Below are 55,279 nucleotides of genomic sequence, written 5' to 3'. Positions count from 1 at the left end.
GCTCAAGGCAGACGTCGACATCATCATGAAGCGCGTCAAGCGCCGGGCCGACCGGCCGCTGCTGCAGACTGAGGATCCGGTCGCGACCGTCAGCCGCCTGCTCGAAGCGCGCGAGCCGGTCTATCAGACCGCCGACCTGACCATTCTGTCACGCGACGTGCCGCACGACCGTATCGTCGACGAATGCATCGATGCCCTGCGCGCCCGGCTGTGCGCCGGCGCGCCTTCTGCCCAGCCGGCAACCGACGGGATGAACGTCACGCCATGACTGCGCCACTGAAACATTCCGCCGATATCACGGTCGACGTCGCGCTCGGTGACCGCGCCTATGACATCGTCATCGGCCGCGGCGTGCTGGAGACGCTCGGCGCACGCGTTGCCGCGCTGCGCACCGGCGTGCGCACCGCCATCGTCACCGACCGCACCGTGGCCAGGCACTGGCTGGAGCCAGCCGAGCGATCGCTCAGCGAGGCCGGCATTCCGACGTCGCGCGTCATCGTCGAAGAAGGCGAGATATCGAAAACCTATGCCGGGCTCGAAAAGGTGAGCGAGGCGCTGATCGCAGCCAGGATCGAGCGCAACGATCTGGTGATCGCGCTCGGCGGCGGCGTGGTCGGCGATCTCGCCGGCTTCGCGGCGGCAATCCTGCGGCGCGGCGTCGATTTCGTGCAGGTGCCGACCTCACTGCTGGCGCAGGTGGATTCCTCGGTCGGCGGCAAGACCGGCATCAATTCGCCCCAGGGCAAGAACCTGCTCGGCGCGTTTCATCAGCCGGTATTGGTGATCGCGGATACCTCCGTGCTCGACACCCTGTCGCCGCGCCAGTTCCGCTCCGGCTATGCCGAAGTCGCTAAATATGGCGTGCTCGGCGATGAAGCCTTTTTCGCCTGGCTCGAAGCCAATCACGCCGACATCTTCTCCGGCGGCGCGGCGCGCGAGCACGCCATCGCAACCTCCTGCCGCGCCAAGGCCGCGATCGTCTCCCGCGACGAGCGCGAAAACGGTGAGCGCGCATTGCTCAATCTCGGCCACACGTTCGGCCATGCGCTGGAGGCCGCGACCGGCTTTTCCGATCGCCTGTTCCATGGCGAGGGCGTTGCCATCGGTATGGTGCTGGCGGCAGAGTTTTCCGCCAGGCTCGGCATGATCTCCGCGGCAGACGCCGCCCGCGTCGACCGCCATCTTGCGTCCGTCGGCCTGCCGACCCATTTGCAGGACATCGCGGGCTTCGCCCAGGAGGGGCTCGCGGATGCCGACGCCCTGATGGCGCTGATGGCGCAGGACAAGAAGGTCAAGCGCGGCAAGCTGACCTTCATCCTGCTGCAGGCGATCGGCCGCGCGGTGGTGGCAAACGACGTCGAGCCGGCGCTGGTCCGCGATTTCCTGCAACAGAAGTTGTCGGGATGAGAACGGAATTGCCGGTGCCCAGCGTGGGGCGAGCGTCGCGCGCGGCCGGGGCCGTCACGAGGCATATATGAGTTCGACCGCGTTCAATCTGCTGCTCGCGATCCTGTTGCTCGCCGCCAACGCGTTTTACGTGGCCGCCGAGTTTGCGCTGGTGAAGAGCCGCGGCTTTCGCATCAAGGCGATGGTCGAGCAGGACCGCTTCGGCGCGCACCTGCTGCACGGCATGATGGGCAATATCGAAGCCTATCTCGCCTGCTGCCAGCTCGGCATCACCATGGCCTCGCTCGGCCTCGGCTGGGTCGGCGAACCCACCGTTTCGGCACTGCTGGAGCCGCTGCTGATCCCGCTCGGCATGTCGGAACGCACCCTGCACTTTGTGTCGTTCCTGGCCGGCTTCCTGATATTCTCCTCGCTTCACATCGTGATCGGCGAGCAGGTGCCGAAGACGTTCGCGATCCGCCAGCCGACGCCGGTCTCGCAATGGATCGCCTATCCGCTCTATCTGTCCTATCTGGTTTTCTGGCCGCTGAACTGGCTGCTCAACGCCGCATCGCGCGGCATCCTGCGCATGTTCGGAGTGCAGGAATCCTCGCAGCATGAAATCCTCACCGATTCCGAGATCGAGGGGCTGGTGGAAGAATCGGCCGTGCACGGCGGCATCGAGAGCGGTGAGGCCGAATACATTCACAACGTCTTCCGCTTCGGCGACCTCGCCGTATCAGACGTCATGGTCCATCGCACGGCCATGATGATGATCAACGCCGATCTGCCGCCCGAAGACCTGGTGCGCGAGGTGCTGGCAACCGAGTACACCCGCATTCCGCTGTGGCGCGACAAGCCCGAAAACATCATCGGCGTGCTGCACGCCAAGGATCTCTTGCGCGCGATCCGCGCCACCGAAGGCGATATGTCGCGCATCAACGTATCAGCGATCATGCTGCCGCCCTGGTTCGTGCCGGAGATGCGGCCTTTGTCCGAACAGTTGAAGGCGTTCCGCCGCCGCAAGACCCACTTCGCGCTCGTCGTCGATGAGTACGGCGAAGTCGAAGGCATGGTGACGCTCGAAGACATTTTGGAAGAGATCGTCGGCGATATTTCCGATGAGCACGATGTCGTGGTTGCCGGCGTGCGTGTCCAGGCCGACGGCTCCGTGGTGGTGGATGGCTCGGTGCCGATCCGCGATCTCAACCGCGCCATGAACTGGCATCTGCCCGACGAGGAGGCGACCACGGTAGCGGGTCTCGTGATCCACGAAGCGCGCTCGATCCCCGAGCGCGGCCAGAATTTCACATTCCATGGCTGCCGTTTCCGCGTGCTGCGTCGCGAGCGCAACCGCATCACCGCGCTGAAAATCACGCCCCTGCCGCGCGAAGCCGAGGCGGAGGAGCTGAAGCCGAAGCGGGCAGGGACGGCGTTCTGACGGCGTATGCCGCAAGTGGCGTCGGCTATTCAATATCGATCGCGACGCCGGAGAGCTTCCACTGGCCGTCGGAGGGAATGAAGCCGAGCTGGTACTTCACCTTCGCCGTGGTGTCGAAGCGGCCCTTGAGCCGCAGCACGCCCTTGTCGTCGATCTTCGCATCTTCCTCTGAAATGACCGGGCTGGCGACGATCGCGTCGAACACGGCGTGCTTCTCGACCAGGTCCTTGAAGACGACCCGCAGCTTCTCGGGCGGAAACTGCTCGCGGAACCGCTTTGAGATTTTGGCGTGCAGGACCGTGAAATTGTCCGACGCCACCGCATCGTTGAGCGTCACCAGAATGCTCTTGATCAGCACTTCCTGGACAAAGGGGCTGGGCATGTCCAGCGCCTGCGCCCGCACGGAGGAGGCCGCTACCAGCAGCGCCACGGCGGCGGCCCATCTGAAGCGTGCCCAATATCGCATCGGACGACCCCGTCGAGCTGCGATGGCATCGGGGTCAGCCCGACCCCGTGTCCGAACGGAACCACGTCCATCGCCTCACCGATTGTCTCACGTTTGCGAAAACCGTTCTACCGTCTCCTCCGATCTTCACAGGAAGCTGGCGGACCGTCTCATGTCAGATAGAAGATGGCTTCGGCGAGCAGCCGTTCTGGCGGCTGCGCCGACGTATCCAGCGTCAGCCTCGCATCGGTCCAGGCTTCATATTCCGCGCGTCGCTTTTCGACCCTTTCCCAGGTGACCTCGGCCATGCCCTCGATGCCGCGGATTCGCGCTTCGATCCGCCGGCGATGCGTCGCCTGGTCGACGCAGACGCATTCGATGATCGCGAGATCCGCGCGATATCTTGCGGCGAGGTTTCGCCATGCGGCGCGCGGCGCCTCGACCGGATTGACGGCGTCGATCACGACGGACTGCCCCAGCCGCAGATGCTCCTCGGCCAATGCTTGCGCAACGACATAGGCTGCGATTCCCGTATCATTCCGGGGCAGGCCGCCGCGCCGCATCGCCGCCTCGATCGGATCGATCGAAAACAGCGGTAGCGAAAAATGCCGGCAAAGGCCTTCGGCGAGCGTACTCTCCGGAACCGGGAAGGCCGGTTAAAATAATGAGCTTCTGCGACATCATGGACGCTCATATTTTTGCCGCGGATAGTCGGTCACCGGCCGGCGGTTTCTCCCGGCGCCTGCGCCTTGATCGCCAGCGCATGGACGGATCCCCTAAGTTCCGCCTCAAGCGTTGCATTTACCAGCCGGTGGCGTTCAATCCGGCTCTTCCCTTCGAAGGCTGGAGATACGATATACACTCTAAAGTGCGTCTCGCCGCCCGGCCGGTGACCCGCATGGCCCTCATGCAGATGAGATTCGTCCGTGACGTCGAGGCTTTCTGGCAAGAAAGCTTCACGCAACTTGTTTATGATAATGTCCCTGGTGCTCATGATAGTGGCAGTTAATTCCGTGTCTGCTTTCCGTCAATGTTGTATCCGAACGGAGGTATTCGCAATGTCAAGACTTGAAGCCTTTCGCATTGCGTAGTCAAAGTCAGCTATGCCGATTGATTCATCCAAGTTCTTCGATTCCATTCGCATCAAGCCCAACAAGGTCAGCGCGAAGGCGCAGGCGCGTGCGAATGAAGAATCCGCCATGTGCGAATGGGCGGGCTGCCAGAACAAGGGGCCGCACCGCGCGCCCAAGGGCCGCGAAAATTCCCGCGAGTACTTTCACTTCTGTCTCAACCATGTGCGCGAGTACAACCAGAACTACAATTTCTTCCAGGGCATGAATGCCGATGCCGTCGCGCGTTACCAGAAGGATGCGCTGACCGGCCATCGTCCGACCTGGAAGATGGGCGCCAACACCGCCGGCAAGAAGGGCAAGCAGCCCAGCGCCGAGGATTTTGACGGTGCCGCCGATCCCTTCAGCATGTTCTCCGAGCTCAACGGCCGCGGCCGCTGGCGGCCCGGCCCGGGTTTTGAGGCCAAGGCCGAAACGCGCAAGGTGATGAACGCCGAGCGCAAGGCGCTGCAGGTGATGGGGCTTTCTGCCGAAGCAACCCTCGATGACGTGAAGGCGAAGTACAAGGCGCTGGTCAAGCAGCACCATCCCGACGCCAATGGCGGCGACCGCTCCACCGAGGACCGCCTGATCGAGATCATCAAGGCGTATAATTATTTGAAGACGGTAGTGCGCGCGTAAGCGGGCACAGACCTGTAGCCCGGATGACGCGCAGCGCAATCCGGGTTCTCTCTCACCGCTGAAAGACCGGTCCCGGATTGCGCGGAGCCTGTCATCGGGCGCGCATTCGCGCGACCCGTTGGCTCCATCCGGGCTACGTGTACTCGGTACCCTCCTCACCCCGGCATTGGCCCGATATACGCCGAACTCGGCCGGATCAGCCGTCCGCCGCGCTGCTGCTCGCGCGCATGCGCCGTCCAACCCGCCGCCCGCGCTACCGCAAAGATCGGCGTAAACGCCTGCCGCGGGATTTTCATCGCGTCGAGCAGGATCGCGGTGAAGAACTCCACATTGGTGTCGAGCGGGCGGTCCGGATTCTTGATCCGCAACGCGCTGCGGATATAGGCCTCGACCTCGCCCGCAAACGGCAGGTCGGTGCCTTCACCGGCGAGCCGCTCGATCGCGCCCTTGAGCACGTCGGCGCGGGGATCGCGGACGCGATAGACGCGGTGGCCGAAGCCCATCAGCCGCTCGCCTCGGGCCAGCGCGCTGTCGACCCACGGCTTGATGCGTTCGGTCGAGCCGATCGCATCGAGCATTTCCAGCACCGGCTCGGGCGCGCCGCCATGCAGTGGGCCTGTCAGCGCGCAATAGCCGGCGGTCACGGCTGCGAACAAATCCGCCTGCGTCGAGGCCACCACGCGTGTCGTGAAGGTCGACGCGTTCATGCCGTGGTCGCACACCGTGACGAAATAGGCGTCGAGTGCCGCAGCCTCCCGCGCGTCAGGCTTGCGGCCGAGCATCATCGACAGTGTGTCGGCGGCGTGGCCCGCGGTCGGGTCGGGCGCGACGGGATCGTTGCCCTTCACCCGCTGTACCAGTGCGCCGGCGATCACGGGAAATGCGCCGACGATAGTGGCCTCATGTGCGAGGCCCGCTTCCGCGCGCAGACCAGCGATCGCCGCGCGAAAACCGTCGATGATCGATAGGCCGCGTGTGATGCCAAGCAGGTCCGGCAACCGGGCGAAGGCGCGTTCACGCCCCGCGCCGAGCGCCGCGCGTACCGCGGCTTCGCCGATGGGGTGGCCGGTACCGCCGCTCCACAACCGGGCGGTCACGCCCTCAAAACCGGTCTTGCGGGCGAGATCGCCGACCCGCTCGCCGGCAATGATCAGTTCCCCGCGCTCGCCATCGACATGGCTGAGCACGGTTTCGGCGGCCGGAATGCCGTCGAGGCCGATCGGGGTCTTGGAAATCTGCATGTTCATGGGGCTCTCCTTTGACTGCAGCCAAAGTCGGGCCTCTCGACAGATTGATCAATCTTGATTATGTAAATCAATATGAAAAAATCCGCCGGCCTTTACCTCTCGGCCCGCGAGGCCTCCGCCGAACTCGCGATCTCGCAGGCCACTCTTTATGCTTATGTCAGCCGTGGCCTGATCCGCTCGGAGCCGTCGCAGGATTCCCGCAGCCACCGCTACCGGGCCGAGGACGTCCGCACGCTGAAGGAGCGGCGTACCCCCTCGCCGGAGCCGCGCGGCCTGCGCAGCTTCGACGCCGATCTGCCGGTAATGGATTCAACGGTCGGAACCATTACCGAGGAGGGCGCGATCTATCGCGGCGTCAACTGCATCGATCTTGCCGAGCGCGACACGCTCGAACACGCCGCGACGCTGCTCTGGGACGTGACCGGCGTCGATCCATTCGATCAGGACAATTGCCCGATCGTGTCAGACGAAATGCGCGCTGTCGCCGAGGCCACACGCAAGGCCAACGCGATCGATCGCGCCATCGCCGTGCTGGCGCTGGCAGCCGCCGCTGACCCGCGCGCCTTCACCCGGGCGCCCGACGGACGCGCGATGGTCGGCGGCCGTATCGTGCGGCTGGTGGTTGCGACCATGCTGAACGCACGATCATCGGCAAAACCGCTTCATTCGCAGATTGCGCGCGCCTGGGCGCCCGACAACAAGCACGCGCCCGACCTGATCCGCCGCGCGCTGGTGCTGCTGGCCGATCATGAACTGAACGCCTCGACCTTCACCGTGCGATGTGCGGCGTCGACCGGCCTGAATCTCTATGACGCCGTGATTGCCGGCCTCGTCGCATTGAAGGGGCCGAAGCACGGTGGCGCCGGCGTGCTGGCGGCGCAGCTTCTGAAGACGCTCGCCAACGGCGAGGTCGCCCCGGTCATCCGCGAGCGCGTCGCGCTCGGCGAACGGTTCGCGGGCTTTGGCCATGGGGTCTACAAGCACGGCGATCCCCGCGCACGCGCGCTCTTGGAAGCGCTGGCGCGCTCCGGCGCCGACCGCAAGCTCACCCACGAAATTCCTGACAGCATCGCCGAAGCGACCGGCGAATTCGTCAATATCGACTATGCCCTTGCGGTCCTCGTGCACACGCTCGGCCTGTCGCCGGGCCATGAACTTGTGTTGTTTTCGATGGCGCGCACGGTGGGGTGGATCGCGCATGCCTGCGAGCAATTGCAGCACGGCCGATTGATCCGGCCGCGCGCCCGTTACGTCGGTCCCGCGCCCGGTCGCAGCCCTGCCCGGGCCTAATCCGAAGCGGTCTTTTCGGTCCGGCGTCGGCGCAGCGTCCAGACACCGAGCGCGATGATCGCCGCCGCGCACACGGCCAAAATCCAGAGATGTTTGCCGATGTGTTGGTGATGCGGCAGGCCGGCATAGTGGTGCAGCGCCGAGACTGCGAACACGCCCGGCAGTATGTGCGCCAAAGCCCATGCAAGGACCGCGGCAACGTTGACGCTGTAGAACCGGGCCGGCGACATCCCGAGCGCGCCGGCCGTCACCGGGACGAAGGCGCGGATCGGCGGCACAAAACGCGCGAACAGCACGGCGAGCGATCCCCAGCGCTGGAAGAACGTTTCGCTCTGCGCCATAACGGCGGGATATTTCGACATCGGCCAGGCGCTGAGAATCTCGCGTTGCGAGCGATGGCCGGCCCAAAATGCCGAGCCGTCGCCGAGCAGGGCGCCTGCAATCGCGGCCGCCAGCACGCCCCACAGGTTCAGTTCGCCGCCGGGCACCAGCGCGCTCAGGGCCAGGATGATGGTTGAGCCCGGCACCAGTGCGCCTGCGACGGGGATCGCTTCCAGGAGGGCAGCGAGAAATAGGGTCAGATAGGCCAGCCAGGGATGGGCCGAAACGAAGGCAATGATGGGATCAAGGAATGAAGTCACAGCCTTGCCGTCCGCTGAGTGGGCCGCCTGCACCCACAGCTACCAAGCCCGGCTGGGGCCCGAAAGTGCCACCGCCCTCCGGTTTTGGGGCCGGGCAGGCGGACAAGTCGGCAAAAGTGCGGCGTGATTCGCAGGGCAGCCCTCCAAAAAGTCGATACACGGCCTATCTCAATGATAAGGCAACGGAACTTTGATTGCGCCGCGGGCTTCTGCCGGCCCTTGCTCTCTGCTAGGTTGGTAACAGCCCCCATCCGCAGCCATTTAACAGATCTGGTTTCGGGAACGCCCGGGACCTCGGAGGATTGATGACGACCGCCGCCATGAGCAAAGTTTCGGAGCCCGCCGGTTTGCCCGACATGAAGGTGTCGGTCCGGCAGGTCTTCGGTATCGACAGCGATCTCGAAGTGCCGGCCTATTCCGAAGTCGACCCGCATGTGCCGGAAGTTGATTCGGATTACCGCTTCGACCGCGCTACCACGCTCGCAATTCTCGCCGGTTTTGCCAAGAACCGCCGCGTCATGGTCACCGGCTATCACGGTACCGGCAAATCGACCCATATCGAGCAGGTCGCGGCGCGCCTGAACTGGCCGTGCGTGCGCGTCAACCTCGACAGCCACATCAGCCGCATCGACCTGGTCGGCAAGGATTCGATCGTCATCAAGGACGGCAAGCAGGTCACGGAATTCCGCGACGGCATTCTGCCGTGGGCACTGCAGCACAACATCGCGCTGGTGTTCGACGAATACGACGCCGGTCGCCCCGACGTGATGTTCGTGATCCAGCGCGTGCTGGAAGTTTCCGGCCGCCTGACGCTCTTGGACCAGAACAAGGTGATCAAGCCGCACCCGTCGTTCCGCCTGTTCTCGACCGCCAACACGGTCGGCCTCGGCGATACTTCGGGCCTCTACCACGGCACCCAGCAGATCAACCAGGGCCAGATGGACCGCTGGTCGATCGTCACCACGCTGAACTATCTGGCGCATGACGAAGAGGTCGAAATCGTGCTGGCCAAGGCGCATCACTATCGCACGCAGGAAGGCCGCGACATCGTCAACAAGATGGTGCGGCTCGCCGATCTCACCCGCAACGCCTTCGCCAATGGCGATTTGTCGACGGTGATGAGCCCGCGCACCGTGATCACCTGGGCTGAGAACTCCGAAATCTTCGGCGATATCGGTTTTGCGTTCCGCGTCACCTTCCTCAACAAATGTGACGAACTGGAGCGGCCGCTGGTGGCGGAATTCTATCAGCGTTGCTTCAATGCGGAACTGCCCGAAAGTTCGGTCAACGTGGCGCTCAGCTAGCCCATGGCGAAAATTTCCGTCGAGCGCACCATTGGAAAGACCAAGAAGGCGGTGCTCGGCGGACTTCTCGGCTTCAACGCCGAGAAGATGGGGAAGCAGAAATACAAGCGCCTCGCCATCTCGCTGCGTGAAGGGGACAAGATCGTCGGCGGGATTGTCGGCGAAGTCTGGACCACGGTGCTGTTCATTCAGCTGTTCTGGATGGAGCAGAAGCTTCGCGGCAAGGACTACGGAACGAGGCTGATAAAGGCGATTGAGGACGAAGCGAGAAAGTTCGGGGCCACTCGGTCCTATCTGGACACGATGAGTTTTCAGGCGCCGGGTTTTTACCGCGCTTGCGGTTATGAGGAATTCGGTTCGATCGAAGGCTATCCCGGCGGCGTCACGCGGCACTGGTTTACGAAAGCGCTATGAGCACATCATCCAACTCCAAATTCCGCACCGGATCCAAGGAAGCGCCGACCGAGCCGTTCAAGCGCGCGGTGACCTCATGCCTGAAGGCGATTGCGAAAGCGCCGGAACTCGACGTGACGTTCGCGGCCGAACGTCCCGGTCTCGCGCCAGGCAAGGCGCGGCTGCCGGAGCCTGCCCGCAAGATGACCAAGCGGGACGCCGCGATCGTGCGCGGCCACGCCGATTCAATCGCGCTGAAGCTCGCCTGTCACGATCCCAAGGTGCATCGCAAGCTGATGCCGGGAAATCCGCAGGCGCGCGGCGTATTCGAGGCGGTGGAGCAGGCCCGCGTCGAGGCGATCGGCTCGCGCCGGATGTCGGGCGTTGCGAAGAATCTCACCGCGATGCTCGACGATCATTTCCATCGCGGCAAGTATGACGAGATCACCGACCGCGCCGATGCGCCGCTGTCGGATGCGCTGGCGATGCTGGTGCGCGAGCGGCTGACCGGCCTTGCGCCGCCGACGGCGGCGAAAAAAATGGTCGATCTCTGGCGTCCGGTGCTGGAAGACAAGATCGGCGCCCGGCTCGACAAGCTGAGCCGCGTCACCGAGGACCAGGCCAAGTTCGGCGACCTCGTGCACGACCTGTTGTCGGCGCTCGACCTCGGCGACGACCGCGATGCCGACGCCGATGACGACGAGAACGACGACGAGAACCAGGACGGCGAGAACGATCAGTCCGGCGCCGAGGGCTCGCCCGATAGCGATGCCGCGCAGGAAATGAGCGCCGACCAGGCGCAGGCGTCCACCGATGAAATGTCTGAGAGCGCGATGGAGAGCGCACAGGCCTCCACGTCGGATACGTTTGACGACGGCGAACTCGGCGATGACGAAACGCCGGGCGAGGCGACGCGGCCGAACACGCGCGGCGCCAACGAGCCGCGCGGGCCGGAATATCACGCCTTTGCGCCCAAGTTCGACGAGGTGATCGCCGCCGAAGATCTCTGCGACCATGACGAACTGGAGCGGCTGCGGTCCTACCTCGACAAGCAGCTTGCGCATCTGCAGGGCATCGTGGCGCGGCTCGCCAATCGCCTGCAGCGCCGCCTGATGGCGCAGCAGAACCGCGCCTGGGAGTTCGATCTCGAGGAAGGCATCCTCGATCCCGCGCGGCTGTCGCGCGTGGTCACCGATCCCTATCATCCGCTGTCCTTCATGCATGAGAAGGAAGCGACCTTCCGCGACACCGTGGTGACGCTGCTGCTCGACAATTCCGGCTCGATGCGCGGCCGCCCGATCACCGTGGCGGCGACCTGCGCCGATATTCTCGCGCGCACGCTGGAGCGTTGCGGCGTCAAGGTCGAGATTCTGGGCTTCACCACCCGCGCCTGGAAGGGCGGGCAGTCGCGCGAGGCGTGGCTCGCCGCCGGCAAGCCGGCCAATCCGGGCCGACTGAACGACCTGCGCCACATCATCTACAAGTCTGCCGACGCGCCCTGGCGACGCTCGCGCAAGAATCTGGGCCTGATGATGCGCGAGGGCCTGCTGAAGGAGAACATCGACGGCGAGGCGCTGGACTGGGCGCACAAGCGCCTGCTCGGCCGAGCCGAACAGCGCAAGATCCTGATGATGATCTCGGACGGCGCGCCGGTCGACGATTCCACGCTATCGGTCAACCCCGGCAATTACCTCGAGCGGCATCTGCGCCACATCATCGAGGAGATCGAGACCCGTTCGCCGGTCGAACTGATCGCGATCGGCATCGGTCACGACGTCACGCGCTACTACCGCCGTGCCGTCACCATCGTCGATGCCGAGGAGCTCGGCGGCGCCATCACCGAGAAACTCGCTGAACTGTTCAGCGAGACCCACGGCGCCGCGCCCGTCTCAGGCCACCACCGGCCGCGCCGCCTGCATTCGTGAGAACATGCTCCCGCCCATAGGCCGCCGCCGCCTTTTGAAATATGCAGCGGCGGGGCTTTCGTTGACGGCCATGCCGGCCGTCGCGGCGGCGCAAACGGCTGTTCAGCGGCCGCCGAAGCAGACGAGCCCCGACGAGTTCACGGTCAGCACCCCGGTTTCGATCGACGTCAACGCCCGGCCGTTGCCCTCGTTCGATACCCGCGACCGATCGCGGGTGCGATTCGGCGAGCTCGAATATCGCAGCGGCCTCATTCTCACCTCGCGCTTCCGCGGATTTGGTGGATTGTCGGGACTACGGCTGGACGCCAAGGGCGAGCGCTTCATCGCCATCAGCGACAAGGGCGGCTGGTTCACCGGGCGCATTGTCTACAAGGGCCGCGAGATGACCGGGCTCGACGACGTCGAGGCTTCGCCGGTACTCGGTCCCGACGGCAAGCCGATCACCTCGCGCGGCTGGTACGACACCGAGGCGCTCGCGCTCGACGGCTCGCTGGTCTATGTCGGCCTTGAGCGCGTCAATCAGATATTGCGCTTCGACTTCGCCAAGGGATTTACGCGCGCGCAAGGCGAATTGATTCAGTTGCCGCTGGGCGTGCGCAAGCTGCCCAACAACAAGGGCATCGAGGCGCTTGTGGTGGTGCCGAAGGGCTCGTCCCTGGCGGGAACGCTGATCGCGATCTCCGAACGCGGGCTCGACGCCCAGGGCAACATCACAGCCTTCCTGATCGGCGGCAAGTCGCTGGGGCTGTTCAGCATCCGCCGCACCGACAATTTCGACATCAGCGACGCGGTGCTGCTGCCCTCCGGTGGGCTGTTGCTGCTGGAGCGCAAATTCTCCTGGCTCGGCGGGGTCGGCATCCGCATCCGCCGCGTCTCGCTCGCCTCCATCGCCCCCGGCGCGTTGATCGATGGTCCCGCGATCTTCGAAGCCGATCTCGGCAACGAGATCGACAACATGGAAGGCATCGATGCCCATGTCACGCCGGAGGGCGAAACGGTGCTGACGCTTGTCTCCGACGACAATTTCTCGATGATACAACGCAATCTGCTGCTGCAATTCACGCTGGTGGAGTAGCGTCCTCGCGAATAACGGAACGGTTCTTGCAACGCTCCGGGACGTAAACCGGAGCTTTCGATGTACAAGTCCATTCACGCCCTTTGTGTCCTGTCCACCCTTCTTGTTGCCCAAGCGGCGCATGCCGAAACCTGGCCGTCGCGGCTGATCAAGGCGACCATTCCGTTCGGCCCGGGCAGCGCCACCGACGTGGTGCCGCGCCTGGTGTTCGAACGTCTCTCGTCCGAACTCGGCCAGCCCATCGTGGTCGAAAATCGGGCAGGGGCCGGCGGCACGCTCGGCACGGGTCTGGTCGCGAAAGCCGAACCCGACGGCTACAGCATTCTTGCCCATTCCTCGGCACTCGCCATCGCACCGGCGATATTCCCCAACCTGACCTTCGATGCGACGAAGGACCTCTCCTCGGTGCTGATGATCGGCTCGAGCGCCAGCGTCATGATCGTGCCGAACGAGCGTCCGTGGAAATCGATCCAGGACTTCATCGCGGAGGCCAAAGCCAAGCCGGGATCGATTTCTTTCGGCTCGGTTGGTGTCGGCAGTGCGGTGCACATCGCCGCGGAGAAGTTTCGGCTCGCCGCCGGCATCGAGGCGACGCATGTGCCGTATCGCGGCGGGCCAGAGGTGATCGCCGACATCATGGGAGGACGGATCGATCTCTACTTCTGTCCGCTGGCGACCGCCTTGCCACTGATCCGGCAGGGGCAGGTGAAGGCCTTGCTGGTTTCGACGCCCAAGCGCGCCGCCGATCTGCCTGATGTGCCGACACCTGGAGAGAGCGGCCTGAAAAATGCAGAAAGCGTGAGCTGGTTCGGCGTGTTCGTGCCTTCGAGGACACCGCGGGACATCGTGGAAAGGTTTCATGCAGTGGGAATGAAGGTACTGAGCGATCCCTCCGTGCAGGCGAGCCTGACGAAGCTCGGGGTCGAGCCGATGCCGATGAAGCCGGCCGAGATCGACGACCTCGTCAAACGCGAGATGGCGGCCAATCTGGAGCTGATCAAGGCGGCGGGGATCAAACAATAGGGGGAGGGTTGCAGTCCCGGCGGGTTGAGGAGGGGAGAGCGGCTCGCTAGACATGGCGGGTCGTTTTCCCTCCGATCCGGATCACTTAGCCCATGAGCGCTCTGTTTACCCCGATCAAGCTGCGCGGCCTCAGCCTTGCCAACCGTATCATGGTGGCGCCGATGTGCCAGTACTCGTCCGTCGATGGCGAGGCCAATGACTGGCACTTCACCCATATCAATTCGCTGGCGCTGTCGGGCGCCGCCATCTTCTGCATCGAGGCGACGGCGGTGGAGGCGTCCGGCCGCATCACGCCGGGCTGCCTCGGCCTCTATAACGACGCCACCGAAGCCGCGCTGAAGCCGATCCTCGCTTCCGTGCGCAAGCGCTCGAAGGCTGCCGTGATGATGCAGCTCGCCCATGCCGGCCGCAAGGCATCGAGCCACACGCCGTGGGACGGCGGGCAACTGATCCCGGTGGCCGAAGGCGGCTGGCGGGCGGAGGGGCCGTCGGCCATTCCGCACAAGCAAGGCGAGACGCCGCCGATTGCGTTCGATGCCGCGGGCCTTGCCCGCGTGCGCGACGCCTTCGTGGCCGCGACGAAGCGCGCCGAGCGGCTCGGCATCGACGCCATCGAGGTGCATTCGGCGCACGGCTACCTGCTGCACCAGTTCCTGTCGCCGATCGCCAACCAGCGCACCGATCAATATGGCGGCTCGCTTGCGAACCGCATTCGCTTTCCGCTCGAAGTGTTCGATGCAGTGCGCGCGGCGTTTCCGCACGACAAGCCGGTCGGATTGCGCGTCTCCTGCACCGACTGGGTCGAGGGCGGCTGGGATCTGGCGCAAACCATCGAGTTCGCGCATGAGCTGAAGAAGCACGGCGTCGACTGGATCGACGCGTCCTCGGGCGGCGTGTCGCCACTGCAGAAGATTCCGCTCGGCCCCGGCTACCAGGTGCCGTTCGCGCAGGCGATCCGCGAGGCGACCGGGCTCACCACCATCGCCGTCGGCCTGATCACGGAAGCCAGGCAGGCCGAGGAGATCGTGGCCTCGGGCAAGGCCGACATGGTCGCGCTCGCCCGCGCCATGCTCTACGACCCGCGCTGGGGTTGGCACGCCGCCGCCGAACTCGGCGGCGAGGTGTTCGCGCCGCCGCAATACTGGCGCTCGCAGCCCTCGACGCGAAAGGCGCTGTTCGGCGCGACGACGTTCGGGACGAGGTAGCCGCATACGCAGTCGCCCTTCCTTCTCCCGCAAGGGGCGAGGGGGAGGGAGTGCTCTCTCCTCGTCATTGCGAGCGAAGCGAAGCAATCCACATTTCGACTCGGGGATAGATGGATTGCTTCGCTTCGCTCGCAATGACGGCGGAGGGCATTCGCGCGCGACCCGTTGGCTCGCAACGACGATCTCGAATCCTGACCTCTGCCCATCCGTTTCGTCATAACTCGGCCGCACGCCAGGCGTGTTATGGTCTCGCTTGCGCGCGACAGACGCGCTTTCAACAACAACATACAGCGAGGATGCCCCATGGAGATCGGATATTTCACGATGCCGTCCCATCCGCCGGAGTGCGGGTTGAAAGAGGGTCACGACTGGGACCTGCAGACGCTGCGCTGGCTCGACGAACTCGGCTACCAGGAAGCCTGGATCGGCGAGCACCACACCGCGCCCTGGGAGCCGCATCCTTCGCCCGATCTCATTCTCGCGCAGGCATTTCTGCAGACCAAGAATATCCGCCTCGGGCCCGGCGGCTTCCTCTTGCCCTATCACCACCCGGCCGAACTTGCGAACCGTGTCGCTGTTCTCGATCACCTCTCCGGCGGACGGCTGAACTTCGGCGTCGCCGCCTCGGGCCTGCCGAGCGACTGGGCGATGTTCAATGTCGACGGGATGTCCGGCCAGAACCGCGACATGACGCGCGAGGCGCTGGAGATCATATTGAAGATGTGGACGGAGGACGCGCCCTGGAACTACACCGGCAAGTTCTGGACGGTGAACAAGCCGGACACGATGTTCGACTTCCTCAAGCCGCACCTCAAGCCGCTGCAGGCGCCGCATCCGCCGATCGGCGTCGCCGGCCTCTCCAAGGGCTCGGATACGCTCAAGCTTGCGGGCGAGCGCGGCTACATTCCGATGAGCCTCAACCTCAATCCCGCTTACGTCGGCAGCCACTGGCAATCGGTCGAGATTGGCGCTGCGAAAACCGGACGCAAGCCGAAGCGCAGCGACTGGCGGCTGGTGCGCGAAGTGTTCATCGCCGATACCGACGAGGAGGCGTGGCGGCTCTCGGTCGGCGACATGATGGGCCGGATGATGACCGAATATTTCCTGCCGCTGCTCGGCCATTTCGGTTTCAAGGACTACCTGAAGGCGACGCCTGACATCGCAGACTGCGATGTCACGGCCGAATACTGCGCCCGCAACAACTGGATCGTGGGCTCGCCTGCGACCGTCACCGAGAAAATCGAGAAAATCTATCATGAGGTCGGCGGCTTCGGCACGCTGCTGGTGTTCGGCTTCGACTACAAGCACAAGCCCGAGGCGTGGTACAATTCGCTGCGCCTGTTGCGGCACGAAGTGATGCCGCGGCTGAAGCATCTCGAGGCGGATCTGACGAAGGCGGCGTGATTGAACGCGCCGCTCTTTCCCCGTCATTGCGAGCCAACGGGTCGGCGCGAAGCGCCGCCCGATGACAGACTCCGCGAAGCAATCCATTTTTCCGTTATGCCGAGAGATGGATTGCTTCGTCGCTGTCGCTCCTCGCAATGACGGCGGAGACAGCGTCGTCTCGCGCTGCTCAATGCGTCTTTGCTGCATCCGCGGCGCGGACCTGCCAGAATTTCAGCAGACGTCGGGCGTTTTCGACCGTCAGCTTGGCGTACTGCTCTTTCGCCTTCGCCAGTTCGTGACGGCCCATGCTCCCCGAAGCGAAGCGGCTGTCGAGGATGGCGGATACGGTTTCCCAGTTCAACCCGGCGACGCGGCAGGGGATCAGCACGCCGTCGTCGCGCAGGCTCTGCATGACAGGGCGGATCACCTCGACGCTCGACGCCGACAGTTCGGCGAGCGCCGCGACGGTCTCGGCATATTTGCGCTCTTTCGCGAACGCCAAGAGCGCCGGCTCGTTGAGCTTGCCGTGTTTCGCCAGCGCCGCGACGAAGCGGCGGGCTGCGGAGAAATCGCGGGTGCGCGACATTTCGCGGTTGGCGCCGACGGACGCGGCCGCGATCGCGCTGCGGATTTCCTCGAACAGGTGCGGCGGCGCGCGCGACAACAGCCGCGTGCGCACGACCTCGGTGGCGCTCTGCAGCAATTGCCGGCGCTGCTCGGCCGGCAGGTCGATGCGGATGCCGGTCTCGACCGCAAGATCCGGATCGCTTTCCGCCTGCTTCAGCACGATGGCATAGCCGGACGCCGACATCCGCGCGCCGGGATTGGTGACGAGCCGCCGGCTGACGGAGGGATAATGCCGCTTCAAGAGCGCATCGGTGACGATCTCGGTCAGCCACCAGCGGCCGGAGATCGCCAGCAGATGCTGCTCGCTTTTGGTCTCGGCGAGTTCGATCAGATCGTCGGCCGAAAGCCGCGCCGATTCGGTCAGCACGGGGCGCGCAATCGTAATCTCGTCATTGTGCGCCAAGCGCCGGATCACGGAAGCCGGCGCCTGCTTGATGGAGGCGAGCTGGGTGCTCATTTCGGCGAGCGCAATCCGCGCGGAGACATCGGCCAGCGCGCGCAGCTCGATGGTGCGGATCAGCCGTTCGAGCACGTCGCCGAACAGCTCGATCTGTTCGCCGGAATAGCCGTCGGCGGACAGCAGAAACAGGTCGGTGACCTGCTTCAGCGCATCCAGATGTTTTTCCGCCGAGCCGGCCTGGATGGCCGCCTCGACCTCCTCGGCGATCGATCGTGTCAGCATCGCTCGTCCTGAGCGTTTCAAGCCGGTTCTGGCCCCAGATGGGTGAGAATAGGGGGCAGTGTTGAACGATTCGTAAACCATTTGGGTCGCGCGGCGGCGGAACTGGGGCCGCAGGATTGCGGGGGCGGTGCGCGGCTGCGTCTTCTCCCTCTCCCGCGTGCGGGGGAGGGCTGGGGTGGGGGTGGTGTCTCCGCATAATGACTGGTTGTCGAGTCCGCGGAACCCGTAGGATGGGTGGAGCGAAGCGATACCCATCATGGCTTCCGCGGTACCGATCGATGGGTTTCGCTTCGCTCTACCCATCCTACGAAGTGGCGCTGATTGTTCTCCATTCGTCCGTCCCGTTATGCGGAAGCACCCCCACCCCGACCCTCCCCCGCAAGAGCGGGAGAGGGGGAGACGCACCTCCGCGTTCTCGCGGCCTGTTCGCCCGAGTCTTTCAATGTCGTTCACGCCCCCAAGAATCGAGAGGGCGCAGGGAATGCCGGGTGACGGCTGCCACCGCGGTCTCGTGTGCAATAAGCGCTAACAAAATGCGCACACGAGCATACAGGTACAGCCGGGGCACGCCGGCATTCCCTGCGCGATGGGTTGACGGCTTATGCCGTGCTCTCCCTGGAGACGAATTCCTTTTGCCTCCATCGCCGGCGGATTGAAGGTCTTGAAAAACCCGGTCGGGTCTTCACAAATCCTCCGCCGGCTTAACGCCAGCCACGGGCGCCAGGACCACACGGTTTTGCCGTACGCGATTGCGCCGCTCGTCCTTGCGCTGATTGGTTGCTCACGGCCTTATCAGCCGCCCTGCAATGCCTCGCGCGCGCGTGCGCTTTCACGTCCACCGCTCCCCGCACTCCACGTATCGTGACGACGCGTACGCCCCTCTTCGATGAGGCGGGATGCGCGCAAGAGGAGGGTGATTTGCCTTGAAAGGAAAGCGGAATATTTTTGTTGCGCGATCTGGACGACGCAAATCACGTTGAATCGGCTGATGAAATTAGATTATTGCCGCAGCGGGTTTCTCCTCCGCGAAGAGGCCGTAGGGTGGGCAAAGCGTCAGCGTGCCCACCATTCGTGACGCGGGTGCCGATGGATGGTGGGCACGCTGCGCTTTGCCCACCCTACGAAATCCCGCCCCCTCAATCCGCCACGACCTCCTCCGCGCTGGCATGCGCCGGCGGCACGGGCATCGGGAATTTCTCGTACTGCCGCGGCAGGTTCACCGGGCGGTAGCTCGGCAGCGCGTCCATGCGCTGCAGCGCCGACTCGTGGATGACGGCGCCGTCGGGAATGAAGCGCGGCTCGGCGTCGGGGATGTAATAGCCGAAATGCGTCTTTCGCGCCGGCCATTCCTTGTAGCTCGCGCTCTTCGGCAGATATTCGAGTAGCCACCACGCGCCCTTCAGCGAGATGTGCAGATCGCCGCGAATGTCAGGCACGACATAGGAGAACGGGCTGCCCTTGCGCTGAATGCCCCAGGCGAGCTGGTTGACGGTGGCCTGGTTGACCTGCAGCCCGCATTTGGTCGCCTCGTCGATCATCCAGAGCAGCGGATATTTCGAAAGCCCGCTTTCCTTTTCCGGATAGCCGCCGCCGATATCGGCATGCACGCCGGCGAACCACACCTGCAGAATATCCTGCGGCTCGGCATGCGCGTCGTTGAAGCGGTTGTGCTTGAAGGTCTGCGGGTCGTCCCACTTCTTGAGACGGAACATGCAGCGCCGTTCGTCGATCGAGATCGCCTGCCGAAACGTCTGCACGCTCGGGTTCACAATGGTGAACGCGAGCTCTTCCAGGCTCGGCCAATAGAAGCGATCGGCCCGCGGCACGATCACGCTCGCGACCGTATCCCAGACGCCGACGAAGCGGATGGTGGGCCAGCGCGTCGAGGTGATGCGCGCGAACTGCGCGGCGTTGTCGAAGGCGCTCTGCGGCAGCGCGTCTTCGCCTGAGGCGACATCGGTGGCCGACTTGAACTTCGCCCGCAACTTCGGCGCCTCGTCGGAGGAGAACTGCTTGTAGGCGATGAGCCCCGAGCCTGCGAGATTGACCTGCTCCGGCGAGATCAGGCCCACCTTGTGAATGAGCCCTGCTAGCACCCGCACGGTATAGGCGCCGCGGGAAAAGCCGAACAGGTAGATCTGGTCGCCCGCCTGGTAATGGTGGACCAGGAAGCCATAGGCCGCGAGCACGTTGTCATCGAGCCCATAGCCGGTGGCGAGGCCCAGGATGGCGTTGAAATCCTGCTTCAGTTTGTGCCACGGGTCCGGCCGCTCCAGCGTGCCGACCCCCGGATCGTAAAACACGAGTTGCCGCGGCTGCGTCTTCTCCGTCTTGCGCAGGCAGCGATAAAGCTTCAGCACATTGGAGATGTTCTCGGAAATCTCGTTGCCGGTGCCGTCGCAGCAGATGATGATGTTGCGCATGGGGGACTCGCAGGGGACAGTGATGCTACCTTGGCGAGTATAGCGGAACTTTGAAGTGAGACGACGTGAAATTTAAGAAGTGATGCTTGGAAAGATTGAGCGTGCACATCGCTGTTGCCCATATGCGAATTTCAGAATACGCAAAGAATTAACCGTCATCCAATCTACTGGCTACTAACGGTTTTTCATTTGAGGCAGGTCACGGTGAAGCGGGAAATTTTAACATTTGGCTATGAGGGGCTAAGCGTCGACGCCTTTATTGCGCGGCTTCGATCAGCCGACGTGGAGACTGTCGTAGATGTGCGAGCAAATCCTATTTCGCGGAAGCCGGGGCTATCAAAAAACGCGCTCGCGCGAAATCTAACCAACGCCGGCATGCGGTATGTCCACGCCGTAGAGGTGGGTTGTCCGAAGCCGGTCCGGGATCGCTACAAATCTGACGGAGACTGGGCTGCTTACACCAGTGCCTTTCTCGATTACATCGCGGATCAGAAAGTGCCAGTCGCGCACATCGCGTCTATCGCGAAGCAGTCGCGGTCTTGCCTCATATGTTTTGAGGCCGACTATAATTTCTGTCACCGAACCTTTGTAGCGAGAGCTGCAGCGCCAATTATCGGCGCGCGAGTCGTTCATCTCACAGCGAAAATGTTAGTTGTGGATCGGGACCTAAGATCGGCGGCTTAGGTGGGTATATCAGACTAACAATCAACCATTGTTCGGGGAATCTGTGGATGGTCCCCATCAGAAGTATCAAGTCTGCCGCTGGCAGAGATACCTCTAGCTTCTGCCGGAATGGATGCTCCCAGCCGTCGTTATGACCGTGGTAGCAATTCCAGTATAGTGCTCCAGCCTCCCAATCGACGATCTTGTGTCTATACATCCTAGCGCCAGCGCTACTATTGCATTCGTAGCGGTAGTGGAAATCGTGAGGAAGTTTCCGCAACGTCGTTAGTGCTTTCACATCGGTGTCGTCAAACAAGCCGCCTTGGCGCTGGCTTTGAAGTAGTTTTGCCTTCTCCTCGTCAGTCCAGTCTGGCTTAGAGGCTGCGCTAATATCAAGACCGAGTATCCGTGTTGGTCGAACAAGGCCGAGCGTTGTCCCGTTTGCAACTCGATCGGCATCAAGGTCCGCAAAATCTGCAAAGACCTTGAGCTTACTCAATGCTTCGCGACGAACTCGCCACGCATTGCTGGTTGGAAGCGGCGGGCCGTTGAACTTCACTGTGTCCACAAATAACTTATGGCTTTCGGGTCGACGGTCGCCAACGGCTCGATCTATTCGAGCGCTCACCCATTGCCACTTCTTAAACTGCTGAGCCCCATCAATTAAGCGGAAGGGTACAGGAAAGAGTCGGATCAACTTGCCGCTTCGATCCATCCCCGCGACACATGATGTTTCAACGTATTTTCCGCTTGGTGACGGGTAGGTCTTACAAAGGATCAGAATATCCTGTTCAAACGAAGCCATTGCCGCTTCCTTGTCACACGCGCTCCAAAAGCGCGGCTGGACCGGTCAGGTTTGCCGTAGGGAATTTACAGCCTCGATGATCAGCGCAATTCCATCCTGTGGTCCATGATATTGAATCGTCCGAAAGATGGTAGGAATCCCTAGAGCCATCAAAGTTACAAATCCCTCACCAACCTGCAATTCATGGCGGCTGTGATCAGGATTTTCGTATGACTGCGAGCTTACCTTATTCGTTCCGAAGTCGCGGAAGCACAGAATAATTGGGGTACCGTTTGATTCTGCCAACTGCATTTCGATGCCGAGTCCAGTCGAAGGAAAGCTGGCCTCGGCGATTACAAGATCCGCTTCTTCCACCATTGCTCGATCCCACACGTAGCAGAGGCGGGCTCGTTCAGCGGCGGGTTTGGTGCCAAGTTGAGGGTCGCTATTAATAAGCGCGTACTTGACCTCCGTCTTGGAATCGTTCTCGCGCAACGTTTTTGCGAGCTGATGGATGAAGACAACGTGTTCGTCAAATAGCGATCGCGGGACGTGCGTGAGGGCGCATGCGATGTAAATTTTCATCAGGTCGCTGCCCGTATATTGGGAATGAGGAATTGAAGGCCGGTGAGTTCCGATGCAATTTCGTCGACGAACTGATCAGCGGACATCTGGATGAATTCGCTGAGTAGCCAATTCTTTTGTCCCGCCAGCAGAGAGGCCATCTGTGGCGGATTATACCGACTGATCTCGCTCAGCCTATGCATCGTGCCTAGAATAAGTGTCGGTAGTTGACGTTCGATGCGCGCGGGTCCTCTGGTTACCGACTTAATATACCAAAGCGGTTCAGAGCCGTTTATGAATACAAGTTCGCGTCGCAGACGACGGTTCAAGTCCACGATGGCGCTCAACGCGGTTTGGCTAAGTCTGCCGGAGCGCGGAGTACTCACATAGGCATTTGACCGAATGGCCCGCGGGCCAAATTTTTTGTCTGCAACGAACTGAGCAGGCAATCGCTTTGCTGCTGCTCCGATTGGAATGTTCTTAGTGACGTCAGCGCGGAAGTAAATTCGCTTTGATGATCTGTCTGCTACAAATCCGCAATTTGCAATGGGGATGAACATTTCTTGCTGCGATGTATAAGTAAGGCAGTAGGTTCGGTGAATGAAGACCATATTGAAGAATAGCTCTTGAAGTGTGTGAGTTCGCGCAAGCTCAGCTTCTCCATAATACGCTGACAAGCTAGGTAGCACGCCGTGTTGCTGCACTCTTATTCCGAGGTGGTTCAGCGACGCACTCGTTCCTTGAGACCTGTGCTCGGAAACACCGTGGCGCTCGTTGAAGACAATTCCTTTGGCTGACAACAGCGCCTTCGTGGCATTCAAGAATGCGTAATAGAGCAACAGGGGAGCGGATTGTGGCGGCAATCCAAGGGACACCTTGTAGAATTCCTGTGCCTGCTGCCAGTAAAGTAGAGCCTTATCCTTGCGCCCTCGTTTCAGCCAAAGCGCAACGTAGGTCCAAGGACTATTTGTCAGAACGTTCCGAGCCCCAATCACTGGAGCCGTTACTGCCTTATGAGGAGCAACCAAGCGCCCCTTCCATTTAACCGGCAGGAGATCCTTGGACGGGATATCCATTGATTCCTCTCATCCCTATACTGATATTTTATCTGCTCTCCTTCAAGTTGTAATAGGTGGCGGCGGATCTCCCACAACAAACATCCGGGTCCTTCGGCCGGGCGGCTAGACTCGAGGGCAGCCGCGTCAGCTAGCCTTTGCCAATAGCGTGCAAAACCATCGTGATCGACAATCCGGGCGAGGGCGTCGCACGTAGAATCTACGTTCCCGCCGGCCCTTGATTAACATCCACCACGTGCCGATCCTGTCCGACAGTAATAACAATCGTATAGCTCTTCTTCCCGCCAGCCTGATCGGTAGGGGGCGCAAGGTGCAACTGGCCTCCGTACCATTCGCCCGGCATCAGCGTGTTGTCCTTGATGACCGTCTGCTCAAGCGTGGCCATGTTGCGTTGGCCCGTCTCGACGGTGGCAGCCACCATGGCTTCGTTCTGAATGGCGGCGTTGTTCTGTGCGATCACTGCGGCCGTCGGGCTGTAGAAAGTGCCGGTGCGGCCGCTTGGTGTCGTGTAGGTGCCGCGACCGGCGTTTGAGGCGCTGTAGGAGTTTGCAGCAACGGCAACGCCCGTAAGAATGGCCGCTGCCACTTGCCGGTTCTTTTCTTCCTGCTGCAGCATTTCGAACGTGACGATCTGCATTCCGAAGTCGGAGCCGCCGACGTGCTGGATGGCCTCCACCTGGGCTACACGAAATTCCGTCGGTTGTTTTCCGAGGTTGTTGATGCCGACGACGAACACCGGGCGTCCGTTCGCCTGCAACTGGCGCGATGCCGGGCGCACCAGCACCAGCGAACCCTTCTGGCGCGAGACCAGCGCCGGTTGCCCGTCGCGCATCATTGATTGTTGCTGTGGATTGGATGCGCGAAACGCAATGGTTTCGCCGTTTGAAACGCAGCCGCCCAAGGCAGCACAAAGCGCCACGATTCCCAGATTACGCATGACAAGACCCCCCAGACCCGCCGCCATACAAAGGCAACTGGAGGGCGTGGGCAAGCGTGTACGCGCGTGTAGTCACACCGTGGAAATACGGTGTGACTACAGGGCGAGGAAGACGTGGATGGCCGGGTCAAGCCCGGCCATGACGGAGAGAGTGGTGCTGTTCTTAAAACAAAAACGGCCGGGTCTTCCGACCCGGCCGCTTCGTACTCCGATCCGCCGATTTCGCTAAGCTTTAGCTCGCCTTCTTCACGAACGCGGGCTTGCCGACCTTCTTCTCGATCGCGCGCTTCAATTCCAGCGCGCGGGGGGAGAGGACGTCGGCCTTGGCCTTGATGAGGTACGCGTCCAGGCCGCCATTATGGTCGACGCTCTTGAGCGCGTTGGTCGAGACGCGCAGGCGCACGTTGCGGCCGAGCGCGTCCGAGATGAAGGTGACGTTGGTCAGGTTCGGCAGGAAGCGCCGCTTGGTCTTGATGTTCGAGTGGCTCACCTTGTGGCCCACCTGGGGGCCCTTGGCCGTCAGTTCGCAGCGCCGGGACATCTTGCAAATCCTCTTCCATCCCCGCCTTTAGGCCAAGCCGCTTCTCGCGGGCGCCGCGGGGGTCCAAAATCGCGTCCATTTCCAGGAACCGCGGACGTATAGGAGGAGACGGCCACGGGGTCAAGGTTTTTGCCGCCCGCGCGGGGCGGAATGGAGCGGAATATAAGGGGTTCCAGCGGTTTAAGCCCTCCTTATAAAGGGCGCAATCCGCGCCGACATCATGGCTTTCGCGATTGAGACCCTCGGCCGCCGGAGGCGGCGCTTACACCGGGTCGTGTGAAGCGTGTTTTCGCGTCAACACGCGTTGTTTGCGGGATATTTTTGCCTAAATGAACAATAGCTCGCGCCGATCCCGGGACCTGCAGGAATTGACCAGCCGCAAAACCCCTTCATCCCTCACCAGGCTCACGCTCGGCCTGTGCACCGCCGCGTGCATCTGGCTGGCGCCGCAGGCGACTTTCGCGCAGGGCCGGCTGGATGCGCAATATGAGGCGACGCTGGCGGGGATTCCCGTCGGCAAGGGTACCTGGACCATCGAAATCGGCGACGACATGTATGCCGCCACCGCCCAGGGCGGCACCGCGGGGCTTTTGAAGGCGTTTTCCGGCGGCAGCGGCTCCGGCGCGAGCGTCGGCCGGATCCTCAACGGCGCGCTGGTCCCCAACTCCTATACCGCGACCACCACCACGCAGAAGAAATCCGAAACCATCCGGATTTCGCTGGCGAACGGCGGCGTGAAGGATTTTTCGATCGACCCGGCGCCGCCGGTCGATGCCGACCGCATTCCCGTCACCGAGGCGCACCGCAAGGGCGTGCTCGATCCCATGACCGGCTCAATGCTGCGGGTGCCTGGCAATGCCGAGGTGCTGAGCCCGGATTCCTGCCGCACCGGCGCTGGGATTTTTGACGGAAGGCTGCGCTACGATCTCAAGCTCGACTACAAGCGCATGGAAACGGTGAAGGCCGACAAGGGCTATCACGGGCCGGCGCTGGTCTGCGCCATCTACTTCACGCCGGTCGCGGGCTACATCCCCGATCGCCCCGTGATCAAATATCTCGCCGCCGAGCGAAAGATGGAGGTCACCCTCGTGCCGATCGTGGGAACCCGGATTTTGGTTCCCTTCCGCATGACCATCCCGACGCCGTTTGGCCTGGCGATGCTGGAAGCGACGTCGTTTGTCACGACCGCGACGCCGCCACGGGTAGCGAAGACGAATTAGGCCTTTGAAGTCACCTCGCCCCGCTCTTTGCGGGGAGAGGTCGGATTGCGGAGCAATCCGGGTGAGGGGCTGTCTCCATAGCGGGACTCGCGGAGACAGCCCCTCACCCCGACCCTCTCCCCGCGAAGGGCGGGGCGAGGGGGCGCAGCTCGGTCGCGGCGAAGTCGACGCAACCGCCATGAATCATGTTGACTCCTGACCACTTCTGATTCGACTCCGTGCCTTAAGAAATTGGTCCCGAAACCGTTGCTTGTGGAGCCCGTGTAAACTTGATCTAGTGCCGCCCCGGGCGTGTCAGCGCGAGATGTTGCGGTGAACGTATCGGGTCTCGGGAGGAGTCAGCGATTCGGACGCGATTCGTTCCAGACTCGTTCCAGAGCTTAAGCCGCGACCGCATCACCGTCGCAAAGTGAAACAGTTTCCCGTCATTGCGAGCGAAGCGAAGCAATCCATCGGGCCGCAAAGAAAGAATGGATTGCTTCGTCGCGTTGCTCCTCGCAATGACGGTTGAAGCGGCGGAATTTTTAAGAAACACCTGCACAGAATGGCTTTCTCTCCTTCCACGTTCGCAACCGAACGCGCGCCCGGCGCGGGCGTTACCGCCGTGCTCGGGCCGACCAACACCGGCAAGACGCATCTGGCGATCGAGCGGATGCTGGGGCATTCGTCGGGCGTGATCGGCCTGCCGCTGCGCCTCTTGGCGCGCGAGGTCTACAACAAGATCGCCGATCGCGCGGGCACTGAAAGCGTCGCGCTCGTCACCGGCGAGGAGAAGATCAAGCCGAAGAATCCGCGCTACTGGGTGTCGACCGTCGAAGCAATGCCCAGGGATCTCGACGTGAGTTTTCTCGCCGTCGATGAAATCCAGATCGCCGCCGATCTCGAGCGCGGCCATGTCTTCACCGACCGCATCCTGCATCGCCGCGGCCGCGACGAGACGCTGCTGCTGGGCGCTGCGACGATGCGTCCGATCATCGAGCGGCTGTTGCCGGGCGCGTCCATCATCACGCGGCCGAGGCTGTCGCAGCTCGAATTCGCCGGCGACCGCAAGATCACGCGCCAGCCGCGGCGCACGGCAATCGTCGCGTTCTCGGCCGATGAAGTCTATGCGATCGCCGAGTTGATCCGCCGTCAGCATGGCGGTGCTGCCGTTGTATTGGGCTCGCTCTCGCCACGCACACGCAACGCGCAGGTGGCGATGTTCCAGAACGGCGACGTCGATTATCTCGTCGCCACCGACGCTGTCGGCATGGGGCTGAACCTCGACGTCGATCACGTAGCCTTCGCCTCCGACCGCAAATACGACGGCTATCAGTTCCGCAGGCTCACGCCCGCCGAGTTTGCGCAGATCGCGGGCCGCGCCGGGCGCGCTACCCGCAACGGCACTTTTGGCACCACCGGGCGCTGCGCGCCGTTCGAGCCGGAGCTGGTGAACGCGCTGCAGAACCACACTTTCGACAGCGTCAAAATGCTGCAGTGGCGCAACTCAAAACTGGATTTCTCCTCGCTCGGCGCGCTGCAGGTGTCGCTGGCGCTGCCGCCGGGGCATGAGGTCTTGACCCGCGCGCCGATCGCCGAGGACCAGCGCGTGCTCGATCACGCTGCCCGCGACGGCGAGGTGAGGGACATGGCCCACGGTGCGGCTGCCGTGGAACGGCTGTGGGACGCCTGCGCGATCCCGGATTACCGCAAGATCGCGCCGGCTGCCCATGCCGAACTCGTGACTACGCTTTATGCATTCCTGATGCGGAAAGGTCGGATACCGGACGCATGGTTCGCCGCCCAGGTTGACCAGGCCGACCGCGTCACCGGCGATATCGACACGCTGTCGGGCCGGATCGCGCAAATCCGCACCTGGACCTTCGTCGCCAACCGCCCGGACTGGCTGTATGACCCCGATCACTGGCAGGGGATCACCCGGGAGGTCGAAAATAAATTATCCGATGCGCTGCATGAACGTCTAACGGAGCGTTTCGTTGACCGGCGGACCAGTGTATTGATGCGCCGCCTGCGGGAGAACAGTGTTTTGAATACGGAAATTGGCAAGACCGGCGAAGTGATTGTGGAAGGCCACGCGATCGGCCGGCTCGATGGATTTACCTTTGCACCCGATGCGGCGGAAGCCGGCTCGGACGCCAAGGCGTTGCAGGCCGCAGCCCAGCAGGTGCTGGCGAGCGAGATCGACGCGCGCGCCGGAAAACTCTCGGCAGCGCCCGACGATCAGTTCGTGCTGACGTCCGACGGCACCATCCGCTGGACCGGCGATGCCGTGGCAAAGCTCGTCGCCGCCGACGATGCGCTGCATCCGCGCATCCGCATCATTTCCGATGAGCGCCTTTCCGGCGCGCCGCGCGAAGCCGTGCAGGCGCGGCTCGATCTGTGGCTGAAGACGCATATCGAAAAGCTCTTGGGTCCGCTGTTCGGCCTGTCGAAGGCCGAGGACATCACGGGCATCGGACGCGGCATCGCGTTCCAGCTCGTCGAAGCGCTCGGCGTGCTCGAGCGTTCGAAGATCTCGTCCGAGATGAAGGATCTCGACCAGGCCTCGCGCGCGACGCTGCGCAAATACGGCGTGCGCTTCGGTGCCTATCACATCTACTTCCCCGGGCTCCTGAAGCCCGCGGCGCGCGCGCTGGCGTCGCTGCTGTGGGCGGAGAAGCAGGACAATGTCGACATGTCCGCGCTCTCTGGCGCGCAGCATCTGGCAAGCTCGGGCCGTACCTCGTTCCCCGTGGACAAGGCGCTGCCGCGCGATGCCTATCGCGTGCTCGGCTACCGCCAGTGCGGCGAGCGCGCGGTGCGCGTCGATATTCTGGAACGCCTCGCCGATCTCATTCGTCCCGCGCTGGCGTGGCGCGAGACGTCGCCGGGCGAAAAGCCGGCCGGCGCGTTCGATGGCCGCGGCTTTGTGGTGACGCAGGCGATGACCTCGCTCACGGGATCGGCCGGCGAGGATTTCGCCTCGATCCTGCGTGCCCTCGGCTACCGCATGGACAAGCGTCCGCCGTTGCCGCCGAAGCCCGCGCCGGAAGTCGTTGTCGAGACGGTTTCTGCAGAGACGCCGCCGGTCGAGGCAAGCGCCGAGGTGACGGCAGAGACGCCGGCAGAAGAAGTCGCGGCGGAAGTGCCTGTCATGAGCGAGCCGGTGTCGTCGGCCTCGCTGCTGCCTGATGTAACGCCGTTCGCCGCGGAAGCGCCGGCGCCCGCCGAGGTAACGCCGGCGGAGGCTGCGATCCTGGACGCGCCGCCGGAACAGGAGACGGCCGAAGTCACCAGCGCCGCGGAAGCCGCTGCCGAGCCCTTGACCGCGAGCGAAGCGCCTGCTGAAGCCGAAGCGCCGGCTGAATCCGCTGAAGCCAAGCCTGAAACTGAAGCCAAGCCTGAAACGGAAACCAAGGCTGAAACTGAAGCCAAGGCTGAGGCAAAATCCGAGACGCCGGCCGAGCCGCAGCTCGTCGAAGTCTGGCGGCCGGGCGGGCGTTCCGACGAGCGCCGTCCGCATCACGACCGCAACCGTCAGCGCCATCATCGCGAGGGCGCGCAGGCCGCCAGCGGCGAAGGCGGTGAGGGTGCGCAGCGCGAGCAGCGCCATCGCCGCGGCCGTCGCCACAACGAATTCAGAAAGCCGCGCGAGGGCGCGCCGGCCGATGCACCAGCGGCTCCGGCTGCAGAGGGCGCGCCGGCAACAGAGGCGCGTCAGGACCGTCCCCCCCGCGAGCGCTTTGAAGGCAAGGGCCGTGATCGCGAGGAGCGGCGCGACAAGTTCGATCGCAACAAGGGCGAGCGCAAGGGTGGTCGCGACAAGGAACGCGGCGGCCGTGATTTCGGCGGACGCGACAAGGGCGGTCGCGACAAGCGCGACTCTGGTCCCTCGCACCGTCAATGGGCGACCAGCGCGAACCCGCGCGAGCGCGATCGCGTGGCCGATCCGAATTCGCCGTTCGCCAAGCTGGCGGCGCTGAAGGAACAGCTCGCCGGCCGGAAGGAATAGCCAAAGCGTTTTCGAGCGAAGTGGGCAGCGGTTCGCGGTCCAAGAAAACGCGTCAAAAGGATAGACTTCGAGAGAGAAGTTGGAGCGGCAGCGTCTCGACAAATGGCTGTGGCACGCGCGGGTGGTGAAGGCCCGCACCTCCGCTGCCGCCCTCGTCGAAGCCGGTCACGTCCGTATCAACGGCGTGCGCGAAAAATCGCCGGGCCATTCGGTAAAGGTCGGCGACGTCCTGACGATCGCACTGGATCACAGCGTGCGCGTCCTCAAAGTGGTCGGGTTTTCCGAGCGACGTGGCGACGCCACGGTTGCGCGCGTGCTCTACGAGGATTTGCAGAACGCCAAACAATAACTATGTGAAGCGGGCCCGCAGGAGGCCTTAAAAACGGCTACCAGCGGCGTGCTGCTTCACTTGCGGCAGCGCACCGCATGCGCTACGCAAACCCCGGAAAACTGATCCGTTTCGGAGCGTTGGATGACTTACGTCGTCACTGAAGCCTGCATTAAGTGCAAATATACCGACTGCGTTGAGGTCTGCCCCGTCGACTGCTTCTACGAGGGCGACAACATGCTGGTCATCCATCCCGACGAATGCATCGACTGTGGTGTCTGCGAACCCGAGTGCCCCGCCGACGCCATCAAGCCGGATACCGAGCCGGGCCTGGAGAAGTGGCTCGAGGTCAACACCGAGTACGCCAAGAGCTGGCCCAACATCACCCAGAAGAAGGAAGCGCCGCCGGACGCGAAAGAATTCGAAGGTGTCGAGGGCAAGTTCGAGAAATATTTTTCCAAGGAGCCCGGCTCCGGCGATTAAGCCTGTGGATAAGTTAAGGGCTCATTGGGCCTGATTCGGCCCCAATCTGAACCGAACCAGCTTGTTGGATTTAACCCTGTTAGCGGACTTATGACGGGAACGGCCCCGTAAGGGCCCGGAACCCGGCGTAAATCATTGATTTTTGCGGAAAATGTGCTATATTGGGCACATTACAAGCCGATCCTGGCCATGCGTAACCTGTGGCCCCGGTGGGTGACCCGTAAAAATCGAACAGGGGCGTGGCAGTTCCGCGCGCAGGCTGTGTCACAGAAAACGCGTAAAAAGAGTGCTTCCAAGACCACGAAAAAAGCCGCTCCGGCCAGCCGCAGCGCAACCAAGGGCCGTGCCAAGGCGTCCGTAAAGGCTGCCAGGAAGGTTTCGGCCACAAAGTCCTCAAAGAACAAAAGAAGCGCGATGCCAGAAAAGACTGCCAAGACCGCCGCGAAAGCGACGGGTTCGAAGACCAATGCCCCGAAAGTTGCTGCCAAGGCTCCCGCAAAGACCCCTGTGAAGGCCGCTCCTGCGAAGGCTGCCGTTGCGCCGAAGGCTCCCGCCCACAAGCCGGCCGCTGCGGCCGCGCCGCGCGTCGAGGAACCGAAGAAGGTCGTGACCCAGCGTCAGGGCTTCAAGGCCAATGAATTCGTGGTCTATCCGGCTCACGGCGTCGGCCAGATCCTGGCCATCGAGGAGCAGGAGATCGCAGGCGCCAAGCTCGAGCTGTTCGTGATCAATTTCATGAAGGACAAGATGACGCTCCGCGTGCCGACCGCCAAGGTCGCCAATGTCGGCATGCGCAAGCTGTCCGAGCCGGCGCTGGTCAAGAAGGCGCTGGAGACGCTCAAGGGCCGTGCCCGCGTCAAGCGCACCATGTGGTCGCGCCGGGCGCAGGAATACGAAGCAAAGATCAATTCGGGCGACATCGTCGCGATCGCCGAAGTGGTCCGCGACCTCTACCGCTCGGAATCGCAGCCCGAGCAGTCCTACTCCGAACGTCAGCTCTATGAAGCGGCGCTCGATCGCCTGTCGCGCGAAATCGCTGTCGTGCAGCATTCGACCGAGACCGAAGCGGTCAAGGAAATCGAAAGCCAACTCGCCAAGAGCCCGCGCCGCGGCGCCAAGGCGGAAGCGACCGAGGCTGACGGCGAAGCCGACGAGGCGGATGTCGACGCCGACGGCGACGATGCTGCCGTGGCGGACGAAGCCGCCTGAAAGAATCCCGAGGACTGAAACGAAAAGCCCGGTCGAAAGACCGGGCTTTTTGTTTGGGCCTTTTGTTTGGTGCTTGCGCGAACGGAAGATCTTCGAGCGCGCTGTCGGCGCGAACGAACGCGAGAGTTCCGGTTCCATTCCTTGGCGCGGAAACGGCCAGTTTTCGACCTCTTGTGACCCGAATCGCGGGAGATTGTCCCGGCCACTACTTCTAGATCTACCGCAAGGGGGATTCGATGAAAGGGCAGGTACAGTCCATCTTTTTCGCCGTTCTCATCGCGGCTTTCGTGGCCACGCTTGTTCCGCTGAGCGCGCCGGCCGCGCAGGTCAGGCAGTGCAGCGCCGCTGTGCCCAAATCGGCGAAAGGGCATTGGTCCTGGCGCATGATCGACGGCCGCAAATGCTGGTACTCCGGCAAGGCCGTGATCTCGCGGTCATCGTTGCGCTGGCCCGCCGCGGCGCCCGCGCAAGCTAAAGCCGAGGCGGCGGCAAAAGCCGCGGCGGCGGCAACGGTCACCGTCAGTGTCGCCACTCGCAGCGACCCCATGGATGCGCAGGCGCAGATGTCTGACGACGATAGCTTCGAGTCGCGGTGGCAGTTGCGCGTCGTTTCCAGGTAGGGTCACGGATAGCCCGCGGCGACGGGAAGCCTATCAAGAGCCGAGGGCTGCGTAGGTGAGGCTGCGTGGGTTGAGCCGAAGTTCGTTGCCCGACATTGAGTACCGACACACATCATGTCGGAGGGGTTGCTGCGGGCAAGATCCTTCAGGGTTCCCCGAACGGGAACTTTACACGCGTTACCGGGAACTTTGAGCGCACTAACGCGTTGAAATGCATGACCTATGAAAACCGAACGACACCCCCGCGCTCTCGCGAGGAGCGAGCGGCATTGATGGAAAGGCGCCGTGAGGATGCCGAGAAGGCGCTCAACGAGCGCAGGAAGGCCGATGATGCCTTCCGGGCCAATTTCGAGCGGCTCAAGGCGGAGCGTCTCGCCCGCGAGGCGGCTGCCAGCAATTCATGATTGAGTGAGTGGCGGAAGCGATGCAAGCGGCGAACAGCGCTGCTGCATGCGGCTGTGCGTTCCGTAAATCCGTAGCCCGGATGGAGGAGCGCAGCGTAATCCGGGGGATGGCTCCTCAAGCCCAAGAGTCCCGCGGATTGCGAGTCCCGGATTGCGCTGCGCTCCATCCGGGCTACGTTCGCTCAGCCTAATCCACCACGATCTTGACGCGATCCCTGGGCTTGACCTGCGCGTGCTGGTCGAGGCCGTTGAGGATGCGGAAGCGCTCGGCCGGGCGGTCGACGCCGGACATGCGGTGGGAGAGCGATTCCACGGTGTCACCGGGCTGCACGGTGATGACCTTGATGCGCAGCGGACGCGCGGCCTGGATTTCTTCCATCGTCAGGCGACGGAACGAGTTGACGGTCTCGCGCGCATTGCGCTCGCTTTCGGTGTTGCGCTGCTTGGCGGCGAAGATGAAGCGGTAGACGTCGCTGCCGTAGCGAAGCGCAAAGACCTTGAACTGCCACTGATCGCCGTTCGCGTTCGCCGCAGCGACCGGGAAACCGTTGATCATGAGGTCTTCGGTCGAGCCCTTGTCGACGCCTTCCATCCAGCCGGAATTGAGGTAGTCGGACAGCGACTGTTCGGCCGGCACGCGCACCACGTCGAAGCGCATCGCCTGCGTGCCGCCCTCGCGCACGCCGATCACGGCCTGCGCGGTATTGTCGAGCGTAAACGTCTCGGGCGCCTGGAAGGTGAAGCCGAGCTTGGGATGCAGGAAGCGGCGCCCGCGCACGAAGCCTTCGCTGGGATCTTCGCCATAGACGATGTTGTCGATCGCGGCGAGATAGGTCTCGCGGTCACGCTCGCCGCTTTGCGGCGAGGAGTATTGCCGGGCGCTCGCCTGCGCGTTCTGCACGCGCTCGGGGGTCGCCGGATGCGAGGACAGGAAATCCTGCGCGCGCGGATCGAGCGAGGTCTTGCCGGCCTTCAGCGCCGCGTTGCGCTCCATCGCGGCAAGGAAGCGCGAGGCGCCATAGGGATCGAAACGGGCGCGGGCTGAAATGCCGACGCCAATACCGTCGGCCTCGAATTCCTGCTGGCGCGAGAAGCTCGCCATCGTCAGCTTGGTTTTCGCCAGCGCCAGCGCCGTCAGGTCGGGGTCGTTGCTCATGTCGGTGACGACACGGGTCACCACCGCCGCCTGCCGCGCCTGGTCCTCGCGAATCGAGGCGTGCTTGGCCAGCACATGCGCCATTTCGTGGCTCAGCACCGAGGACAGTTCCGACGTGTCGCTGGCGAGCGCGACCAGGCCACGCGTCACATAAAGCTGGCCGGTCGGCAGCGCGAAGGCGTTCACGGCGCCGGAATTGAGAATGGTCACCCGATAGGCCTGGTCGGGACGGTCGGAGGCCGCAACCAGCCGGTCGACCGTCTTGCCGATCAGGGTCGCGAGTCTCGGATCGTCATAGGCGCCGCCATAAGAGGCCAGAATCCGCTCATGCTCGCGCTCGCTCGCCGGCGTCTGTGCGACGATGCGGCTTGGCTTCGGCTGGGGAACCACCGGCGCGGCAGTCTCGAGTTTTCCGAGATTTCCACAGGAAGAAAGAATCAGCGCGGCGCACAGCAGCGCCGGCGCAGCCAGAAGGCGGCAGCCCGTGTTTCCTTCGCGCCGTCGTGCACGATGCGTCAAATCAGCCACCAAGATCACGATCCAACTGGAATCGTCGATCCCATCCCTTTTTCGCGCGTGATCCAAATGAAAACCGGTGCCCAGTCTTCGGATCAAGCACTATTTCCCGCCCAGCACCTCAACCTGCTCCACCCGGAGCACCTCAATCCGTGGCCCTCCCCGCGACGAGACAACGCCGCGGACACGAATCCGTCGATTTTCGAGCGACTTAGGTCCAAGGCCGGCGCTTTCGAACGCCGGAATGATGCGCCTTGAAATAGTCGCAGCGAAGTCCTGTGTCCAGTTCCGCCCGAAGTTCAGATAGGTAATTGCCCCCGCTTGCCGAACGGACAGTACTTTGCCCTCGACCACCGTAAAGTGCCCAATCGCGGCCAGAATATCGCCCGGACTTTCGGTGTTTTTTATGGCCGCGGTTTCAGCCCAAATGCCCAATTTGGCCTGCCGCGCGCTGGTCTCGGCCGCAGCCAGTGCTGCAGCGCAATTTTTTTCCGATATATCGGCCGATACCAACGCCGCACCGCGGCGAAGCAGCTCGCTTTGCACCGAATGCTCCGAACCCGCCACGAACACAAAGGCGGTCTGGCGGCCATAGCGGTCCGGCGTGTCGTCCTCGCCATGCAGCGTCACGTCGCGGCCGCCGACGATGGCGGACAATGCGGCTCTGATTCGGGCCTGATCGGTTCCAGCTCGTTCGATGCCGGCGAGGCGGACTTCGCGGCCGTCTTCGAGGCGAAAGCTGCGCGCATCGACCACGGCGGCGACGCGGCCTTCACCCTGCGGCTCGAGCGCACAATCGGCCGCCTCGGCGCGTGCGACCGAAGCCAGCGCGAGAAAAGATGCGGCATATGCCGGCAGCGCAGCGCTGCAACGCGATTGCTGACACATCATAACGCTGCTCTGGGCCCAGCTTGTTCCTATATGCTACGTCAGTAACGACATTGCTACCTTAGATTGCCACGCCGGGAGAGACAATGGAAGTCAACGGCATCGCCCATATTTTCCTCACGGCCTCGAATTTCGAGCGCTCCCGCGATTTCTATTCAAAGCTGCTGCCGTTTCTCGGGCTGAAGCCTGTCATCGAGACCGAGACGACCTATTATTGCGTCGGCGGCCGCACCGCCGTCGGCATCAGCGCGCCGTCAGCGGAGCATGAAGGCGCCGCCTTCGAGCAGAAGCGCGTCGGCCTGCATCACCTCTGCTTCCGCGCCCGCGAGCGCGCCGACGTCGATGAGCTGCACGGCTTCCTGCAGACGCTCGGCGCCAAGATCATTCGCGCCCCGCGCGAGGATCAATGGGCGCCGGGATATTATTCGATTTTGTTCGAGGATCCGGATGGGATCAGGCTCGAGCTCAATCATGTGCCGGGGAAGGGGCTGTTGGGTAGTTCACCGCGATGTGTGGTGCCGTGGATAGCGAAACCCATCACGCCACAGCGCGGGGATTGATGGGTTTCGCTTCGCTCTATCCATCCTACGGACTCCGCGTCATGGATTGCAGACAGCACAAGGTTGAATGTCCGCGTTCTTCTGCAGCCAATCTACAGCATCGAATGCATTCCCGCGATCAAACGGACCATGCCATCTTCCATTCTTGCCGCTGTCCGCTCTTTGAGTGCCGCGTCCATGATTGCAGTAAACGCAGTCAGCAAGATGTATGCGGCCTCGTTTGCGGTGCCAATTCTCATAAACGTAGTAGCGTTCATCCATACAGGACATTGTCATATTCGACAGCCTCTTTCCGGCGTCGCCTGTTAGAACCTGCAATGGGACGCTCGTATGCGCTGCATCGCCAGCACTTTAGTCCTTGGATTTCAGCGGTAGTGTCGTGAGGAATTGACGATGTTGGTCAAGCCAGTCAGGATTCTCGGTAGCAATGATGCCGACACATAGCTGCACGCATTCATTGCAAATGAAACCTCCAGCGCCTGCGATAATCTGCAAGACGTCCGGTTGGCTCTTCCCGCAGAATGAACATGCCACTTCGGGTGAAGCGGGCGTCGCTTCCACGACATTGATGCCCTCATCCCGCAGAGCCTGGAATAGGCTTTCGATTTCTTCCGGCTCCAGCTTCTCTGCTTCGATCAGCTCGTTCAACTGATCGAAGGTAATGGCGCGGCTGGCCTCAGCGATTTTGATCGCGGCTCGAATTATCTCCGGCAGTTTCATCTGACTGTGAAGACGGATCGATCCACTCCAGCAAGCCCTGCTGCTTCCCCGCAGGAGCTGATGGGTTTCGCTGCGCTCTACCCATCCTACGAACTATGATCCATGATTCTGCGCTTGGCTCTTCCTGCATCTACCCGTGACCTGAGCCGTCTCCATCCGAACCGTGATGCGATCCGTCGATTGACGGACCGGGACCGGAAATATCAGCGCCTAGCTTGGCCTTCTTTCGGAAAGGCCAGGCGATGGCCATGCCTCCTGCGACGAGCACGATGAGTGCAGTCGCTGCTATCCAATGTGAAATCATGGACGCCTCGTAAAGAGCCGACGGCTTTCATCGAATCCCGGTTCGCAATCTAGCAGGCGTGTCAGGACAAACACGCACAGCGAGCGCTCAGCATTAATGAATAGTTGCGCCAGCGGATGAAACGATGGGTTTCGCTGTGCTCTACCATCCTAAGGAAGCATTCTGCGGCATGAAGCCATTCTCGCTGGCCGCAACAGGAGTAAGAGTTTCATCACGGGTGAGGTGCCTGCGATTGCTGAAAAGGATACACCGTGATCGCGATATCGGCGTCGATCCGCGCGATCTGGCGCAGCAGGTCGGCGCTGATCGTCGTATCAAGCGCTGGATAGTCCGCTCCGCGTTCAAATCCGTAGGAGAAGGTGCGGGAGGTGCAGGCCTTCCATAGATCCATTGCGGTGTCCGGGAGCGCGTCAATGATCGTCAGGAATTGCTGCGTACACGATTGCGCATCGTGTATCTGCTCAGCTGTCTGCTCAGCCAGTTCAAGACCGAGGATAAACTGCCGATAACAAGAACTCTTTCGTCCATGTTCGACGAGCGCGTCGAGGGTTCGAGTTCGATTTCAGAACGATATCAAGGTTCAGGAATTGAGGAGGTGTCGTTGAGCTATGGCGGGACAAGGCGCTCTACCCATCCTGCGCATCGGTTGTACAACGCTGCTTCACGCAAATCCCGCGCGCGTCACGATTCAGTTGTCGTCATCATCTCATGCGCTGCGTGGTAGCGAGCACTGTAGCCGGGCACCGTTCTTGCCGGAAATCGAGCGCCAACCGCAGCCGAATTGCTGCATCAAGGCGTGCCATGCCGGAGATCTTGGGCTAAGTTTTTACCCGCCGTGGCCCCGCATTCGGCCTGCTGTCAACCACACATCCGGTGGACCCCATGCAGCAGATTTCAGACTGGCTCGAGAATCTCGGCATTGGGCAATACGCGAAGCGTTTTGTCGAAAATGGAATCGATGTCAGTGTTCTGCCCGAATTGCGGGACGAGGACTTCGACAGGCTCGGGGTTCTGCTCGGCCACCGCCGCAAGATGCTGCGCGCTATCGCTGATCTCAACCAGGCCGAATTGATTGCGCCTCGCCGGCACGATGCCGAGCGACGCCACCTCACCGTCATGTTCTGCGATCTGGTCGGCTCGACGGCGCTCTCGGCGAGCCTCGATCCCGAGGACATGTGGGAGGTGATCCGTGCCTATCGCGCGGCCTGTGCGACGGTCGTCGCCGCCTATGACGGCGTGATCGCCAGGTTTGTGGGCGACGGAATTCTCGCCTATTTCGGCTATCCCCGCGCACACGAGGACGATGCGGAGCGCGCCGTGCGCGCCGGCCTCGACATCATCCCTGCCGTGAGGCGGCTCGACATGCGCACGCAGGAGCGGGTCGAGGTGCGGGTTGCCATCGCGACTGGACTTGTGGTGGTAGGCGACCTCACCAGCGGAAGCGTATCAGAGCAGCAGGCGATGGTCGGCGACACGCCAAACCTTGCTGCCCGGCTGCAAGCCCTGGCGGAGCCGGGGGCCGTTGTCGTTGCGGACTCGACGCGCCGGCTGCTCGGCGATCTCTTCACCTTTCAGGATCTCGGGCACCGCGAGGTCAAGGGCATCTCCGAACCGATTGCGCTCTGGGCGGTCGAAGGCGGAGCCGCGTCGGAGAGCCGTTTCGAGGCGGTGCGCACAGTGCGATCCATCGGCTTTGTCGGCCGCAAGGCGGAGATCGAATTCGTGCTCTCGCGCCAGCAACTGGCGTATCAGGGCGAAGGCCAGGTGGTGCTGATTTCAGGCGAAGCTGGGATCGGCAAGTCGCGCCTTGTGGCAACGCTCTCCGAGAGCCCTGCAGGGGCGCCCCGACGGCTGCGGTATCAGTGCTCGCCCTACCACTCGAATACTGCGCTTCATCCCTTTGTCGCGCAGCTTGAGCGCGCCGCCGGCATCGGGCTGCAGGATACCCCTGCGCAGAAACTCGACAAGCTCGAGACCATGCTTGCGCTTGGAACGCAGCAAGTGGCCAAGGCCGTTCCGCTGATTGCCGCGCTGCTTTCGATCCCGACCGGCGAGCGTTATCCACCGCTGGGTTTAAGTCCGGTGCAGCAGCGGCGCCAGACCTTCGCCGTCCTGCTCGACCAGTTCGAAGGCCTGGCACGGCAGCAACCGCTGCTGATCGTCTGCGAGGACATGCATTGGGCCGACGCCACGACGCTCGAACTGTTCGACCTCGCAGTCGATCGGATCAGGGGATTGCCGGTGCTTGCACTCGCGACATTCCGGCCCGAGTTCGAGCCGCCCTGGGCGGGGCTCGCCAATGTCAGCCTGCTGCGACTCGATCGGCTTGACCGGCAGGAGACGCGCGCGCTGGTAGAGCAGGTGACCATCGGCCGAAAGCTGCCCGGCGAGATGATGAGGCAGATCATCGACAAGACGGATGGCATCCCGCTGTTCGTGGAAGAGTTGACCAAGATGGTGCTGGAGTCGGGACTGCTCGTCGAAGATGCCGGGCGCTATCGTCTCGATAGTCCGCTGCCGCCGCTCGCCATTCCCGCGACGTTGCAGGACTCGCTGATGGCGCGGCTTGACCGGCTGGCGCCGGTCAAGGAGGTGGCGCAGATCGGCGCTGCCATCGGCCGCGAGTTCTCATACACGCTGCTGCGATCCGTTGCGGGCCGCGATGACCTGACGCTGAGCGCGGCGCTGGCGCAACTCGAAGAGGCGGAGCTGCTGGAATGCCGCGGCACGCCGCCGGAAGCGACTTATAGTTTCAAGCATGCACTCGTACAGGAAACGGCTTACGAGAGCCTGCTCAAGAGCCGGCGGCAACTGCTTCACCAGCATATCGGCGATGTTCTGCGCGACAAGTTTCCAATCATCGCCGAGACCGAGCCGGAAGTGCTGGCGTACCACTTCACTGAAGCTGGACTGAGCGGCGTAGCTCTGGACTGGTGGCGCAAGGCCGGCCAGCAGGCGTTGAGACGCTCGGCCTATACCGAGGCAGTCGCGCATCTCGGCAAGGCGGTGGCTATCGCGGACAGGCTGCCCGATGAGCCGGGCCGCATCATGAACCGGCTGCAGCTTCAGATCGCCTTTGGCCGCGCGCTGCGGGGCAACCTTGGGCACAGCGCTCCCGAAACGGTGACGGCATGGAAGCGCGCGCGACAATTAGCAGCCGACATCAATGATCCCGTTGAACTGGCGCCGATCCATTCGGGCCTGTTCAATGCCTGCCTGACCCATGGCGAAATCGCGCCGATGCGGGAGTTGGCGGAGGCCATCATGAGCGCTGCCGGGCGGCGGCCGGATTCGCCGGTGGCCGCCGTCGTCGCACACTGGACAACAGGGGTCACCTGCTGGTTCGGCGGCGATTACCTCAACGCGCGACTGCATCTCGAGCGGGCGCTTGCGATCTATGAGGCCGAGCCTGATCCGGTGACCTTCAAGGCGTCGGCGCTGGACCTGCCGTTCGTCATCATGAGGTTCCTTGCGCTGGTGCTTTGGCCGCTTGGCATGATTGACCGATCGCGACGGCTCGCGGCCGAGGCGGTATGTGCCACGGGAGAAAAGCGGGCGCTTTCCCAGGCCAACGCGCTCGTCCACAAGGCGGTGTTCGACGGAGTTTGCGGCGGCATGTTGCAGGAGACGGAGACGATTCTCGCGCTCGCCCTCGCCCGCGAGCATACGATGCCGTTGTATGTCGCAGCCGGTAGCTACCTGAACGGGCTGGCACAGTGGCGCGCCGGCGATCGAGCGGGCGGGCTTGCGGAAATGTGCCGGGGCTGGACATTGCTTCATGAAAACGACTGCTATCTCTGTGAGCCATTTTGGGGGATGCAGGTGGCGATAGCGAATGCGGAGGCCGGGCAAACGGAGGCCGGGCTGGAAATCCTGCGGGAGTTGATCTGCTGGACGGAACGCTCCGGCCAGCATTGGCTCGATGCCGAACTCCATCGCAGCCAGGGTGAGTTGTTGTTGCGTCTTGACCCGCCTGATGTATCGATGGCCGAAGACGCTTTCCGCAAAGCCCTGGAAATCGCCCGCACCCAACGAACCAAGACGTTCGAATTGCGCAGCGCCGTTGGACTTGCACGGCTCTACAGCGCAAATGGCCGGGCTGATTCAATAGTCGAGCTGCTCGCGCCGATCGTCGTCGATTTCGGCGCGGGGCGAGGTCTTCCCGAGATCGAGCAAGCTGCGGCGCTGCTCAAGCATGGACAAACCATTCCCGTCGAGCCCTTGCGTAGGATGGGTTGAGCGCAGCGATACCCATCATGTTCTTGCACGGGAGTTGATGGGTTTCGCTGCGCTCTACCCATCCTACGGGTCGTTCCGGCAGGCATTCCGCTTAACGGAAAATGTCAGCGCCTTGCCGCTGTTGATACCATACGGCATGATCGCGCTGACCAAAATTCAAAGCCGCAAATCAATGCGGCGCGCCGACAAGGGAGGCCTTCCATGAAAAGAGCAATAACAGGCATGATTGCCGCCGCATTGGCGATGTCGGCGACTGCCGCATTGGCGCAGGGCAAGCCGCCGCTCAAGCTCGGCGGCATCCTCGACATGTCGGGCCTTTACGCCGATATCACCGGGCCGGGCTCGGAGACCGCCGCGAAGATGGCGGTGGAGGATTTCGGCGGCGAGGTGCTGGGGCGCAAGGTCGAGATCGTCGCGGCTGATCATCTCAACAAGGCCGATCTTGCCGCCAGCATCGCGCGGGACATGCTCGACAACCAGGGCGTCGAGATGCTGTACGACGTGGCGGCATCCGCGACCGCGCTTGCCGCCGGCGAGATCGCGAAGGCGCGCAACAAGATCGTGATGTATAGCGGCCCGGCCTCGATCCGGCTCAGCAACGAGGCCTGCGGGCCCTACACCGTGCACTATTCCTACGACACCTTTGCGCAGGCCAACGTCACCGGGCTCGCCACCGTCAAGTCCGGCTTCGAGACCTGGTTCTTTCTCACCGCCGATTATGCCTTCGGCCAGGATCTGGAAAAGGACACGACTAACGTGGTGGTGAAGGCCGGCGGCAAGGTGCTCGGCGGCGTCAAGCATCCGCTCAATACGTCGGATTTTTCATCATTCCTGTTGCAGGCGCAGAGTTCGAAGGCGAAGGTTGTCGGGCTTGCGAATGCCGGCGGCGATACCATTAATGCGATCAAGCAGGCGGCGGAATTCGGCCTGACCCGGAGCGGCGGCCAAAAGCTCTCGCCGCTGCTCGCCTTCGTCACCGATATCGACAGCGTCGGGCTGGAGACCGCGCAGGGTCTGCTGCTCGCTGAGGCTTTTTATTGGGACCTCAACGACGACACCCGTGCATTCTCGAAACGCTTCATGGAGCGCGTCAAGCGGCCGCCGACCGCGGCGCAGGCCAGCGTCTATTCGTCGGTCCTGCATTATTTGAAAGCCGTGAAGGCCGCGAACACCACGGATGCGGCGGCGGTCATGAAGATGATGAAGGAGACGCCGGTCAACGACATGTTCGCCAAGAACGGCAAGATCCGCGAGGACGGCCGCATGGTGCACGACATGTATCTGTTCGAGGTCAAGAAGCCGTCGGAGTCGAAGGCGCGCTGGGATTATTACAAGCTGCTGGCGACGATCCCGGGCGGCGAGGCGTTCCAGCCGCTGGAAGCCTCGCGCTGCCCGCTGGTGAAGAAGTGACGCAAAGCGTCATCCCGGGGCGATGCGCAGCATCGAACCCGGGATCTCGAGATTCCGGGTCTGGTCCTTCGGACCATCCCGGAATGACGCCGGCAACAAACCAACAACAACGAAAGCACGACACATGAGCGCAAACGAAATGGTCCTCCAGGAGCTCGAACAGGGCTTGCTCACCATCACCATGAACCGCCCCGATCGGCGCAACGCGCTCAATCCGGACATGACGCGCGGGCTGGTGGAGGCGGCGCGCAGGGCGCAGGATGATCACGAGGTCCGCGCGGTGCTGATCAAGGGCGCGGGCGGCACGTTCTGCGTCGGCGGCGACGTCAAGTCGATGGCGGAGGGCAGGGCGCCGCTTCCCTTCGAGGCCAAGATGGCGAACTTGCGCCGGGGCATGGAAGTCTCGCGCATCCTGCACCAGATGCCGAAGCCGGTGGTGGCGCAGCTCGACGGCGCGGCCGCCGGCGCCGGCCTTTCGATTGCGCTGTCCTGCGACCTGCGCGTCGCCAGCGCCTCCTGCAAGATCACCACCGCCTTCGCCAAGGTGGGCTTCTCCGGCGATTACGGCGGCACCTATTTTCTCACCCAGTTGCTCGGCAGCGCGAAGGCGCGCGAGCTCTATCTTCTGTCGCCGGTCCTGAGCGCGACCGAGGCCTATAACCTCGGCATGGTGACAAAGGTTGTGCCAGACGCCGACATCGACGCCGAGGCGCGTGATCTTGCGATGTCGCTGGCGCACGGGCCATCGATCGCGCTCGGCTATATCAAGCGCAACATCAATAATGCCGAGACCATGTCGCTGGAGGCGTGCTTTGATGGCGAAGCGATCCATCACACGCGCGCCGGCGACACCGCCGACCACAAGGAAGCGGCAAAAGCCTTTGTCGAGAAGCGCAAGCCCTTATTTCAGGGGCAGTGAGATGGCGGAGTATCTCAGGCTGCGGCAGATCTGCCTGGTAGCGCCGCATCTCGAGCCGGTGATCTCGGATATCTCCGCGATCATGGGCCTCAATGTCTGCTACCGCGACGGCAATGTCGCGAAGTATGGCCTGGAGAACGCGCTGCTGCCGGTCGATACGATTCTGCTCGAAGTGGTGGCGCCAACTCAGCCGGGCACCGCGGCAGGACGCTTCCTCGACAAGACCGGCGGCCGCGGCGGCTACATGGCGATCTTCTGCTGCGACGACCCCGATGCGCGTGGCCAGCACGCCAATGGAATGGGCGTGCGCACCGCGAACGTGATCACGCACGCGCCCTATCATGGCGTGCAACTGCATCCGCGCGACTGCCGCGCCGCGTTCATCGAGTTCAATCACACTGATGGCAGCGATGATGTGCTGGGGCCCTATCCACCGGCCGGACCGCACTGGCAGAAGGCAATCCGGAAGGATGTGACGGTGGCGCTGACGGAAGTTCAGATGCAGAGCCCGGATCCGCAGGGGCTGGCGGAGCATTGGGGGAAGATTTTGGGAGTCGCCGTCAGCAATGCGGGCGGCGAGCCTGAATTGCAGTTGCCCAATGCCAGCTTCCGTTTCGTTAAGGGCGCGAGCGATCTGATGAGCGGGTTGACGTTCAGGGTTACTGATATCGCGAAAGTGCGTGATGCCGCCAAGGCGAAGGACTGCAAGGTGTCGGGCGACACGTTCGATCTTTGTGGGGTGACGTTCAGCCTGGTGGCGTGAGCGCCGTGCTTCCCCTCTCCCCTTGTGGGAGAGGGTGGATCAATCGCGCGGAAGCGCGATTGAGACGGGTGAGGGGTCTGTCTCCGCAAACACAGATCTCTCATGCGGAGAGAACCCCTCATCCGGCGGACTGCGTCTGCCACCTTCTCCGACAAGGGGAGAAGGGAAGAGACGCAAGTGGCGCGTCTCAGCGCCCCTTGAAATTCGCGACGCGGCGTTCCGCCGTCGCTTTGACGCCTTCCTTGAAATCCTCCGTCGCGCGGAGTTTTGTCTGCTCGACGAGTTCGTGGTTGGTGGCAGCGAGCACGCGGTCGGCGAGGCCGGCGCGCATGGTGGCGCGGGTCGAGATCAGGCCGAGTGGCGAGCATTCGGCGATTTCTGCCGCGAGCTTCATTGCTTCAGCCCGCACCTGGTCCTGCGGCACGCAGACATTGGCGAGGCCCATCCTTGTTGCTTCCTCGCCGGTGACGCGGCGGCTGGTGTAGAAAATCAGCTCCGCATTGTTCTTGCCGACCAGTTCGGGAAGCGTCGCGGTGAGACCGAAGCCCGGGTGGAAGCCAAGCTTGGTGAAGTTCGCCGCGAAGCGCGCTTCGGGGCAGGTGACGCGGAAGTCGGCGGAGACGGCTAGACCCAGGCCGCCACCGATGGCTGCGCCATGAACGGCCGCAACGACCGGCTTCTTGTTGCGGAAGATGCGCACGGCCTGGACGTAGAGATGGTTGATCGGCAGGTTCGCCGCCGGATCCTTTTGCGCGCTCTCTTCCTGCTCCTGCCGCTTGGGGTCAGAAAAATCGGCGCCGGCGCAGAACGCCTTGCCTTGCGCGGCAAGCACCGAAGCGCGGATTTCGATGTCGTTGTCGAACTCTTCCAGCGCGTCTGCGATCTGGTTGATCAGCGAGACGTCGAAGAAGTTCAGCGGCGGTTTGCGGATTTCGATCAGGCCGACATGGCCGTGCTTCTCGACGCCGATATCAGTGTATTTGCTCATGAGCTTTCCTCGTTGAATTAGCGCAAGCCAAGCCGCGCGCTAGCGCAGACCAAGCCCGCGGGCGATGATGCCGCGCAGCACCTCGGTGGTGCCGCCCTGGATCGTCAGCTTGGGCGCGGTCTTGATGGCGAAGTCGAGCTGCTTTTCCAGCGTCTCGCGGTTGGTGGCGGTCTCCTCGACAAAGGCGGCGAGCTCGCGCACGCGATGCGGCAATTGCTGCTCCCAGATGGTGCCGATGTCCTTGACGATGGACGCCTCGACCACCGGCTCCTTGCCGGCTTGCAGCATGCCCGCGACTGAGACCGACATGCGCCGCATGGTGTGCACTTGCGCCACCAGCCGGCCGATGCCTTCGGCGCTGCGAGTGTCCGGGTCCTTGCCGACGGCGCGGACGAGTTCGGTCAGCACGTAATAGGTTTCGAGGAAGCGCTCGGGGCCGCTTCGTTCATAGGCGAGCTCGCTCGTCGCCTGTTTCCAGGCGCCGTCGATTTCGCCGAGCACGTGATCGTCGGGAACGAAGTAGTCGGTGAACACGACTTCGTTGAATTCATACTGCCCGGTGATCTGGCCGATCGGGTTCACCTGGATGCCCGGCTGCTTCATCTTGACCAGGAATTGCGTTAGCCCATGGCGGCGGTTCTCTTTCGTCGGTGGCGACGTCCGGAAGATCGCGATCATGTAGTCGGCGATATGGGCCGAAGAGGTCCAGATCTTGGTGCCGTTGATCAGATAGCCGCCATCAGTCTTGGTGGCGCGGGTTTTCGCCGCGAACAGATCGGAGCCTGAGTTCGGCTCGCTCATGCCGATGGCAAAGCAGATTTCGCCTTTGCAGATGCGCGGCAGGATCTCCATCTTGATGTGCTCGGGCGCGTATTTCAAAAGCACCGGGCCGCTCTGGCGGTCGGCGACGAAGAAGCGCCGCGTCGGCGCGTTCGCCACGCGCATTTCCTCGGTCACCACGTAACGCTCGAGGAACGAGCGCTCGTGGCCGCCATATTTCTTCGGCCAGGTCATGCCGAGCCAGCCGCGTTCGCCGACCTTGCGGGAAAATTCCGGCACGTCGGTGTCTTCGCGGTTCGGCTTGTGCGGATCGAAAGTGCCGGCGGCGATTTCTTCGGCGAGGAAGGCGCGCACTTCCTTGCGCAATTGCTCGCATTTGGGCGGCAGACGGATCGGATCGAAACGGAGGGCTGCGGTCATTGTGACTCTCTAGTGCAGGCAATCGGTGTTGGTGTCAGCGCGAGGCCACCAGCGGCCACAATTCGTCGGCGCCTCTGATACAGACGAGCTTGCCGAGCTCGACCGCCCAGTAGCTTTCCGAGCCGAAATCGTCGCGCCAGGCCAGCGCACGCAGCGAATAGCGATGCAGGATGTGCTCGACGGTGAAGCCGATCGCGCCATGCACTTGATGGGCAATCGCGCCGCCTTTTTCCGCTGCTTCCGAGCAGCGGATTTTCGCCGCTACTGCTTCGAGGAACACTTCGTCGTTGAAGGAGGTGGCGTTGGCGATGGCGTCCGCGGCCGAGGTGGCCGCCGCCAGCGCCGCCGCCGACTCGCCGGCCAGCCGCGCCAGATTGTGCTGCACCGCCTGGAATTTTGAAATCTTCTTCTCGAAGGCGACGCGCTCGTTGGAATAGCGCACGGAAATTTCCAGCATCGATTCCAGGGCGCCCGCGATCTGCAACGCACGCGCGACGCCGCCCATCAGCATCAGCCGGGTCTGGTCGAAACCATCAGGCGCGGGCTTGGTCGTGACCGGCTGCACCTTATCGAGCGTCACCGTATCGGAGTTGTCGCCGCCGAGGCCGATCCCAGCCTCGATCCGACACTTGCTGGCATCGACCAGCGCGATGGAGAAACTGCCCTTGGCATCGCCAGCGAGCACCGCAAAATGTTTTGCGGCCTTGGCAAACGGCACGCCGCGCGCCCGGCCTGACAGGCTGCCGTCGGCATTGACGGTAATCCGGTCTTTCGGGCTCGCGGGCACCACCGTCATCTCGCCGTCGGGCGAAGCGATTTTGGCCTGTGCCAGCAGCCAGCCGGCCAGCATGGTTTCGGCGAGCGGGACTGCGACGGCAAAACGTCCGGCGGCGCTGAGAACGCTAAAACCTTCGGCGAGCGAGGCGCCCGAGCCGCCACAATCTTCCGGCACCCAGGCCAGCGGCAGGCCGGCTTCCGTCAGCGCCTGCCACAGCGGGGCTTTCCACTCGCCCTTCTTGTCGCGATTGATGGTTTGGGCGTCGGCGAGGTCGGCGAAGATTTTCTCCGCGGTCTCGGCAACGATGTTCTCACTCTCCGCCACAGCGTTCCCCGATGTTGAGATTGGCATGCCAGTCCCGACAATTATGCCGGGTTCGGCTGCGGTCTTTTCTTGCTCTCAATGATGAGCAAAAGCCATAGCCGTGACAAGCGCTGTCCGCAGGGCGGCATGAGGCGGTGGCATGATGATCGCGGGCGAAGAATAAATTCCGCGCAACGGACTTCTTCGGATTTGCACGCGGTTTGCCGCGCGATATGGTAGCCACTGAAGCCCTCTCCATGGGCGGATCGAAACCCAGCCAAAAGCAACAAGAGGAAATGCGGATGTCGAAGGATGGTTTGTGCGCGATTGTCACCGGTTCAGCTTCCGGTTTGGGAGCGGCGACTGCAGCCATTCTGGCAAAGGGCGGCGCGCGCATCGTCGTGAACTATTCCAACAGCAAGGCGGAAGCGGAAGCCACGGCCGATCTCTGCCGCAGCGCGGGCGCCGAAGTCGTGGTGGTGCAGGGCGACGTGTCGCGCGACGAGGACTGCAAGAAGATCGCGGCCGCGGCCGTGCCGTGGGGGCGCCTCGACGTTCTCGTCAACAATGCCGGCACCACCAAGCACGTGCCGCATCACGATCTCGACGGGCTAACGGCTGAGGACTTTCAGCGCATCTATGCGGTGAATACGATCGGCCCGTTCCAGATGATCCGGGCCGCGCGCGCGCAGCTCGAGGCTGGCGCGAAAGCTTCGGGGCGGGCGTCCGCCGTGGTCAACGTGTCGTCGGTCGCCGGCATTTCCGGCGGCGGTTCGTCGGTTGCCTATGCCGCGAGCAAGGGCGCGCTCAACACCATGACGCAATCGCTGGCGCGGGCGCTGGCGCCCTTGATCCGCGTCAACACGGTGTGCCCCGGCTATATCGATACGCCCTGGTTCACCAAGGGCCGCGGCGAGGCCGGCGCCAAGGCGGTGCGCGACGCCGTGGTGGCGAAGGTGCCGCTGAAGATGGCGTCGACCGCGGAGGATATCGCGCAGCTCGTGTGTTTCCTGGCGTCGCCGGCGTCGAGCAACATGACCGGCGAGTTCGTGCGCATGGATGCGGGCATGCATCTGGTGTTGTGAGATCTCACCCGTAGCCCGGATGGAGCGAAGCGCAATCCGGGGCCACTGCCGCTGTCGTTCCCGGATTTCGCTTCGCTCCATCCGGGCTACGGTCTGATGCGGCTACGCTGTCACCGGTTGCCCGGATCGGAAATCATTCCCCTCGCGACCAGCCGGTTCCAGATGAACAGCACCACCAGCGCGCCGATCGTTGCGGTGATGAAGCCGGCGCCCTGATCGGGGCCGTAATGGCCGATCGCCTGGCCGATCCAGGTCGCCAGAAACGCGCCGGCGATGCCGAGCACCGTGGTCAGGATGAAGCCGCTCGGGTTGTTCTGGCCCGGCGAAAGGATACGCGCGATGATGCCGGCGACAAAGCCGACGACGATGATCCAGATAATGCCGCCCATGGGAAGTCCCTTTCCAGTGCGTCGATGGTGATGCAGCGCGGTGCGGCATGCGCACCGCGCTGACGCGGCGTCAGATCCGTCCCGACATTTCGTTGTCGTCCGGCAGTCGCCCGTCCGGCGTCAGGTGATTGACGACGTCGGGCAAATACTGGCTGAGGCCTTGCAGCAGATCGTCGCGCGACAGGCCGCTCTGCGACGAGAGCTGATCGATCTCATCGGCACCGAGCGCGTTGGCAAGATCGCCGGGCGCGACCTGCTTGTTGGGACCGTTGCTGACCCAGGAGTCGGCCTGATCGCCAAGGCCGTTCTGTTGCAACTGCTTCATGAGGTCGCCGAGGCCGCCGCTGAGGATGGTGCCGGCCGCTCCGCCGGCGAGCAGGCCGCCCAATCCGCCTTTGAGCATGTCGCTGAGGCCACCGCCGCCGGGTAGACCGGCCTGTACATTGCCAGGCGCGGGCGCCGGCGCCGGTTGCGGCGCGGAGCCGGTCTGGTTGCCGCTGAAATGCTTGATGCCTTTCCAGGCCAGCAGCGCCAGGATCGCCATGGTCAAGGGCGACATTCCGCCGCCGCCGGATTGTTCGCTGGGGCGGCTCGGGCCGCGCGGGCCATTCTGCATGCCGTTGAGTACGTCGAGTAAACCCATGGTCGTGTCCTCCGCGTAGCCCCGCGCGCAACATAAAGTCGGCCCATGACGGTTACAAGGTGACGGTTACAAGTCGCCCCGCGATGTCCGATAGGCACTGGCTGATGGTTCTGCTATCGAGGCCTGTTGCAACGCGATGGGTGTCAAATGGTTTCGGGCCAGACGATCGGTGTCGCGGGGGCGGGCAGCATCGGCTGCTTCGTCGGCGGCATGCTGGCGGCTGGCGGCCGCCGCGTCGCGCTGCTGGCGCGTCGGCGCGTCATTGCTGAAATCGAAGCCAATGGCCTGCGGCCGACGAGCTTTGAAGGCTTTGACCAAACCATCACGCGCGATCGGTTCGCATTGTCGGAAAATCCTAGCGTGTTTGAGAATGCCGGCGTCGTGCTGGTCACGGTCAAGAGCGCGGATACCGCTGCCATGGCTGATGTCATCGCCCAGCACGCACCGTTAGATGCGGTCGTGGTCAGCCTGCAGAACGGCGTCGGCAATGCGACCGTGCTCCGTAATCGCCTGCCGGGCCGGCGCGTGCTCGGCGGCATGGTCCCATTCAATGTGATTGCGCTCGGCAACGGGCGGTTTCATCGCGCCACCTCGGGTGACATCGTCATCGAGCAGGACCCGGCGCGCACGGCGGAGATGCTGTCGGTGCCGGGACTGAAGGTGCGGCCGACCGCCAACATCGAGGGCGTGCAATGGGGCAAGCTGCTGCTCAATCTCAACAACGCGCTCAATGCGCTGGCCGACTTGCCGTTGCGCCGGCAGTTGGCGCAACGGGAATGGCGTCGACTGTTCGCCGATCAGGTCACTGAGGCGCTGGCGGCGATCAAGGCCGAGGGCATCAAGCCGGTCTCGCCGACGCCGATCCCGTTCGGCTGGATGCCGTCGCTGCTGCGCCTGCCGGATCCGGTCTTCGAAGCGCTGCTCGGGCGTACCATGAAGATCGATCCCGAGGCGCGCTCGTCGATGTGGGAGGATCTGCAGCACCGCCGCCGCACCGAGGTCGACTATCTGCAGGGCGTCATCACCGGGATTGCCGATCGCCGCGGGCTGGATGCGCCGCTGTCGCGCCGGATCGTGGAATTGATCCGGCAGGCCGAGCGGAACGCCAACGGCTCGCCCGGCCTGACGCCGGAGCAGATTCGCGCGCGCGATTGATGGGCCTTGAAATAGTTCTGATCCGGCGCGAATTTCGTATTGCAAAGCCGATGGGAGAAGCGACATGAAACGAACGGGCCTTGCGCCGCTGGCGATCGCCATTCTGGCCGGCTGGGCAATACTCGCGCCCGCGCAGGCCGTGCCGCCGACGGCGACACCATCGCCGGGCTATGACGCGCGCCTGCAGGAGCGACGGGCGGCGTCGCGGGCGGTCGGCGCGCCGAGTGTCAAGCCACGTCGGGTCAAGAAGCCGCGTGCGTATTGATGCCGATGCAGGCACGTGAGCTTTTATGGATAGATCACGCGGTGTCGCGATGAGCGCAGGCGCTCACGCGGGGGTCACTGCGTTCGCAAGGACGACGGAAGGATCTAGCTTTTCTTCTGCTTGGCCGGCGGCTGCTGCTGCGGGTTGAGCAGCTTTTTCAGTCCGTTGATGCTCTCCGAGAGCCGCGGCCATTCGCACGAGAACTGGTTCTTGGCGCACTGGGCAGCCCGGAGGCGTGCGGCCTGCTTGACGGGACTGGCCACCGGTATCGGTACCTTTTCGGTCTCGATCGACGGAGCGGCCTGCATCGGAGCAGGCTGCTCCGTGCGCAGCGAGATCTGCTGCACACCTTGCGCGGGCGGTAGCTCTTGCTGCTGCTGCTGCTGCTTGGCCGCCTGCGCCGCGGCGGCGTGATTGCGCCGCTCGCGCTCGAGATAGGCCGTATAATGCTCGTCGATCTTCTTCTGCTCTTCCGGCGTCGGATTTGGGCCCGCGATGTCGAAGGTGCGGTCCTGCATGAAATCGTAATAGGTGTAACCGCCGCCTGCCTTGCGGCGGCCGGCGAATTTCGCGTTGCATTCGGCAAGCTTCGCCGTTTTTTCTTCCTTGGTATTCGACTTCTCGGCCACATCGGCGCAGGATTCGAAATCCACCGGCGTGCTGCGCCACCATTGCGCGACGGAAGGCACCGGCACGAACACGAGCAGGCCTCCGATCGCGGCAAAAACAAATGACGGTGCACGTGAGGCGATCACGGACGATTTTGCTCCAGTCGAATTCTTGGGAACTTTGATTGAGTCGATTGTCATCATTTTGGCAGCGCTGTCACGCCGAAATTGCACGATTTTCCCGCTGGCGTTGTGACTCTATCCGCTGGATGTGACCAATGGAACACAGTGCTAGGCCATTAGAAATCTTGAGGAAATTCAACGCCAAGGCAAAGCTGCGCGCGCAAAGTTCCAGCGATTCTAGGTGCACCATCAGAGGGCGGGCGGATAAGTGCGCCACATTGTGGCAACAATCAGTCGGCGCCGCGTGCGCGGGCCAGAGTGCTCGACGCCGTTTCATGGAACGTAGCGCGGTAGAGTCGCGCGAACTCACCCATGTGATGGAAGCCGTTGGCGCGCGCGCACGACGTCACAGTGATCGCGTCGGAACCCTTCGCCAGTTGTGCGCGGGCCGACCAAAGCTGCTTGAGGCGCAAATAGCGATGCAGGCTCATACCGCGAACGCTCGCCACCGCCGTGCCGAGTGTCCTGACCGATACGCCGCATTGCTCGGCAAGGTCGGCGCTGTAGATCGGCGAGGCGGCGTGAAACGCGACATATTCGTCGATCATGCGAACGAGGCGGCAATAGCCCCTGCTTGCGATCCGGCCCGCCACATCAGGCGTTCTGCCGCTGCGGAACATCTCGTCGATGGCGAGCAGCAGGCCTTCCTGGAGAGCCAGCGCCGAACGCGGCTCCAGCAACAGCTCCGGTCTGGCCGAAGCCGTCTGCAAGATACCCGTCGTGACCGATCTGACGGTTGCAAGAGCCTCAAGGGTGGCCGTGAACGGGCAGAGCAGATCCGGCGTATCGAACCATTCCCGGTCCCGCAGCCCGGCGCCCAGCGTGATGATCGCATGCAGCGATCCGCGGGGTTCGACGAACTGCAAATCCACATTGCCGCGCATGCCGATGAAGGCCGGACGGTCCACCGATATGCCGTTGACGGCTACGTCGTAATCGTTCTCGAGCTGGAAGATGACGACGCCGTGCGCCGCGCGGTAGCTGACGTCGACAATGCGGGGGAATGAACTGAGCACGGCGATCTGGCAGCCCGGCAACTGCACCATCGCGCGCGCGGTATGGAAATTAGCAAGGCTGAGCGGGACGCTGCGCGCGTCGGCGACAAATTCGACCGGCCGGAAGGCATCGATGTCGGAGAACTGGACGATCGAAAGTGCCGGCGAGGGGGCAAGCTTCTGGAACTGCATCGTGAGGCACCGGCAGCGCGAATCGTTGCCGCCAGCGTCGGCGGGTCTGGTTAAGGCCGCATTAAGAAGTGTGGCCGGGAGAGATTTCAAGCGGCTTTCGGTCGCAGAGAAAAGCAGGGAGCGGGCTGTCAATTTCGCGACGTGTGGCGCTGGCCCGCGCGGTACGTGGGTTCACGCAGCACCGGCCGCCCGTTTCCCGACCGGCCGACCGGCCACCCCTACCCATCCAAAATCCATTATACCTGCTCAAGCGGAATGCTAATTGTTTTGCCGCAACCGAAATCATCATGTGGCGGCTGGTCTGGAGCCCTCGTGCCGGGCGTACCGGAGCCGCAGGAGGGAAACAGTTTTTATGACCATCACCACGGCCATGACCAGCGTGCCGAAGCCCGCACCCGACCTGCTCGAAGCTTTCAGGGACGCGCCGACCTCGATCATCTCTGACAATCTCGCCCGCCTTCCGGGCGCCGTCGGGCTGCGGCCTTTCCATCGCGGCGGGCGGCTGGCGGGGGTCGCCTTCACTGTGCGCACGCGGCCGGGCGACAATCTGGCGATCCACCGGGCGCTGGAACTGGTTGGGCCCGGCGACGTGATCGTGGTCGATGGCGGCGGCGACGAGACGCGGGCGCTGGTGGGCGAAATCATGAAGACAATCGCCGAATACAAAGGCGCCGCGGGCTATGTAATCGACGGTGCGATCCGCGATGTCGCGGCGTTCGCCGCCTCCGACTTTCCATGCTTTGCCCGCACCGCGATCCACCGCGGGCCCTACAAGAGCGGTCCGGGCGAAATCAATGTGCCGGTATCGATCGGCGGCTCGGTGATTTCTCCCGGCGATATCGTGGTTGGCGACGAGGACGGCGTGGTGTCGTTTCCCGCTTCGACTGCCGCCAGCCTGCTGGCAGCCGTCCGCGCCCAGATCGCGCGCGAAGAGGATACGTTGCTTGCGATTCGCGAAGGCCGCTACCAGGGCAGCTACGGAAAATCCTGAGGGACGCTTGAGGGAGGAACGATGAGTCAGAAGGACGAATTTCACAATCTGGATAATCCGGCCGACGGCCTGTTCCGCGAACTCGCGTCCGGGGTCACGACACGAATCTTCTCCGGCGAGCACGCGATGCTGTCGGTGGTGACGCTGGCGCCGCACGCGCAAGGCACCCTGCATCATCATCCCGAGGAACAATGGGGCGTGCTGCTCGATGGCTCGGCCATCCGAGTTCAGGGGGATGAGGAAATTCCGGTCAAGAAAGGCGATTTCTGGCGCACGCCGGGAAACGTGCCGCATACGATGCGGGCTGGACCGGAAGGCGCCCGCGTGCTTGACATCTTTAGCCCGCCACGGCCCGAGTACAAGAAAGCCGGGTCCGGCTTCGGCACTTAAAAACAAGCCTGCGAAACAAAAACAAAAAAATCGCGGGCGGCCATGGGAGGAGAGCTTTGGTGAAGATTTCACGACGCAACTTGCTTGTGGCGTCAGCCGCGTTTGCGGTGACGCCGGCGCTGGCGCAGGGCGCCAAAAACATGACGCTGGTGGTGCCGTTTCCGCCGGGAGGATCGACCGACGCGCTGGCGCGGCTGTTGCAGTCCCACCTGCAGACGAAACTCGGCCGCACCGTGCTGGTGGAAAACAAGTCCGGCGCGGCTGGCTCGCTCGGCGCCATACAGGTCGCCAAGAGCGCGCCCGACGGCGCGACGTTCCTGGTGACCTTCGATTCGCACGCGGTGATTCCCTCGATCCTGGAAAAGCCGGGGCTGGATGTCGAAAAGGATCTGGTGCCGGTGTTCCTGGTCGGCACTGCGCCCTATGTCGTCGCGGCGAATGCCGAGCGGCCGTACAAGACCTTTGCCGACGTGGTCGCGGCCTGCAAGGCCAAGCCCGGCGCGGTGAAATACGCCTCCGTCGGCATCGGTACGCTCGGCCATCTGGCGATGACGGTGCTCGGCAAGAAGGCCGGC

Annotated in this window: 54 protein-coding genes and 1 pseudogene (2 of these 55 running past the window's edge); 32 read left to right on the top strand and 23 right to left on the bottom strand. The window is 63.0% G+C overall.

All coding sequences use genetic code 11. The features are described 5' to 3' along the window. The 3 genes from AC0QUY_RS06615 to AC0QUY_RS06605 all read left to right on the top strand — a co-directional run. A protein-coding gene (locus AC0QUY_RS06615; protein ID WP_475386226.1) for a shikimate kinase crosses the window boundary here: on the top strand, positions 1-268 show its end. 365 nt of this gene lie to the left of the window's left edge; 268 of the gene's 633 nt are visible here — the last part of the coding sequence; its start codon lies off the left edge, out of view; its stop codon occupies positions 266-268. Continuing rightward, the gene (gene aroB / locus AC0QUY_RS06610) at positions 265-1,407 is read left to right on the top strand and encodes a 3-dehydroquinate synthase (RefSeq protein WP_475386225.1); all 1,143 of its coding nucleotides are present in this window, start codon (positions 265-267) and stop codon (positions 1,405-1,407) included. The genes AC0QUY_RS06615 and aroB overlap by 4 nt, the downstream gene beginning before the upstream one ends. A 67-nt stretch (positions 1,408-1,474) precedes the next feature. Continuing rightward, on the top strand, positions 1,475-2,827 hold the full coding sequence (locus AC0QUY_RS06605; protein WP_475386224.1) for a hemolysin family protein: 1,353 nt from the start codon (positions 1,475-1,477) through the stop codon (positions 2,825-2,827). Positions 2,828-2,852: 25 nt separating this feature from the next. Here AC0QUY_RS06605 and AC0QUY_RS06600 read toward each other — a convergent pair whose 3' ends face one another. The 3 genes and pseudogenes from AC0QUY_RS06600 to AC0QUY_RS06590 all read right to left on the bottom strand — a co-directional run bounded on the left by AC0QUY_RS06600 (position 2,853) and on the right by AC0QUY_RS06590 (position 4,266). Continuing rightward, a complete protein-coding gene (locus AC0QUY_RS06600) occupies positions 2,853-3,293 on the bottom strand; it encodes a hypothetical protein (protein WP_475386223.1) in 441 nt (146 codons plus the stop codon). A gap of 149 nt (positions 3,294-3,442) precedes the next feature. Next, positions 3,443-3,895: pseudogene (locus tag AC0QUY_RS06595) on the bottom strand (P-loop nucleotide/nucleoside kinase family protein); the annotation flags it as partial. A 92-nt stretch (positions 3,896-3,987) separates the two neighbouring features. Further along, positions 3,988-4,266 carry a BolA family protein gene (locus tag AC0QUY_RS06590; protein WP_475386222.1) on the bottom strand — a complete coding sequence of 93 codons (279 nt, stop codon included), beginning with the start codon at positions 4,264-4,266 and terminating at the stop codon, positions 3,988-3,990. 109 nt (positions 4,267-4,375) lie between these two features. On the opposite strand from AC0QUY_RS06590, the gene AC0QUY_RS06585 reads away from it, so the two are divergent. Then, the gene (locus AC0QUY_RS06585) at positions 4,376-5,023 is read left to right on the top strand and encodes a J domain-containing protein (protein ID WP_161851292.1); all 648 of its coding nucleotides are present in this window, start codon (positions 4,376-4,378) and stop codon (positions 5,021-5,023) included. A 155-nt stretch (positions 5,024-5,178) separates the two neighbouring features. On the opposite strand, the gene AC0QUY_RS06580 is transcribed toward AC0QUY_RS06585, so the two are convergent. Then, the gene (locus AC0QUY_RS06580; protein WP_475386221.1) at positions 5,179-6,270 is read right to left on the bottom strand and encodes a citrate synthase/methylcitrate synthase; all 1,092 of its coding nucleotides are present in this window, start codon (positions 6,268-6,270) and stop codon (positions 5,179-5,181) included. Between the two features lie 72 nt (positions 6,271-6,342). On the opposite strand from AC0QUY_RS06580, the gene AC0QUY_RS06575 reads away from it, so the two are divergent. Beyond that, entirely contained in the window at positions 6,343-7,560 is a 1,218-nt protein-coding gene (locus AC0QUY_RS06575; RefSeq protein WP_475386220.1) for a citrate synthase family protein, read from the top strand. Here AC0QUY_RS06575 and AC0QUY_RS06570 read toward each other — a convergent pair. Further along, positions 7,557-8,201 (bottom strand): DedA family protein, encoded by a 645-nt coding sequence (locus AC0QUY_RS06570; RefSeq protein ID WP_475386219.1) that lies wholly within the window; start codon positions 8,199-8,201, stop codon positions 7,557-7,559. The two genes, AC0QUY_RS06575 and AC0QUY_RS06570, sit on opposite strands and share 4 nt — an antisense overlap. 305 nt (positions 8,202-8,506) lie before the next feature. Here AC0QUY_RS06570 and cobS point away from each other — a divergent pair, with 305 nt between their 5' ends. The 7 genes from cobS to AC0QUY_RS06535 all read left to right on the top strand — a co-directional run bounded on the left by cobS (position 8,507) and on the right by AC0QUY_RS06535 (position 16,530). Further along, a complete protein-coding gene (gene cobS, locus AC0QUY_RS06565) occupies positions 8,507-9,505 on the top strand; it encodes a cobaltochelatase subunit CobS (protein WP_161851296.1) in 999 nt (332 codons plus the stop codon). A gap of 3 nt (positions 9,506-9,508) precedes the next feature. Then, a complete protein-coding gene (locus AC0QUY_RS06560; protein WP_161851297.1) occupies positions 9,509-9,919 on the top strand; it encodes a GNAT family N-acetyltransferase in 411 nt (136 codons plus the stop codon). Next, entirely contained in the window at positions 9,916-11,823 is a 1,908-nt protein-coding gene (gene cobT, locus AC0QUY_RS06555) for a cobaltochelatase subunit CobT (RefSeq protein ID WP_161851298.1), read from the top strand. The genes AC0QUY_RS06560 and cobT overlap by 4 nt, the downstream gene beginning before the upstream one ends. 70 nt (positions 11,824-11,893) lie before the next feature. Next, entirely contained in the window at positions 11,894-12,898 is a 1,005-nt protein-coding gene (locus AC0QUY_RS06550; protein ID WP_475386251.1) for an esterase-like activity of phytase family protein, read from the top strand. Between the two features lie 60 nt (positions 12,899-12,958). Next, positions 12,959-13,921 (top strand): Bug family tripartite tricarboxylate transporter substrate binding protein, encoded by a 963-nt coding sequence (locus tag AC0QUY_RS06545; protein ID WP_475386218.1) that lies wholly within the window; start codon positions 12,959-12,961, stop codon positions 13,919-13,921. 92 nt (positions 13,922-14,013) lie between these two features. Continuing rightward, entirely contained in the window at positions 14,014-15,126 is a 1,113-nt protein-coding gene (locus AC0QUY_RS06540; protein WP_475386217.1) for an NADH:flavin oxidoreductase/NADH oxidase, read from the top strand. Between the two features lie 303 nt (positions 15,127-15,429). After that, complete coding sequence (locus AC0QUY_RS06535) at positions 15,430-16,530, top strand: LLM class flavin-dependent oxidoreductase (RefSeq protein WP_475386216.1); 1,101 nt, start codon at positions 15,430-15,432, stop codon at positions 16,528-16,530. Between the two features lie 169 nt (positions 16,531-16,699). On the opposite strand, the gene AC0QUY_RS06530 is transcribed toward AC0QUY_RS06535, so the two are convergent. Together AC0QUY_RS06530 and AC0QUY_RS06525 are read right to left on the bottom strand one after the other, a co-directional pair. Next, positions 16,700-17,821, bottom strand: a complete 1,122-nt coding sequence (locus tag AC0QUY_RS06530) for a DUF2336 domain-containing protein (RefSeq protein ID WP_475386215.1) — start codon at positions 17,819-17,821, stop codon at positions 16,700-16,702. Between the two features lie 1,136 nt (positions 17,822-18,957). Continuing rightward, complete coding sequence (locus tag AC0QUY_RS06525) at positions 18,958-20,244, bottom strand: DUF2235 domain-containing protein (protein ID WP_475386214.1); 1,287 nt, start codon at positions 20,242-20,244, stop codon at positions 18,958-18,960. Positions 20,245-20,448: 204 nt separating this feature from the next. On the opposite strand from AC0QUY_RS06525, the gene AC0QUY_RS06520 reads away from it, so the two are divergent. Further along, positions 20,449-20,928 (top strand): DUF488 domain-containing protein, encoded by a 480-nt coding sequence (locus AC0QUY_RS06520; RefSeq protein WP_475386213.1) that lies wholly within the window; start codon positions 20,449-20,451, stop codon positions 20,926-20,928. On the opposite strand, the gene AC0QUY_RS06515 is transcribed toward AC0QUY_RS06520, so the two are convergent. From AC0QUY_RS06515 to rpmB, 5 genes are all read right to left on the bottom strand, one after another. Beyond that, the gene (locus AC0QUY_RS06515; RefSeq protein ID WP_475386212.1) at positions 20,879-21,712 is read right to left on the bottom strand and encodes a hypothetical protein; all 834 of its coding nucleotides are present in this window, start codon (positions 21,710-21,712) and stop codon (positions 20,879-20,881) included. The genes AC0QUY_RS06520 and AC0QUY_RS06515 overlap by 50 nt on opposite strands. A gap of 45 nt (positions 21,713-21,757) precedes the next feature. Further along, the gene (locus tag AC0QUY_RS06510) at positions 21,758-22,276 is read right to left on the bottom strand and encodes a hypothetical protein (RefSeq protein ID WP_475386211.1); all 519 of its coding nucleotides are present in this window, start codon (positions 22,274-22,276) and stop codon (positions 21,758-21,760) included. Then, positions 22,276-23,331, bottom strand: coding sequence for a YaaC family protein (locus AC0QUY_RS06505; RefSeq protein ID WP_475386210.1), 1,056 nt, complete (start codon positions 23,329-23,331; stop codon positions 22,276-22,278). Before AC0QUY_RS06505 ends, AC0QUY_RS06510 begins: the two co-directional genes overlap by 1 nt. 199 nt (positions 23,332-23,530) lie before the next feature. Then, entirely contained in the window at positions 23,531-24,268 is a 738-nt protein-coding gene (locus AC0QUY_RS06500) for a hypothetical protein (RefSeq protein WP_475386209.1), read from the bottom strand. 232 nt (positions 24,269-24,500) lie between these two features. After that, the gene (gene rpmB, locus AC0QUY_RS06495; protein WP_161851309.1) at positions 24,501-24,809 is read right to left on the bottom strand and encodes a 50S ribosomal protein L28; all 309 of its coding nucleotides are present in this window, start codon (positions 24,807-24,809) and stop codon (positions 24,501-24,503) included. A 329-nt stretch (positions 24,810-25,138) separates the two neighbouring features. Here rpmB and AC0QUY_RS06490 point away from each other — a divergent pair, with 329 nt between their 5' ends. The 7 genes from AC0QUY_RS06490 to AC0QUY_RS06460 all read left to right on the top strand — a co-directional run bounded on the left by AC0QUY_RS06490 (position 25,139) and on the right by AC0QUY_RS06460 (position 33,064). Further along, a complete protein-coding gene (locus AC0QUY_RS06490) occupies positions 25,139-26,029 on the top strand; it encodes a DUF3108 domain-containing protein (RefSeq protein ID WP_475386208.1) in 891 nt (296 codons plus the stop codon). A gap of 544 nt (positions 26,030-26,573) precedes the next feature. Then, a complete protein-coding gene (locus tag AC0QUY_RS06485; RefSeq protein WP_475386207.1) occupies positions 26,574-30,020 on the top strand; it encodes a helicase-related protein in 3,447 nt (1,148 codons plus the stop codon). A 79-nt stretch (positions 30,021-30,099) separates the two neighbouring features. After that, on the top strand, positions 30,100-30,369 hold the full coding sequence (locus AC0QUY_RS06480; RefSeq protein WP_475386206.1) for an RNA-binding S4 domain-containing protein: 270 nt from the start codon (positions 30,100-30,102) through the stop codon (positions 30,367-30,369). 123 nt (positions 30,370-30,492) lie between these two features. After that, positions 30,493-30,831: a ferredoxin FdxA gene (fdxA, locus tag AC0QUY_RS06475; RefSeq protein ID WP_161851313.1), complete on the top strand. Its 339-nt coding sequence runs from the start codon at positions 30,493-30,495 to the stop codon at positions 30,829-30,831. 414 nt (positions 30,832-31,245) lie between these two features. Further along, the gene (locus tag AC0QUY_RS06470; protein WP_161851314.1) at positions 31,246-32,040 is read left to right on the top strand and encodes a CarD family transcriptional regulator; all 795 of its coding nucleotides are present in this window, start codon (positions 31,246-31,248) and stop codon (positions 32,038-32,040) included. Positions 32,041-32,276: 236 nt separating this feature from the next. Further along, entirely contained in the window at positions 32,277-32,660 is a 384-nt protein-coding gene (locus AC0QUY_RS06465; protein WP_161851315.1) for a hypothetical protein, read from the top strand. Positions 32,661-32,932: 272 nt separating this feature from the next. Further along, on the top strand, positions 32,933-33,064 hold the full coding sequence (locus AC0QUY_RS06460; protein WP_475386204.1) for a hypothetical protein: 132 nt from the start codon (positions 32,933-32,935) through the stop codon (positions 33,062-33,064). A gap of 187 nt (positions 33,065-33,251) precedes the next feature. Here the strand turns inward: AC0QUY_RS06460 and AC0QUY_RS06455 are convergent, their stop codons facing one another. Together AC0QUY_RS06455 and AC0QUY_RS06450 are read right to left on the bottom strand one after the other, a co-directional pair. After that, positions 33,252-34,739, bottom strand: coding sequence for a M48 family metalloprotease (locus AC0QUY_RS06455; protein WP_475386250.1), 1,488 nt, complete (start codon positions 34,737-34,739; stop codon positions 33,252-33,254). 99 nt (positions 34,740-34,838) lie between these two features. After that, complete coding sequence (locus AC0QUY_RS06450) at positions 34,839-35,492, bottom strand: thermonuclease family protein (RefSeq protein ID WP_475386203.1); 654 nt, start codon at positions 35,490-35,492, stop codon at positions 34,839-34,841. Positions 35,493-35,710: 218 nt separating this feature from the next. Here AC0QUY_RS06450 and AC0QUY_RS06445 point away from each other — a divergent pair, with 218 nt between their 5' ends. Continuing rightward, the gene (locus tag AC0QUY_RS06445) at positions 35,711-36,184 is read left to right on the top strand and encodes a VOC family protein (protein ID WP_475386202.1); all 474 of its coding nucleotides are present in this window, start codon (positions 35,711-35,713) and stop codon (positions 36,182-36,184) included. 351 nt (positions 36,185-36,535) lie between these two features. On the opposite strand, the gene AC0QUY_RS06440 is transcribed toward AC0QUY_RS06445, so the two are convergent. Continuing rightward, positions 36,536-36,904 (bottom strand): ClpX C4-type zinc finger protein, encoded by a 369-nt coding sequence (locus tag AC0QUY_RS06440; RefSeq protein WP_161851318.1) that lies wholly within the window; start codon positions 36,902-36,904, stop codon positions 36,536-36,538. A 515-nt stretch (positions 36,905-37,419) separates the two neighbouring features. Further along, positions 37,420-37,599: a hypothetical protein gene (locus tag AC0QUY_RS06435; RefSeq protein ID WP_246738509.1), complete on the bottom strand. Its 180-nt coding sequence runs from the start codon at positions 37,597-37,599 to the stop codon at positions 37,420-37,422. 491 nt (positions 37,600-38,090) lie between these two features. Between AC0QUY_RS06435 and AC0QUY_RS06430 the strand changes: the two genes are divergently transcribed. The 5 genes from AC0QUY_RS06430 (at position 38,091) to AC0QUY_RS06410 (ending at position 44,539) form a co-directional block, all read left to right on the top strand. Continuing rightward, the gene (locus AC0QUY_RS06430) at positions 38,091-41,447 is read left to right on the top strand and encodes an adenylate/guanylate cyclase domain-containing protein (RefSeq protein WP_475386201.1); all 3,357 of its coding nucleotides are present in this window, start codon (positions 38,091-38,093) and stop codon (positions 41,445-41,447) included. Between the two features lie 37 nt (positions 41,448-41,484). Further along, on the top strand, positions 41,485-41,652 hold the full coding sequence (locus tag AC0QUY_RS06425) for a hypothetical protein (protein WP_475386200.1): 168 nt from the start codon (positions 41,485-41,487) through the stop codon (positions 41,650-41,652). After that, a complete protein-coding gene (locus AC0QUY_RS06420; protein WP_161851320.1) occupies positions 41,649-42,857 on the top strand; it encodes an ABC transporter substrate-binding protein in 1,209 nt (402 codons plus the stop codon). The genes AC0QUY_RS06425 and AC0QUY_RS06420 overlap by 4 nt, the downstream gene beginning before the upstream one ends. 124 nt (positions 42,858-42,981) lie before the next feature. Further along, positions 42,982-43,776, top strand: a complete 795-nt coding sequence (locus AC0QUY_RS06415; protein ID WP_161851321.1) for an enoyl-CoA hydratase — start codon at positions 42,982-42,984, stop codon at positions 43,774-43,776. 1 nt (position 43,777) lies between these two features. Further along, complete coding sequence (locus AC0QUY_RS06410) at positions 43,778-44,539, top strand: VOC family protein (RefSeq protein WP_475386199.1); 762 nt, start codon at positions 43,778-43,780, stop codon at positions 44,537-44,539. Between the two features lie 187 nt (positions 44,540-44,726). Here the strand turns inward: AC0QUY_RS06410 and AC0QUY_RS06405 are convergent, their stop codons facing one another. From AC0QUY_RS06405 to AC0QUY_RS06395, 3 genes are read right to left on the bottom strand one after another with little or no spacing between them, the layout of a single operon-like run. Continuing rightward, positions 44,727-45,527 (bottom strand): enoyl-CoA hydratase/isomerase family protein, encoded by an 801-nt coding sequence (locus tag AC0QUY_RS06405; RefSeq protein ID WP_161851323.1) that lies wholly within the window; start codon positions 45,525-45,527, stop codon positions 44,727-44,729. Positions 45,528-45,566: 39 nt separating this feature from the next. Then, positions 45,567-46,727: an acyl-CoA dehydrogenase family protein gene (locus AC0QUY_RS06400; RefSeq protein ID WP_161851324.1), complete on the bottom strand. Its 1,161-nt coding sequence runs from the start codon at positions 46,725-46,727 to the stop codon at positions 45,567-45,569. 34 nt (positions 46,728-46,761) lie between these two features. Then, complete coding sequence (locus AC0QUY_RS06395; RefSeq protein ID WP_475386249.1) at positions 46,762-47,829, bottom strand: acyl-CoA dehydrogenase family protein; 1,068 nt, start codon at positions 47,827-47,829, stop codon at positions 46,762-46,764. Positions 47,830-48,110: 281 nt separating this feature from the next. On the opposite strand from AC0QUY_RS06395, the gene AC0QUY_RS06390 reads away from it, so the two are divergent. Beyond that, a complete protein-coding gene (locus AC0QUY_RS06390) occupies positions 48,111-48,893 on the top strand; it encodes an SDR family NAD(P)-dependent oxidoreductase (protein ID WP_161851325.1) in 783 nt (260 codons plus the stop codon). Positions 48,894-49,003: 110 nt separating this feature from the next. Here the strand turns inward: AC0QUY_RS06390 and AC0QUY_RS06385 are convergent, their stop codons facing one another. Beyond that, positions 49,004-49,282 carry a GlsB/YeaQ/YmgE family stress response membrane protein gene (locus AC0QUY_RS06385; RefSeq protein ID WP_334513241.1) on the bottom strand — a complete coding sequence of 93 codons (279 nt, stop codon included), beginning with the start codon at positions 49,280-49,282 and terminating at the stop codon, positions 49,004-49,006. Positions 49,283-49,352: 70 nt separating this feature from the next. Continuing rightward, positions 49,353-49,925 carry a YidB family protein gene (locus tag AC0QUY_RS06380; RefSeq protein ID WP_475386198.1) on the bottom strand — a complete coding sequence of 191 codons (573 nt, stop codon included), beginning with the start codon at positions 49,923-49,925 and terminating at the stop codon, positions 49,353-49,355. Between the two features lie 147 nt (positions 49,926-50,072). On the opposite strand from AC0QUY_RS06380, the gene AC0QUY_RS06375 reads away from it, so the two are divergent. After that, a complete protein-coding gene (locus AC0QUY_RS06375) occupies positions 50,073-51,080 on the top strand; it encodes a 2-dehydropantoate 2-reductase (RefSeq protein ID WP_475386197.1) in 1,008 nt (335 codons plus the stop codon). A gap of 64 nt (positions 51,081-51,144) precedes the next feature. Next, on the top strand, positions 51,145-51,345 hold the full coding sequence (locus tag AC0QUY_RS06370) for a hypothetical protein (RefSeq protein WP_475386196.1): 201 nt from the start codon (positions 51,145-51,147) through the stop codon (positions 51,343-51,345). A 104-nt stretch (positions 51,346-51,449) separates the two neighbouring features. Here AC0QUY_RS06370 and AC0QUY_RS06365 read toward each other — a convergent pair whose 3' ends face one another. Both AC0QUY_RS06365 and AC0QUY_RS06360 read right to left on the bottom strand, forming a co-directional pair. Beyond that, a complete protein-coding gene (locus AC0QUY_RS06365) occupies positions 51,450-52,154 on the bottom strand; it encodes a hypothetical protein (RefSeq protein WP_475386195.1) in 705 nt (234 codons plus the stop codon). Between the two features lie 212 nt (positions 52,155-52,366). Then, positions 52,367-53,323 (bottom strand): helix-turn-helix domain-containing protein, encoded by a 957-nt coding sequence (locus AC0QUY_RS06360; RefSeq protein WP_475386194.1) that lies wholly within the window; start codon positions 53,321-53,323, stop codon positions 52,367-52,369. Positions 53,324-53,675: 352 nt separating this feature from the next. Here AC0QUY_RS06360 and AC0QUY_RS06355 point away from each other — a divergent pair, with 352 nt between their 5' ends. The 3 genes in view from AC0QUY_RS06355 to AC0QUY_RS06345 are tightly spaced (at most 59 nt apart) and all read left to right on the top strand, a layout consistent with a single transcriptional unit that may run on beyond the window. After that, entirely contained in the window at positions 53,676-54,314 is a 639-nt protein-coding gene (locus tag AC0QUY_RS06355; protein WP_475386193.1) for an RraA family protein, read from the top strand. Positions 54,315-54,335: 21 nt separating this feature from the next. After that, complete coding sequence (locus AC0QUY_RS06350) at positions 54,336-54,704, top strand: dimethylsulfonioproprionate lyase family protein (protein ID WP_475386192.1); 369 nt, start codon at positions 54,336-54,338, stop codon at positions 54,702-54,704. A gap of 59 nt (positions 54,705-54,763) precedes the next feature. Next, positions 54,764-55,279, top strand: the 5' portion of a protein-coding gene (locus AC0QUY_RS06345; protein WP_475386191.1) for a Bug family tripartite tricarboxylate transporter substrate binding protein. 444 nt of this gene lie beyond the right edge of the window; the window shows 516 of its 960 coding nt (coding positions 1-516); its start codon is at positions 54,764-54,766; its stop codon lies beyond the right edge, outside the window.

Source organism: Bradyrhizobium sp. WYCCWR15520 (genome assembly GCF_056174665.1).
This window is presented reverse-complemented; position numbering and strand designations above follow the sequence as displayed.

What these genes read in the sequence shown, in the direction of transcription:
- aroB (WP_475386225.1), top strand. Translation starts at nt 265, where the DNA reads ATGACTGCGCCACTGAAACATTCCGCCGATATCACGGTCGACGTCGCG.
- AC0QUY_RS06605 (WP_475386224.1), top strand. Translation starts at nt 1,475, where the DNA reads ATGAGTTCGACCGCGTTCAATCTGCTGCTCGCGATCCTGTTGCTCGCC.
- AC0QUY_RS06600 (WP_475386223.1), bottom strand. Translation starts at nt 3,293, where the DNA reads ATGCGATATTGGGCACGCTTCAGATGGGCCGCCGCCGTGGCGCTGCTG.
- AC0QUY_RS06590 (WP_475386222.1), bottom strand. Translation starts at nt 4,266, where the DNA reads ATGAGCACCAGGGACATTATCATAAACAAGTTGCGTGAAGCTTTCTTG.
- AC0QUY_RS06585 (WP_161851292.1), top strand. Translation starts at nt 4,376, where the DNA reads ATGCCGATTGATTCATCCAAGTTCTTCGATTCCATTCGCATCAAGCCC.
- AC0QUY_RS06580 (WP_475386221.1), bottom strand. Translation starts at nt 6,270, where the DNA reads ATGAACATGCAGATTTCCAAGACCCCGATCGGCCTCGACGGCATTCCG.
- AC0QUY_RS06575 (WP_475386220.1), top strand. Translation starts at nt 6,343, where the DNA reads ATGAAAAAATCCGCCGGCCTTTACCTCTCGGCCCGCGAGGCCTCCGCC.
- cobS (WP_161851296.1), top strand. Translation starts at nt 8,507, where the DNA reads ATGACGACCGCCGCCATGAGCAAAGTTTCGGAGCCCGCCGGTTTGCCC.
- AC0QUY_RS06560 (WP_161851297.1), top strand. Translation starts at nt 9,509, where the DNA reads ATGGCGAAAATTTCCGTCGAGCGCACCATTGGAAAGACCAAGAAGGCG.
- cobT (WP_161851298.1), top strand. Translation starts at nt 9,916, where the DNA reads ATGAGCACATCATCCAACTCCAAATTCCGCACCGGATCCAAGGAAGCG.
- AC0QUY_RS06550 (WP_475386251.1), top strand. Translation starts at nt 11,894, where the DNA reads ATGCCGGCCGTCGCGGCGGCGCAAACGGCTGTTCAGCGGCCGCCGAAG.
- AC0QUY_RS06545 (WP_475386218.1), top strand. Translation starts at nt 12,959, where the DNA reads ATGTACAAGTCCATTCACGCCCTTTGTGTCCTGTCCACCCTTCTTGTT.
- AC0QUY_RS06540 (WP_475386217.1), top strand. Translation starts at nt 14,014, where the DNA reads ATGAGCGCTCTGTTTACCCCGATCAAGCTGCGCGGCCTCAGCCTTGCC.
- AC0QUY_RS06535 (WP_475386216.1), top strand. Translation starts at nt 15,430, where the DNA reads ATGGAGATCGGATATTTCACGATGCCGTCCCATCCGCCGGAGTGCGGG.
- AC0QUY_RS06530 (WP_475386215.1), bottom strand. Translation starts at nt 17,821, where the DNA reads ATGCTGACACGATCGATCGCCGAGGAGGTCGAGGCGGCCATCCAGGCC.
- AC0QUY_RS06525 (WP_475386214.1), bottom strand. Translation starts at nt 20,244, where the DNA reads ATGCGCAACATCATCATCTGCTGCGACGGCACCGGCAACGAGATTTCC.
- AC0QUY_RS06515 (WP_475386212.1), bottom strand. Translation starts at nt 21,712, where the DNA reads ATGGCTTCGTTTGAACAGGATATTCTGATCCTTTGTAAGACCTACCCG.
- AC0QUY_RS06510 (WP_475386211.1), bottom strand. Translation starts at nt 22,276, where the DNA reads ATGAAAATTTACATCGCATGCGCCCTCACGCACGTCCCGCGATCGCTA.
- AC0QUY_RS06505 (WP_475386210.1), bottom strand. Translation starts at nt 23,331, where the DNA reads ATGGATATCCCGTCCAAGGATCTCCTGCCGGTTAAATGGAAGGGGCGC.
- AC0QUY_RS06500 (WP_475386209.1), bottom strand. Translation starts at nt 24,268, where the DNA reads ATGCGTAATCTGGGAATCGTGGCGCTTTGTGCTGCCTTGGGCGGCTGC.
- rpmB (WP_161851309.1), bottom strand. Translation starts at nt 24,809, where the DNA reads ATGTCCCGGCGCTGCGAACTGACGGCCAAGGGCCCCCAGGTGGGCCAC.
- AC0QUY_RS06490 (WP_475386208.1), top strand. Translation starts at nt 25,139, where the DNA reads ATGAACAATAGCTCGCGCCGATCCCGGGACCTGCAGGAATTGACCAGC.
- AC0QUY_RS06485 (WP_475386207.1), top strand. Translation starts at nt 26,574, where the DNA reads ATGGCTTTCTCTCCTTCCACGTTCGCAACCGAACGCGCGCCCGGCGCG.
- fdxA (WP_161851313.1), top strand. Translation starts at nt 30,493, where the DNA reads ATGACTTACGTCGTCACTGAAGCCTGCATTAAGTGCAAATATACCGAC.
- AC0QUY_RS06470 (WP_161851314.1), top strand. Translation starts at nt 31,246, where the DNA reads ATGCCAGAAAAGACTGCCAAGACCGCCGCGAAAGCGACGGGTTCGAAG.
- AC0QUY_RS06465 (WP_161851315.1), top strand. Translation starts at nt 32,277, where the DNA reads ATGAAAGGGCAGGTACAGTCCATCTTTTTCGCCGTTCTCATCGCGGCT.
- AC0QUY_RS06460 (WP_475386204.1), top strand. Translation starts at nt 32,933, where the DNA reads ATGGAAAGGCGCCGTGAGGATGCCGAGAAGGCGCTCAACGAGCGCAGG.
- AC0QUY_RS06445 (WP_475386202.1), top strand. Translation starts at nt 35,711, where the DNA reads ATGGAAGTCAACGGCATCGCCCATATTTTCCTCACGGCCTCGAATTTC.
- AC0QUY_RS06440 (WP_161851318.1), bottom strand. Translation starts at nt 36,904, where the DNA reads ATGAAACTGCCGGAGATAATTCGAGCCGCGATCAAAATCGCTGAGGCC.
- AC0QUY_RS06435 (WP_246738509.1), bottom strand. Translation starts at nt 37,599, where the DNA reads ATGGATCTATGGAAGGCCTGCACCTCCCGCACCTTCTCCTACGGATTT.
- AC0QUY_RS06430 (WP_475386201.1), top strand. Translation starts at nt 38,091, where the DNA reads ATGCAGCAGATTTCAGACTGGCTCGAGAATCTCGGCATTGGGCAATAC.
- AC0QUY_RS06425 (WP_475386200.1), top strand. Translation starts at nt 41,485, where the DNA reads ATGGGTTTCGCTGCGCTCTACCCATCCTACGGGTCGTTCCGGCAGGCA.
- AC0QUY_RS06420 (WP_161851320.1), top strand. Translation starts at nt 41,649, where the DNA reads ATGAAAAGAGCAATAACAGGCATGATTGCCGCCGCATTGGCGATGTCG.
- AC0QUY_RS06415 (WP_161851321.1), top strand. Translation starts at nt 42,982, where the DNA reads ATGAGCGCAAACGAAATGGTCCTCCAGGAGCTCGAACAGGGCTTGCTC.
- AC0QUY_RS06410 (WP_475386199.1), top strand. Translation starts at nt 43,778, where the DNA reads ATGGCGGAGTATCTCAGGCTGCGGCAGATCTGCCTGGTAGCGCCGCAT.
- AC0QUY_RS06405 (WP_161851323.1), bottom strand. Translation starts at nt 45,527, where the DNA reads ATGAGCAAATACACTGATATCGGCGTCGAGAAGCACGGCCATGTCGGC.
- AC0QUY_RS06400 (WP_161851324.1), bottom strand. Translation starts at nt 46,727, where the DNA reads ATGACCGCAGCCCTCCGTTTCGATCCGATCCGTCTGCCGCCCAAATGC.
- AC0QUY_RS06390 (WP_161851325.1), top strand. Translation starts at nt 48,111, where the DNA reads ATGTCGAAGGATGGTTTGTGCGCGATTGTCACCGGTTCAGCTTCCGGT.
- AC0QUY_RS06385 (WP_334513241.1), bottom strand. Translation starts at nt 49,282, where the DNA reads ATGGGCGGCATTATCTGGATCATCGTCGTCGGCTTTGTCGCCGGCATC.
- AC0QUY_RS06380 (WP_475386198.1), bottom strand. Translation starts at nt 49,925, where the DNA reads ATGGGTTTACTCGACGTACTCAACGGCATGCAGAATGGCCCGCGCGGC.
- AC0QUY_RS06375 (WP_475386197.1), top strand. Translation starts at nt 50,073, where the DNA reads ATGGTTTCGGGCCAGACGATCGGTGTCGCGGGGGCGGGCAGCATCGGC.
- AC0QUY_RS06370 (WP_475386196.1), top strand. Translation starts at nt 51,145, where the DNA reads ATGAAACGAACGGGCCTTGCGCCGCTGGCGATCGCCATTCTGGCCGGC.
- AC0QUY_RS06365 (WP_475386195.1), bottom strand. Translation starts at nt 52,154, where the DNA reads ATGACAATCGACTCAATCAAAGTTCCCAAGAATTCGACTGGAGCAAAA.
- AC0QUY_RS06360 (WP_475386194.1), bottom strand. Translation starts at nt 53,323, where the DNA reads ATGCAGTTCCAGAAGCTTGCCCCCTCGCCGGCACTTTCGATCGTCCAG.
- AC0QUY_RS06355 (WP_475386193.1), top strand. Translation starts at nt 53,676, where the DNA reads ATGACCATCACCACGGCCATGACCAGCGTGCCGAAGCCCGCACCCGAC.
- AC0QUY_RS06350 (WP_475386192.1), top strand. Translation starts at nt 54,336, where the DNA reads ATGAGTCAGAAGGACGAATTTCACAATCTGGATAATCCGGCCGACGGC.